This is a genomic window from Haloarcula ordinaria, assembly GCF_029338275.1.
GTDB classification, from domain to species: domain Archaea; phylum Halobacteriota; class Halobacteria; order Halobacteriales; family Haloarculaceae; genus Haloarcula; species Haloarcula ordinaria.
In genome coordinates this window covers 1-57,671 of sequence record NZ_CP119790.1, presented here as the reverse complement: position 1 = coordinate 57,671, position 57,671 = coordinate 1, and the positions used below count along the sequence as shown (strand labels likewise).

The following is a 57,671-nucleotide window of genomic DNA, read 5'->3' as shown; positions in this document are numbered from 1 at the left end:
GCGAAGAGTATCCCCGCCGATACCGTAGCCGCCCGGGTAGTCAGTGACACGCTCTCGGCCGATGCTGCCGTAGCTGCCGCGAGTACACATGACCACGGGGACTTCATTCTCAGCGGCGCGCTCCAGCGCTTCGGACTGCGACGGCCCCTCCGGACTTGCAGCGCCGCCTGTCAGGAACCCTGCAACGATGATTCCGGCCGCATCTTCGGCGATTGCGTCGACAACCGTCCCTGTATCGCCCATCGAGGCGTAGACGATGTGAATATCGGTCAGCGGGAAGTCCTCGACAGGTGTCTTGTCGATATCGAACACCGTCTCGGGCGCGGTCGTCCGGTCGACCGATCGGTAGAAGGTAACCGGCTGCCCTGGAGTCGCGAGCCCAATTTTCCCGAAGTTCGAGGACTGCCAGGCGTCCGGACGCTTGCTCGCTAATTTCGAGACATCGCGCGCGTGATGTATCTCGTCGTTTGTGACGAGCATCGTGCCACGCCCGATTGCGTCGGGCGAGGCGGCGGTCCGCACAGCGTCGAACAGATTTTTAAATCCGTCAGAACCGGTCGCGTTTACGCCTCGCTGTGCAGCCGTCACGACGACGGGGAGGTCTGTTTTCAACGTCAGGTTCAGGAAGTAAGCTGTCTCTTCAGAGGTGTTCGAGCCGTGGGTGACCACGAAGCCGTCAGGTGGGTCCTCGCTTTCAGCCTGCGTCATTATCTCGTCGTACGTTTCGTACCAGACGGCGGGGTTCAGCGAAGAACTTCCCAGCCGTGAGATACCTGTTGAGGTAACATCTGCTACCGCTGCCATTTCGGGCATCTCCTCTAGTAACGCGTCTGCAGTCAGGAAGCCGTCGGGACTGTCGTAGTCGCCGGTGACATTTGCGATCGTCCCGCCAGTCGCTACGATGTGGACGTGCGGTTTCGCTTCGGCGCTCATCGTTCGCGCACTCCAGCACCTGAATACTTTTCGAACATCTGTTCAGAACAATCCGGAATTTCTCCTATTTTTAGCATAATTGTCCAATATTTTGTAGGATAACCTTACTTATAAAAGACTAGTGCGCTATAATTTAATCATATGGTGGGATACTAGAGGGCTGACGAGTATCTTGGGGCGCATCAGTCGCCGGGGCTGCTCTCGCGAGCGTCCATCATCCGCCCTGCGCGGGTATACCAACCGTCTCGGGCGAACCAGGCCCAGACAAACACCGCTCGCCAGACACTGTAGACGACGATGCCGACGCCGACCATCGTGACTCCGTAGCCAAGCAGAACACCACCGATGTAGGGCACCCCGAGCATGAACAGCGAGAGACCACTCAGGTCAACAAGGAATGGGACGCGGGTCTCGCTCCCACCCTCGAGCGCTCCAGCGAAGATGCGAAAGAGCATCGCAAAGGGTAGCGAGACGGCGAACGCTTGGACGAAGAACGTCGCCGCCGCAACCGTCGACATATCGTCGGAGAATACCTTTGCCAGCGGGACGGCACCGAGGTACAGTCCAGCACCCATAGCGACTGCGATAGCGAGGCCCAACAGGGCCGTAGCACGGCCAATGAAGGTTGCCTTCTCTGGATCGCGTTCACCGACGGCCTGACCAACGAGAATGCTGGTGACCACGTTGAAGCTCCGCGCAACCGGCGCGGACACTTGCTGAAACACCCGTCGACCCACGTGATAGCCTGCGTTGACGTTGACGCCAAAGGAAAGCAGTATCGCGTTGAGTGGGAATTCCACAGCTGTCCGAGAAAAGCCTTGCACTGCCCTGGGCGCGGCGATTGTTACAACTTGCACCGCGATTTCAGGGTTATCAGGCCGCACGAACGAGATATCAGTGCGGTTGCTTAGCAGGACGGCGACGGCCATCGATGCTGCCAGGACATTCGAGACGGCGGTGGCGATGCCGACACCGAATACACCCAGCTGCGGCACCGGACCGATACCGAGCCCGAGGCTGACGGTCCCAACGATGTTCACTATGTTCGCGACACCGCGGATGTACATTGGCGTGAGTGTATCACCGGTCCCCTGAAGCGCCCGGGCGAGGACGAGCGTTACCTGCCGTGCCGGCGCTGTCAGCAAGACGACTGAGAGATACAGGCTGCCCGCCCGCACGACTTCGGCTGGCGGCCCTAACAGCTCCATCGCGTCAGTCGAAAGTACGTAGCCGAAAAGCGCGAACGGGAGCCCCAGCAGCAGGGCAAGCAGACATGCCGTCGAGATGGCCTTATCCCGAGACACAGTCGACCCCCGGCCCGTATCCTGGCTTGTGAGTGCCATCGAGCCGCTTCCAAGCCCGATACCTAGAAATAACGGAAATTGGGTGTAGAGGTTCGCAATCCCGATTGCAGCGATAGCCGCCGGCGAGATCAATCCAGTAACCAGCAGATCTGTCGTCCGCATCGCCGTCCGAAGCATGGACTGGAGCGCGATCGGCCAGGACAGTGACCCCACCCGCCGCCACACAGCCGTGAGGCGGCTCGAGGTGGTTTGGCTCACGAGTTAGTCGCCCTCGGTTCCTGGAGACTCCGCGCTGAGTCGAAGGCATGCCGCGCGATGGTCGTCTGCTACCGTAATCGACTGTGGTGGTTCCTGCTCGCAGACGCTTGTGAATTCAACACGCATGATTTCGGACGCGTTTTCTATCTCTCCATTGGCGACGAACGTCAGTGCATTTTCGACGGCGTCCTCGGCGTACTTGTCTTCGAGTGTCTCTGGAATACCATACAATTCGCGGAGGAACGAGGTGACCGCTGGTTGGTCCGCCGGATTGATGTTCTGTGACGAGACAAGTTCTCTCAGGGGCACCGGGTCCAGTTCGCCATCGCCGAGCGCGATTTTCATGTCGAGGACACTGCGGTACGCTTCAGTGTCGATGTCGGTCTCTGCCGGCGGAATTACTGCCTGACAGCGTGTATGGAACCGACAGCCCGACGGCGGGTTCCGCGGCGACGGTACATCTGTCTCCAGGGTTTCGACCTCGCGTTCGGCCTCCTCAACCGTTACGCGGGGGACACTGCCCAGCAATGCCCGCGTATACGGATGGGCCGGCTCTTGGAACAGCTCGTCTGTCGGCCCAATCTCGACGATTTCTCCGAGGTACATCACTGCGATTCGGTCACAGAGGTGGCGCACAACCGAGAGATCGTGACTGATAAACAGGTACGTCAACCCAAACTCCTCTTGGATGTCCATGAGGAGATTGAGAATCTGGGCTTGGACGCTGACGTCGAGCGCACTCGTCGGTTCGTCGAGGACGATGAACTCGGGGTCGAGTGCGAGTGCCCGGGCGATTCCAACCCGCTGTTGCTGGCCGCCGGAGAATTCGTGGGGGTAGCGGTCCGTCTGGTCAGCTGATAGGCCGACTCGTTCTAACAGTTCCCCTGCGCGCTCGTTGCGCTCGCTCTTTGTCATCGCTCCATGAGCGTCGAGCGGCTCGCGAACGCTTTCACCGACGGTCATCCGCGGGTCGAGGCTCGATGAGGGGTCCTGGAAAACGATCTGGACCCGGCTGGTGAAATCTTTCCGTTCGTCGCGATTCAGGCCGTGGACGTCCCGGTTGTCGAACCGAACCTGTCCGTCCGTGGGCTCGTGTAGCCCGAGAAGTGTCTCAGCGGTCGTTGACTTGCCACAGCCGGACTCGCCGACGAGCCCGAGCGTCTCCCCCTGTCTGATCGTAAAGGAGATATCGTCGACGGCCCGGACCTGTTCGGGTTCGTTCCCGAGGAGTCGGTCCAACAACCCGTCACTGTCGACGAAGTACTTCGCAAGGTTATCGACCCGGACGAGCGTCTGGGTGCTAGTCATCGGCTCGCCCCTCCCCAGGCCTACTTTCAGCATCAGTCACGTTCATACCTCTGACCTCGTCTACTGGTGGCTCCGTCGGCACTTCCTCGCCGTCGGATTCGTCCGATGGGCCACTTTCGTCCACGAGCACACACCGGGCCTGATGGTCTGGTTGACCGGGGATCGACCGCTCTCGTGGTTTGGCCGCGGTGCATTCCGGTTTGCGCTCTGGACATCGGTCAGCGAAGTAACAGCAGTCACCAAGCTCGCTGTCTTGCAAGCTCGGAACGTTGCCCGCTATCGGCTCGAGTGACTTGCGCTCGGATGCGTCGGTGTCGATACGTGGGATGCTGTTCAGCAGTCCGACCGTGTAAGGATTGTGCGGGTTCTGCAGCACATTCTCGCGGGGTCCCCGCTCGACGACCTCGCCAGCATACATCACGCCGATTCGGTCCGCAAGCCGTGCGATAACGCCGAGGTTGTGGGTGATAAGCAGGATGCTCATGTCTGTCTCAGCCTGCATTTCCGACAGCAGTTCGAGCAATTGCGCCTGTATCGTCACGTCGAGCGCAGTCGTCGGCTCGTCGGCGATGAGAATATCAGGATCGACTGCAAGCGCCTGCGCGATCATCGCTCGCTGGAGCATTCCGCCGCTGAACTGGTGGGGGTACTCCTCTGCCCGGCGGGCTGGATCTGGAATGTCAACCCTCGCCAGCAGTTCGACGGCTCTATCCTTGCTGGCGTCACTGACATAGCTCTGCCAGGGGTTGAGGCTATCGAGCAGGAACGAACTGATCCCGTAGTCGCTCGTCCGGGTTCGGGTGGAACGGGGGTTCGCGCTGGCCCGCCGTTGGCTTTCGACCGCTTCGGCGATCTGTTCCCCGACGGTCAGACTGGGATTGAAGCTACTCAACGGATCCTGAAACACCATGCTGAAGGCCGTTCCACGGAGATAATCCCGCTGGCGCTGAGGGACTGTCCGGAGGTCGACGAACTCCCCGTCGACGGCCACTTCGCTGTTCCCGGCGAAGGTTGTCGCGAGCTCCTCAGATCGGTACCAGATCTCCCCGTCGACGATTCGACCCGGCGACTCGATGAGGTCGATGACCGACAAGCCTGTAACGCTCTTGCCTGAACCGGATTCGCCGACGATACCGAACACCTCGCCCTTGCGGAGGTCGAACGACACATTCTCGACGGCGTTTATCTGTCCCTCCGCAGTGAAGAACCGTGTCTTGAGGTTCCTGACACGGAGTAGATCTTCTGTCATGAGTTCGCCCCTCCTCTATCAATGCCAGGGTCCAGCGCATCGCGGAGCCAGTCACCGATGAGGTTGATGCCGATCACCGCGAGGACGATCATCACGCCGGGCACGGTGGCGATCCACCACGACGTCGCGAGATAGTCACGTCCCTGCGCGATGTCGAAGCCCCATGAGAGCGTCGTTCCCGAGAAACCGAGAAACGATAGCGAGCTCTCGATGATAATTATCGTCGCTATCTGGATGGTTGCGAGAACGATTATCGCGGTCATACTGTTTGGCAACACGTGTCTGATGATTGTTCGGGCGTCGGACAGCCCGGTAGTACGAGCAGCCCGGACATAGTCCTCGTTCGCCACCGAGATAGCCTCACCGCGGGCAATTCTGGCGATCCAGACCCATCCAGTCGACGCAATGGCGATCGTAATCGTCGCGGGAAGCACAGCCGTTCTGGGCATTCCCTCGGCGAAACCGAGCAGGACGATTGGATCCGGAATCTGTATCGCAACGTTGCCAAAGACACCGATGAGCGACAGCGAGACGATCAGGGAGGGGAACGCGAGTATCACGTCAACCCCACGCATCATCGCATCGTCAACTCGCCCGCCGTAGTAGCCGGCGGTGAGTCCAACGGCTGACCCGACCAGGGTGGAGATCAGCATCGCTGTGAACCCGACCAACAGCGAGGTCCGCGCGCCGTATATCGCCCGGGAGAGCATGTCACGACCGAGTCCGTCCGTGCCGAGCGGATGGGCCCACGTCCCACGTCGGGTCGACTCGACTTCGGTTATCTCACCATCGACGAGTTGCGTCGAGGAATCACTGAGGGTCATGCCGATTGGCGGCAACTGCGCTCTGCTTGTCTCCTGGACCGATGGATTGTAGGGCGCAATCAGTGGCGCAAAGACGGCGATGAGCAGGATGAGCGCCACCAGTAGGAGGCCGATTTTCGCTATCAGGCTTGCACTCAACTCACGTCGAAGGTTCGAAATCGTTCGCGGCGACAGTAATGCCATCAGGTCACCACCACCTGTGGGTCTAGCTGTGCGTAGACGAGGTCAACTCCGATGTTGACGAGGACATACGCGATACCGACGACGATGAGCGTCCCCTGGATAATAGGCCAGTCGGCTGTGTTGACCGCCCGGATGAACAGCGAGCCGATACCGGGCCACGCGAACACGCTCTCGATGACGACTGATCCGCCGATAAGCCTGCCCAGCTGGAGACCGACAACTGTCACCACCGGGGCCAGGCTGTTTCGGAGTGCGTGTTTGTAACGGTTGAGCACCTCGGGCAGTCCTTTGGCTCGGTTTGTCTGGACGTACGGCTTCGACAGCTCCTCGATCATCCCACTCCTCGTCAGCCGGGTCATCAGTGCCATGAGATAGGTTCCCAGTGCGAGTGTCGGGAGCACCATGTGGCTAACCCAGCTGACAAGCGGGTCGATCTGGAATGCTGCCAGTGCGCCGATTACGCCGAGGAATCCCACTGGTCGGCCGCTCGTCGGTAACAGGTCGATCTGGACCGAGAGCAGCAAGACGAGCATTATTGCGAGCCAAAAGTTCGGGGTCGAAACGCCAACCAGGGACGACAGGTTCGCCACGTAATCAGGTGCTTCGTTACGCCGCGTCGAACTTATCACGCCCAGGGGAATCGACAGTACCAGTGCGAACAGAATCCCGAAGACGGCGAGTTCGATAGTCGCGCCAAGCTTGCCAAATATCTGGGGGGCCACAGGGGTACTTGTGATGTACGAGTAGCCGAGATCTCCCTGAGCGACTTCGATGAGGTACGCGAAATACTGCTCGTATATCGGCCTGGTTAACCCTAGCTCTTCGGCGATTTGCTGGATCTGCTCTGCCGTCGCGTCGGTGGGTGCTGCGAGCTGTGCCGGGTTTGTCGGAGAGATACCTCGAAGGACGAATACGGCCGTTATCACCCCCCAGACGACGAACACACCCTGACCGAACCGCTTGGCCAGGAATTGCGAAAGTTGTCTCATCGTCTATCTCACTTGGGAGCGATATCGTTAGCGTTGAGTAGCTCATCGGAACGCGCCCGCCATTCGTAGTCGGTATTCTGTCCGTAGATGCTGGACTGTCCGTGCATGAAGATCCAGACGGCCTCTTCGTGGCACCATCGGTTGGCCTCCTGAAGGAGCGCCTCGCGTTCATCGCGATCGCCAGCGCTGTCGGCCCGATCCATGAGATCTCGGAGCTCTTCGTCCCGGAACGTACCGCGGTACTCGCCGGTGAGGTTCGATCGGATAGTTGCACTCGCGTCGAAGCTCGGCTGGCCGTAGCCCCAGATGAAAAAGTCCATGCGCTGGTCGCCGGTCGCTCCGAGTCGGCTCACGAACGATGCCGAGTCCATGAGGTTCGGCTCACAGCTGACGTTGGGGAGCGCGTCGATCTGGTTACACCAGGCTGTCATCCATTCTTCGCCCTTGAGATACCGCCCCAGCCGACAGGGTGGGTTCAGCTCGACGCCCGCGAACCCACTCTCGTCGACGAGCTGTGCGGCCCGCTCTGGGTCGTAGGGATACGGTTCGATGTCGGGGTCGTGGCCAAACATCATTGGCAACGTCGGCTGACCGGTCGGCGTCCCGAAGCCGGAAAGCACGTCGTCGATGACCCCCTCGACGTCGATCGCGTAGTTCATCGCCTGACGGAACTTTTTACTGGTGAATGGTTCGACAGTCGGTCGCATCGCAGCGAAGCAGATCCGCGTACTGGGAACGTTTTTCACCGCGGTCCCCTCGTTATCTTCGACACGCGGGACGTCCTGTGGTGGGATGTTTACAGTCAGGTCCTGCTCGCCGGCTAACAGTCCGTTCACCCTGGTTGAGGCCTCCCCGGAGTAACTGAAGTTCGCCGTTGCGATCGGTGGGGTGTCACCCCAGTAGTCGTCGTTGCTGCTGAACGTCGCACTGACTCCCTGTTCGAAGCTCTCCAGCACGAAGGGTCCCGTACCGTTCATGTCCAGCGCTACCTCTTCGGGCTCCCGTGACTCGATCCACTCCTTGTTCATGATTGCGACGCCGAGGAACGAAGAGAACGCTGGGATGATGAGTGGGTTGACCGAGTCCGAGATGATGTCGACCGTGGTTTCGTCGATGACTTCCGCGCCAGTCACACCAGGAACGTAGGACTTTCGCTGAGAGGTGATTCCGCCGACGTCATCGTCGACAATCCGTTCAACGCTGTATTTCACGTCATCAGCGGTGAAGGCGTTCCCGTTGTGCCACTGGACGTCCTCGCGCAACTGGAAGCGGAAGCGACCGGGTTCTTCCCGCCCCCAGTCGGTCGCGAGCATCGGAATGAGTTCGCCCTCGGCATTCCGGAACATCAGGTTCTCCAGGCTGTGGTAGATGATATGGGAGTCTGGAATTGCGCCAGTCATGTGTGGGTCAAGCGTCGTCGCCGGCTGGCTCGTCATCACATTGAGCGTCTGAAGGTCGCCGTTGCTCGACCCACCATTGCCGCTTCCACCATCGCCACTGCCGCTCCCGCCATCGCCACCGCCGTTCCCACCATCGCCACCGCCGCTCCCGCCATCGCCACCGCCCGAACAGCCAGCAAGGAGTGCCGCAGCGGTGATTCCACTCGTTCTTAGTATCGTTCGTCGGTCGTATCGGCTCATTTTCTCTTTGCTCATCTCTGGTCTCGCTTAGTACCGAATCGTTCAGATTTCATCTTACAACTCGACTGTTCTTACAGCCATATATAAAACTACTGGCTAATCGTCTACTAATTATATTATTACGTAAAAAATCAGAAATTGTATAGCAGGTACTGTCGGAAAATCCCACGACTGTATGATTTTGGGGGGTTCTTAGTCGTCTGCCACCGCTGCTGCCGTCGCCCCAATTTCGTCCACAACCTCTTCGACAGGGAGTACGTCAGCGTATTTCATATCCATATCGAACAACGAAATCTTGTGCGAGATAACCGACCGATCAGCAGCTGCCTCGATCGGAACGACTACTTGGAAGTTCGATGAATGGCCATCGACGACCGACGCACGCACACACCCGCTCGTCGTCATGCCGGTTACGATGAGTGTGTCCACGTCATAGTGGTGTAACAGGTTCGCGAGGTGCGTATCAAAAAATGCGCTCGCGCGTGGCTTTTGAATGACTATGTCCTCTGGTTCGGGAGCGATGTCATCGTGAATCTGATTGCCCGTCTCCCACATCGCCGCGAATTCCTCGTCGCGGTCGCCCGCAGATTTGGTCGTTCCCTGGTACGCTGGTGGGAAGTGGTCGGCGTCGGTTCCACGCGTATAAATAATCGGCGCGTCGGCCGCACGCGCAGCCTCGATGAGTTCCGCGTTGGCGTCGATAGCTGGCTGTCCGGTATCTGAGCGTCCGAGGTAGTACTCGTCACTGACAAACGCGTTCGTCATATCGACGACCAGCAGTGCGACGTTCTCGCCCCACTCTCGTCGCAGTGACTCGACCCGGTCGTCGCTCTTCGCGAAATATGCTAAATCCTCGTCCGGAACCTCGTCCGGAACATAGGCCTCTGTCAATTGGTCAGACATCAACCTTATATCCACAATACCCTGATAAAAGTGTACTGTTCCTCGCAAAAATTGGATATATATGTACTAGTATTAGAAATTATTAAAAATTCCAAAACGAAGAGGCACCGAATCCGAAGCCAGTCAATCCGCACAGAACTTGATCGGCCAGGTTCTCAATTCCACGTCGATGACGGTGTAGACCGGGAAATTAGCCGTTTGCTGACACGGCTGCGGGCAGCTGATCGCTGTGTTCTTACATTTGATGTGTACACCATGTAAACAGTCAGTACTCAATCTCTGATTTCAGACTACTCACCGCTAACGTCCCGTTGAATCTGGTCTCTCTGATGCAATACCATCTGTGTCGCTGGTCGCACAGTCAGTCGTTACTAATACTGCCCCGAGTCTGCATTCCGTCGAGGGCGGACCGCATCCAACTGGGGTCGCGATACCAGACGAATACAAGCAGTAGTCGTGCCAGTCCAGAAATGACGATTCCGGCGTAGGTGGCCTGTACGCCGACACCAAGGAGGACACCGACGACGTAGGTAATACCGAGCAGCAGTCCAGTCCCGCCGATGAGTTCGGCCAGGAACGGTTTTATCGTCTCTCCACCGCCCTGCAGAGCTCCGGCGTAAATCCGTGAGAGGGTCCTGAGGACTGCTGCGACCGCGAAGGCTTGAATGAACACTGACGCTGCTGCCCGGGTTGCCTGGTCGTCACCGAAGAGACTCGCGAGCATATCACTCCAGTAGAACATCCCAGTGGCCAGTGTCGCCGTCGTAAGGAGTCCGAGTAGTGCCAGTGCCGCCGTGTTGAAACGAACCTCCTCGAGCTGTTGGGCGCCAAGCGCCTGTCCGATCTGGATGCTGGAGACCACGTTCAGACTTCTGGCTAGCGGGCCAGTCAGCTGCTGGGCCACCCGTCGGCCGACCTGATAAGCGGCGTAAATTTCGACACTGAAACCTACAAGAATCGCGCTCAACGGGAATTCGGCAGCAGTCTGAGAGAGACCCTGAACGGCCCGAGGGAAACCAACAGTGACGATCTGCTTCATAATGACTAGGTCGTCTGGCCTTACGAGGGCGACATCAGACCGCGGACTCAGCATATATGCGATCACAGCCAGGCCCGCGAGAACGTTCGCTCCCCCTGTTGAGATAGCGACGCCGATGACTTCGAGGCGGGGGAGCGGCCCCAGTCCCAGCCCCAGAGCCACTGTCCCAGCGATGTTCACCAGATTCGCCCCACCTCGGATGTACATGGGCGCCATTGTATCACCCGTGCCCTGTAGCGCCTTCTCACCGATGAGCGTGACATGTCGAGCCGGTGCCGTACCGAGGACGATTACCAGGTACGGGACACCGAGGGCGATGACATCGGGCGTCGCCCCGAAGATACTGAGGGCCGGTCCTGAGAAGAACACCGCAAACAATGCCAATGGAATCCCGATCAGGATGCCCAGAAACAGTGCTGCCGAGATTGCCATATTCTTGTTCGTCTCGGCGCCGCTACCGGTATCTTGACTCGACAATGACAGCGCGCCGGTCCCGATGCCGATCCCGGTAAACAACGCGATCCGTGTATACAGGTTTGCGAGGCCGAGAGCAGCGATGGCCGCTGGACCGAACAGTCCGGTCACGAGTAGGTCCGTCGTCCGCATCCCAGTCCGAATCGACGTCTGGACAGTTATCGGCCATCCGAGGCCGATGACGGTGCGCCACTTTTCGACGAGTCGTCCCCGTGACCACTCGCCCTTCACACCACTCATTCCCCGGGTGAACGCTTGTTAACCACTGTTCGTCCCAGCCTGTCGCCGTCCTCAGACGTTCGGTAACCACTCGACACATCGGCGCAACCAATGGTTTGCCCGCCATTCCATCTTCGCAGAGTAGATTGTAGCACGTATTCATTCAAAAACTGACTCGAATATTTAAAATCATCACTTAATTTGCCTATAATATTTTGAAAATTGGTCGAATATCCACATATGATTAAATAATTATAACACTTGTTCCAGCCTCTGCGGTCCGCTCAGCCGTCAGTCCGTGCCATCGGCCATCTATTGGTGTTTCGGCTCAAAGAAGTGGGTTACAACAACAACTGGCCCACGATTGGTGTATTAATAATATCGAGTAATCAGTATCCATAATCCAAAATATTTTTATAATATACTGTAATTTCGGACATTGAATGGAAATAAGACAAAAAAATTGCGCATTTGTGCTTAAAATACGATGACTGCATCGACAGACGCGGAGACGGACCTTTTCACCGACATCCCTGAGCATGCCGGTATCGACGGCTACGAGCCGAGCTTCGTCGAGGTCGATGGTCTCCGGACCAGGTATTACGACGTCGGCCGCGGTGACCCACTTGTGCTCATCCATGGGAACAACTGGAGCGGTTCAAGCAGCGCGAACTCCTGGTCCAAGACGTTCGAGTATCTCAGTGAAGAATTCCGGGTGCTTGCCGTCGATCGAATTGGTTGCGGATTGACCGACAACCCCGACGATCCGTCGGAGTTCCGGTATCAGTCGGACATCGACCACATCATCGGGTTCGTCGAGGCCCTCGAGTTGGACTCGTTCCATCTTTCAGGCTGGTCACGCGGCGGCGGTCTCGCGACCCGTGTCGCCGTCGAGATACCGGATCTGGTCGACTCGCTTATCATATGTAACAGCGCGACCCTCGGCCCGGCCGCTGGCGACGGCATGCATCGGCGCAATATCATCTTCGAGATGGACGAGTTCGGCCTGCAAAAAACCGACCCAGAGTGGATGGAATACTTCTATTCGCACTACTCCCACGAAAAAACGTACATCACGGACCTGCGGTGCCGCACCGCTGCCTATATGGAACGGCGGGAGAAGGCTCGAGAGACTGCTCGAATCATGGACGACCAGGGGGAGATGGAGCACTGGCAGGCTTCACTCGACGAGCACATGAACGAGACGCACCAGCGTATCAAAGCGGGGGTCCTCGACATGCCCGTTCTGTACGTTTTCGGACGCGACGATCCGACCGTGCCGCCGGTTATGGCGTTGGCCGCGTTCGACATGATTGGGCAGGAGAACGCCGACATTCGGATGAAAATCTTCAACCGATGCGGACATATGATATTCCTGGAGTACCCTGAGGAGTTCTCTCAGACAGTGACCGAGTTCATCACTCACTGGCACTCGTAATCGACTTCCGTCGAATTGCTCGAGTCACTGGGTGTCCAACCCAGTCGGAAAACCAACCACGATTGGGAGCAGAAAGCCGATTTTTTGGCGGTGAGATTCTCGTCGTGACTGCAAGCCGCGTCTCTCGTAACAATCCCTGCCATCTACTTGCTGTATCACGGTCCGTTCAGGCTCGTTGCGACATCGACCTAGATGTAGCAACAGGATTGAACTCGACTTCGTCACCAACGGTCCGAAACTCAAGTCGGTTACGACGTGTGGCCAGTCCGTTGTTTGTTCGTTCAGAGCGAGTCCTATCCGAATACGTTGACAATCTCCTGGAGAAGATCACCCAGCGCAGCAAGTATCCCGTCGCCCGACTCCTCAGAGGGGGTCGAAGTCTCAGTCATAGTCATTTCGGCGGGCGTCTTCTCCGTAGTGGCGGGAGCAACCGTCTTCGCTGTCTCGGTCTGTACTTCTTCAGTGTTGCTGACTGTCTTGGTTACCGTCGCAGACCCACCCGCGTCGTCGACGACCAGCAGTTCGACGTCGCGTGAGCCCGTCTCCGTTGCGTCGTAGGTGACTCGCTCGCCCGTCATCACCGTCCCGTTCTCGAAGGTCCAGACGTACTGGGTGATATTCCCGTCGTCGTCCGCGGACTCACTCGCGTCGAGCGTCACGGTACCGGCTTCCCGGTCGATTGACGAGGTGAAATCGGCAGACGGGCGCACGTTCGGAACAGTAACGTCGATACGCTTTTCGCGAACGGCGGTGTTCCCGCCATCGTCGGAGACCGTTAGCCGAACAGTGTAGTTCCCGCCACTGGTGTACGTGTGGGTCTGGGTCGCCCCGGTCGCACTCGACCCATCGCCGAACGTCCAGCGATACGAATCGATGGGGCCTTCGGCATCGGTCGACCCACGGGCATCGAACGACACCGCCTCACCCGTCTGTGAATCGAACGTGTTTGGAGCGAACGCGGCTTTCGGTGGTGTGTCTCTCACGGTTACTGTCGTCGTCGCAGTGTCAGTGTTACCATTCCCATCCCGGACTGTGAGCTCGACGGGATACGTCCCCGGACTGGTGTACGTATGTGTCCGACTGGCGGTTGTGAGCTGACCCGTGGTGCTACCGTCGCCGAAGGACCATTCGTAGGCTGTGATACTCCCGAGAAGACTGTACGACTGTCCTGCTGTCAGCGTTACCGGTTCGCCGACGGCAACGGTCGCCTCGCTCGCCTCGAACCGCGAGGCGACGAGCTGGACATCTTGTATCTGGCTAAGGTCCGTTTCGAGCTGAGCGTCGGTGATGTCTGTGTTCGTGAGTAGAAGCTCCGGCTCTGAATCACTATCACCCGATGTCTCGCTCGTCGAGGTGTCAGTGGTTCCGTTGAGCGACGTGTCGTCCAGCGACGGCTCGGCGATGCTCGTGATGAGGCTGTCGTTCACCAGTTCGGTCGAGATGGTATCACCCGCCCTGACGTCGGTGAACTGACTCGGAGCCTTCCCGTCGGCACTGATGAACACGTCGTAAGTGCCTTCGACCCACCGCTCGCCGCTCCATGGCGTCACGCCGACGACTTCGCCATCGACGAAGACGGTCGCGCCCGGGGTCGCGGTGCGGACCGTTATCGGTTGCTCGATCTTTGACAGTCGTGTATCGATGTCACGTGGCTCGGACATGCGGCGCGTCTCAGGGAGATAGCCCTGGTCGGCCACAGTGACGCGGACTGGGCCGTCCCTCCCCACGTCGGTCGGAACCTCTCCGCTCCACGGCGTCGTCCCGACGCGCTCTCTGTCGATCGTGACGACGGCTCCGTCGACGTTCGACGTGACGGTCATCGTCTCGGTCTGGTCCTGCTCGGGGGATTCGACCTTCAGCGGCTCGTCGGGGACGAACACGAACGGCGGTGTGCCGTATAGCGAGTCGAATATGGCGGCGAAGCCCTGGTCGGGGATGTCAGTCGGCTGGAGGCATGCATCGAAGTCTTTCCCCGTCAGTGATCCTCTCGCTTCTGGATCCCAGCAGGCTTCGAGCGTGACTGATTCGATGGTCGTTCGCTCCTCGTCTGGTCCGAGAAACTGCGACATTCCGATGGCGTGACTCTCGTGTGTCCACGCCGACCCCTCGCGTGCGGTTCCGACGAAAAGCGGCGTTTCGTCGGCTTCTTCGCCGGGGCCGAGGTACTTTTTCGGGCCGATGGGCCGGTACGTCACAACATCGCGGGTCCCGTCGGCGGTAACCGCTCGCACCACTTGGCCGGGGGCGAAGAATTCATCCGACGCTTCTTTGGTGAAGAAATTATGCAGTTTCTTGAACGGACCCCCGATGAGGACCGAGAACAGTTTGGCTGTCGACCGCCCGGCCTGGCCGTTCTCTTTTGGGTCCTTCGGACGCGTGTCGCTGACGACCTTGAGGCGGAATCCCGATGCGTAGCCGTCACCATCACGGTCGACACGCTCGACAATGACGAGTTCCTGTACCGCTCCCGAGCCTTTCGTCTCGAATTCGACTTGCGCCGCCGGCGCTACTCCCCCACCCGTTCCCACAGACGGTCTCAGCTCCGGCGACTCTCGGTGATCCGCGGGAGGGGGTGACGGTGTGGTCGCTCCCGTTGCTGGTCCGGCAGCGAAAACGACCATGATGACAAATAGGAACGTTAGCGTGGTATACAGTGGATTTTTCATACTAGTAGCTGATCATTAAATGCATTGAAACATCTGAAATATAGTTCTATGGGGTGATAGACAGCAGTTTCATCTCTGCGGATTCTGAAACCCCTCGGCACCCTCAGATTCGCGTGACGAATTTTTCGATGTTGGCTACTCAACGTCCCAGGGAGGGACTGGGTACGGACTAGGTATCATCAGGGAAATTGTCGAGGCTGATGGGTGGAAGGTCAACGTGACCGGCGGTGATGAGGGGGGCGAAAGGTTCGAAAGTAGCGATGTAGAACGGGTAGAGTGATGATTCGCCCCCTCTCTGCAGCACGTCCTCGACGAACTACGCGAGTGCTGTCAGGGATAAGGTGACCGATTCAGAGGCTTTAATTTGCGTTTTAGTTTACCGCGTGGCTATGCCGATTCGGTAGTAATCCTCGAATATGCGCTCCGATTGGTCCTCCCTCCAGTCTGCGGCTACCGACGCGACTATGTTCCTCGTTGTGACGGTGGAACGAATAGCCGGTGCTATCCGTTCGATGACGCTGACGATATGGGACCTCCTTCATCGACTCACTCGCGCGGTCTGGTCGCTGGAGCCAGTGCCCACAGCAAATCGAGGATGGTCCTCTCCGGGCCTGTCAAACAGTTCGTGACCGGGCCGCTACGAACCGTCGTCCTGGGGACGCGTCACGACGTTTCGCTGGTCATCGCGCTCTTATCCCCGGTATTGGCGCTCGTAACGTCCTGGGGAGTCGTCTCGACAGTCGGCTACGAGACATTGACCGTCTGGGTCCGTGGGACGTGGTTCGGCACCGACCCATCGCTGGCTATCTTCCTCGCCGTCGGCAGTTTGCTCGTGCTCGGAGCGATTAGTGCCGGTGCCAATTCGGGACTGCTCCCGACAGGCCTCCTCGTGAGCGCACCCATCTTTGGTGCAGCCGTTACCCGATACGGAACGACCGTCACCTACACGTGGGGAAACCAGGTCGTGTCGCTTCCAAACGCAGTGGGTATGGCGATACTATTCGCAGCTGGATTTGGACTCCCCGTTGCGGTCTGTGGGTTCGTTCTCGGGCGTACACTCCGTCACATAGTACGGATGAATGGCGTCCATCTGGGATGGCCTCGATAGTAGAACAGACTTGATTCTTCTCCTCCGCTTTCGAAAGTACTACCAGACTCTGTTGCCATCCCCTGCCTGGTACGAAACCGCACCGTAAGACGCGTCAATTTCAGGCGAAGTATCCGGCCGAGACGCGCGCTGTATTCAGCAGGTGTATTCTGCTGGCTTTGACAGGGGTTTCTCCTCTGCGTGATACAGCCTTGGACCCTATGGACCGGATTGTGACTTGTGAGAGAAGTCGCTACCGTTGTTTTGGTTCATCTCAAAGCGAGGGTGAGTGGTTACAGAAGTCAGTAGGTGTGCAGATTGATCGCTACTCCAAAGGTATGGTGAGAGTCAGGCGGTGTGGTGCCAGTAATCGGTGGCGCGGTACAGGAGATACAGGATAGCGTTAAGCACACCAGTAACAGCAAAGACCTGCCCGAGTTGGAGCCAGAGTTGCTCGAAGGGCAGTCCAAGATCACTCACTCCGTATGTGAACACCGCAGAGATAACTCCCCAAATGATGAGAATCGCCGCAATACGTGCGCCGTCTTCGATATATGACGATACCGCTTGTGCCTGAGGAATGGAGGGCTTACCAGACATGTCGGAACGGTTCTAACTTCACTGGTAAATATCCCCCGGACTAGATAGACTAGTACGGTGCCTGTTCCCCGTCGAGAAGTGCTCCTCCTGCACGTATCGCCCATCAGCCTTCACTGATTACCCCCCGAGCGTGCTGACTCTGCGCTGTAAATACAGCAAGTTTGCAACGAACTATCAGCGACGGGTTTCAACAGCGTCATGTCACCGGATACTTGTATACGAGACCGTTAGCGAGCACAGTGACAGACGACCACGGCGGGTTCGAACACGTCCGGGAGAACGTCGACGGTCACCCGATGGTGAGCTTGCTCGGCTACGCCAAACGCTACTGGCCCACCCTCACGCTCGGCGTGCTCGCGGCGTTCCTCACGCGGTTCGCCCGACTCGTCCCGCCGATCGTCGTCGCGGCCGCTATCGACCGCGCGATTCGTGGCTCGGCCGACGCGGGACTGTTGACCGACCTGGGCTTGCTCCCGCCAGGTGAGATCACCGGCGAGGCGGCCCGCCTCGCGCTGCTCGAACAGCTCGTCCTCATCGCGGTCCTCGCGTACCTGGTCCGGTCGGTCGCCCGCTTTGCCTCCCGCTATCTGCTCCAAGCGACCGCCCAGAAGGTCCAGCGTGATCTTCGGAACGACACGTACGACCACCTCCAGCGGCTCTCGATGGATTTCTTCACCGACCACCAGACCGGCGGGATGATGTCGATCCTCAACAGCGACATCAACCGCCTCGAGCAGTTCCTCAATACGGAGTTCCGACAGCTCATCCGGGTGGTCGCGACGGTCGGCGGTATCGCCATCATCCTCTGGACGTACTCGCCCAAACTGGCGCTCATCGCGCTGGCACCGGTCCCGATCATCGGGCTGGCCAGCGGACAGTTTCTCACCTGGATCGAGCCTCGATACAAGTCAATCCGCGAGACCGTCGCCCGGCTGAACACGCGACTCGAGAACAACCTCGGCGGCGCCGCGGTGATCAAGGCGTTCGACCGCTACGGCTTCGAACACGGTCGGGTCGCCGAGCAGAGTGAGGCCTACCACGACGAGAAAGTCGCGGCGCTGCGAATCCGACGCGGGTTCTTCGCCACCCTCCGGCTGCTGACTGGCGTCGTGTTCGTCCTCGTTCTCTATATCGGTGGGACCGACATCATCACCGGTATTCCCGGCGAGGCAGAGGCGCTCACCCTCGGTGGGTTCGCACTCTTCTTCCTCCTGTTGCGGCGGCTCTACTCCCCGATGCGTCGGGTCGGGAAGTCGGCGAACAAGTACCAGCTCGCGAAGTCCAGTGCCGAGCGCGTGTTCGGGCTGCTCGGCCGCGAGCCCACTATCACCAGCCCCGACCCGGCACACGTCCCCGAGATGGTCGACGGGGACGTCACCTTCGAGGACGTCACCTTCTCGTACGGGGACCGTGAGCCTGTCCTCCACGACGTTTCGCTCGACGTCCCCGCGGGGACGACCATCGGGCTTGCCGGGGCGACCGGGGCCGGCAAGTCGACGCTCCTGAAGCTCATTCCCCGGTTCCACGACGTCGACGAGGGGGCAGTCCGGGTCGACGGGACCGACGTCCGGCAGTACGACCTCCAGTCGTTACGGGATACCATCGCCATCGTCGAGCAGAATCCGTACCTGTTCTCGGGGACCGTCGCGGAGAACATCGCCTACGGCGACCGCGAGACCCTTGAGGCCGAGTGGTCGGGAGCCGACGACGGGAGCGCCCGGGCCCAGGTTGAGCGGGCGGCCGAAGCCGCCGCGGCCGACGAGTTCATCGCGGAACTCCCCAGCGGGTACGACACCCAGATAGGCGAGCGGGGCATCAAGCTCTCGGGCGGCCAGCGCCAGCGCCTCGCCATCGCCCGGGCACTGCTCAACGACCCCGAGATCATCGTCTTCGACGAGGCCACCTCCGACGTCGACACGGAGACCGAGGAGCTGATCCAGGAGAGCCTCGAGCGGCTGGTCGAGGAGCGGACCGCGTTCATCATCGCCCACCGGCTCTCGACGATTCGGAACGCCGACGAGGTCGTCGTGATGGATGAGGGCCGTATCGTCGAGCAGGGGGCACACGAGGAACTGGTCGCGAGCGGCGGGACGTACGCGAACCTCTGGCAGGGGCAGGCCGAGGCTCCTTCCGCCGACGACTGACCTTCGATTGGCGTTTCCATTAGCACGCGGGACAGACTCTTCGCTGGTCGTCGAGCCGAACTGCCGAGCCGGTCGACCGGCGAGCAGGAGTGGACGGGCTCTCTCTGAATGGGTTCAGCATGAGCGGGGTTCAGTCGTCGACTCTTTGCCAACAAGTCAACGGCAATCCCTACTTCGGGGATCTGATTCCGTCTCCGAGCCACTTCCTATCGCGCTCACTCGTACTCAATTTTCAGTTCGAGCTCGTTCGCGGTACCGAGCAGGAGATTGGGGATGTCCTCGCGCCAGACGTCGTCTTTCAAGCGGTGGGTCGGGCCCGCGACGGTCAGCGCCCCTAGGACCCGGTCGTCGGACCCGCGGATGAGGACGCCGACGGCGCGGAGCCCCTCGACCAACTCCTCGTCGGCGAAGGCGACCCCGCGTTCGCGGATATCGCCGAGTTCCTCGAACAGTCGCGCTTCGTCGGTGATGGTGTGCTCGGTGAATGCGGGCAGGCCACGCTCGGCGATGATGTTGCGGACCCGCTCTTCGGGGAGTTCGGCGAGGATGGCTTTGCCGGCGGCGACGGCGTGCATCCGCACCCGCTTGCCGACGCCGGAGGTTGTCTTGACCGCCCGGTCGCCCGTGGCGCGGTGGACGTAGCGGACGTACCCGTGTTCCTCGACCACGAACTGGGCGCGTTCGCCGGTCTCATCGGCGATCTCTCGGACCTTGGGTTCCGCGAGCCGAAATATCCCCTTGCGGCCCCCGACGTAGTCGCCGAGTTCGAGGAATTGGAGGCTGAGGACGTACTCGTCGCCCTCCCTGACGACGTAGTTCTCCCGTTCGAGGGTCGTGAGGTGGCGGTGGGCGGAGCTCTTCGAGACGTCGACGGCGTCGGCGACTTCGTCGACGCGCGCCCCATCGCGCTCGTACAGCGTCTCGATAACGGCGAGGGCGGTCTGGACCGACTTTATCCTCGCTGCACTGTTCTCGCTCATCCGTCTGTGTGATATGGTACCGCGTCGTGCTTAAAGTTCCGCATCGCGGGACGAGCGCGCGCAGTTTGCATCTTTAATGGTTGTTAATATCTCTCCCCTCATGATACCTGTATGGCACAAGAGAGCCAACGAGGGATTCCGGACGAGATGGAAGCCGTCGTGCTACACGCCCCGGGCGAGTGGGCAGTAGAGAAAACCGAGACGCCAGCGGTCGACGAGGTGGAGAACGTCCTCCTCCGCATGCGCGCCGTCGCCATCTGTGGCACCGACCCGAAACTGATGAACGGCAAGTACGACGAGTGGCCGCCTTCCTATCCGTTCATCCCCGGTCACGAGTACGCCGGTGAGGTCGTCGACGTCCACGACTCCGTCAACCGGTTCGAGCCCGGTGACCGTGTCTTCGGCGAGACGCCCTCTGGCTGTGGCTACTGCCGGATGTGTCGTGAGGGCCGGTACAACCTCTGTGACAACTACGGCGACTTCGACTCCGGCCACCGCCAGATCGGTCATACGATGGACGGTGCCTACGCGGAGTACGTCACCGTCCCCGAAGACATGCTCCACCACCTCGACGACACCATCCCGTGGGGCGAGGCAGCACTGCTCGACACCAACGCGATCGCCCTGCAGTGCTCCCACCGCGGAGAGATAGACGCCGGCGACACCGTCGCCGTCATCGGGACCGGGACGATCGGTCTCTGTCTCGTCCAGCACGCCGTGTCGATGGGCGCGAGCGACGTCATCGCCATCGGGAACCCGTCGAAAAACGAGATGGCCGCCGAGCTGGGCGCCACGGACACCATCTCGTACCACGACGACGACGTGGTCGAACAGGTCCGCGAACTGACTGGCGGCCACGGCGTCGACGTCACCCTCGAGGCCGTCGGCATCGCCCAGACGGTCCGACAGGCCGTCGAGATGACGCGGAAGGGTGGCCGAATCAGCGTCGACGGCGTCCCGACGGAGGCGCTCAACGAGATCCCTGTCGCCCAGATCGCGCTGGACGAAAAGGAGTTCGTCGGCAACCGCGCCCACGCGAACAAGTCCGAGCCCAGCGAGCGCCTCGTCCGTTCGGACCAGGTCGACCTGACCCCGCTCATCACCCACGAGTTCGACCTCGAGGAGTTCGACGCCGCCTACCACGCGCGGACCGACCCCGACGAGAACGCACTGCGGGTCGTCCTGTACAACGAATGACCATGCCCCGCGAATTCGACCCCGTCTCCCCGCAGGAACCCGCGGTCGTCGACGTCGGACTGGACCTCTCGGTCGAGGCCGACGAGGTCGACTGGGACGACGCCGAGCTGCTCGGTCTCCCGGAGGGGTTGCAGGTCAAGATAATCAACGAGAACGAGGCCGAGGGACGCACGGACATGCTGGTGAAGTACCCCGAAGGCTACTTCGAACCGGAGCACACCCACGAGAGCGCCCACGCCTGCCTCATTCTCGAGGGCCGGATCCTCGTCGACGGCCGGGAGTTGACTGCAGGTGACTACATCTACGGCCAGCAGATTCCCCACGGTCCCTGGAAGTTCCCCGATGGCGGGATGAACTTCGTCTCCTTCGTCGGCGGGTCGCCCACCCACCAGTGGGACGAAGCGTAAGGCTAAATCGGGTCTTCCGTTCACCCGCTTCTCGTGTAGACCGTCACTCGCTCAGGTACTGGTCCCGGTACAGCACCGACGTCCGCACGGCGCCGCCGTCGACGGGCAGGTCCACACCGGTGACGTACGAGGCCAGGTCCGAGGTCAGGTAGAGAACGGCGTTCGCGATGTCCTCGGGTTCCCCTAGGCGGCCGAGCGGGATGGCGTCTATCTCGTACAGTTCGCCCTTCTCTTCGAGGAGTCGCTCGATACGCTCGACACGTGTTAACCCCGGGCTCACTGCGTTGACGTTGATTCCGTGATGTGCCAGTTCGCCGGCCAACCCCGGGTGAGTCCGTACACGCCGGCCTTCGTCCCGCAGTACACCGGCATCGCGGGGACGCTGAGGTGGCCCACGATGCTCGAGATGTTGACGATGCTCCCGCCGGAGCCGTCGCCGTCTATCACCGCGTTCGCGAAGGCCTGGGAGAGCAGAAAGACGCCGCGCAGGTTGACGCCGAGCATGGCATCGATGTCCTCGACCGACCGCGAGAGTGGGTCGCCCGCGACGTGGACGGCGGCGTTGTTGACCAGCACGTCGAGTGTGCCGAAGTGGTCGGTCGCAGCGTCCACCAGTGCCACTATCTCCGCCGGCTCCCGCAGGTCCGTTGGGACTGCCAGACCTGTCGACCCGCGTTCCTCGATCCCGGCGACGGTCTCCTCGATCTCCGACTCGGTCCGCGCGGCGGCGACGACGTCCGCCCCGGCGTCGGCGAAGTGGTAGGCTATCTCGCGCCCGATTCCGCGGCCGGCGCCAGTCACGATCACCGTCTCGCCCGTGTGGTCGATTACCATGGAACTGGTTACTACCTTCGGTCAAATAAACCGCACCCAGTGAGCAAACTGCGGGTCGGGATTCCACGTCGCGGGACGGCGGCAACGCCGCCGACGGGCCGGATGGCAGAGAAACACGGAACCGACCAGCCGCCGGAAGCGGACGCCACACACCGCTACGATATCCCCGCCGCGCATCCAGCCCTGGATTTCCTCAATATCGAGGGCACTCCGAATCCGGGGTACCCGCGACTTCGGGAGGAGCTTCTATCCAATTAGAGTACCGTGCGAACTTGTACCTCTCCGTGGATTCCAACAGAGCCATCGTGAGTAATGACTGCTTCGTCTCGATCACTCTCACCGACCACCAGACGCCTGCTGGCCCACGACCGATTCGCGCCCTGTATGCAACAAGCGCCGCTGCTCGATTTTCATTGGCAGGTGTCGCCCGAATTCCTGGTCCTGACAACAGGACTATCTGTCTGGAGCGTCATTGTTATAGGATGGCAGACAACAAATCGGGTCGAGACAAGCAAGCACGAGACGCTGACAGACGCCAACGAGAACGTGATATCGACACAGAGCTGGAGCGCGGTGACGAAAAACAGCCACCGGTGGACGATGCAGCACTCGTCGATTTGGATGCAGAACTCGATGAGTTACAATTCCCGACGACGGGAAGTGCGATCGTCGCGGCGATCGGCAATCGCGAGGTCGAATCTATCGAGGGGAGCTACACTCTCAAGGAACTGATCCCGGAGACTGACGAGGAGACGTTCGACTCTTCGGACGCCGTCCGAGTGCAGGTACAGCGACCGACAGTTGCCGCGGCAATGAAACACATCGTGGAAGCCAGCAAGACGCTCTCGAATACGGAGTTCAGTTGGACACAGCGCAAAGCGTACGAAATGACGTTCAAGGAACTCAAATCGATCGACGCCGATGACGACGATGAAGGGATCCAAGCCATTCGCGATTGGGTCACCGAGCAAATCCGTGAGAAAGAAAAGCTCCCGTCGTCCCGAGCGGTGCGCCGACAGGCGGCGAAGTTCTGTCGGGCGAACGGATATCAAGTTCGGAACGACGAGTGGCTCGGGATATAGACCGACGATCCGGGCGATTGTTGCCCCGCCTGTCTGTCACGTGCTACGCGTAGTCGGTCTGCTCCCTCCATCCATACCGGTTTTGCGAGACCCGTCTGCCTCGTATCGAACTGCATGGGGTTTATCATGTCATCAGTGTAACTACTAGTATGGTGTTCGACATCGAGGTCCCGGAACCACCAGACCTCTCGAACCGAGGAATGCCGCGCGAGTTCGAGTGGCAAGAAGAGACGCTCGGATCAGAAGACTTCTACCGCGAGGACCTCGAAGACTTGCTCCAAGAGGGCGCGTGGAAGGAGGGATTCAACGAATGGACCGAGTACACGAATCTCAATGAAGAGCAGGTTCGGATCGTCAGCGATCTCGGCCTGTTCCAGGCGTTCGACTTCTACTGGGACCCAACTGAAGACCGCCTTCGTTTCGACGCTCCAACTATTTCGGACGCCCAGCGGGGCGAAACGTGACTGAGTCGCTCGATTCGAGCACGATTTCGATGATCGATGGTGAGTTAGATGACCTCGGCCGAGTGGTACACGAGATGCTGGAGGACCGAATCGACCGCAACGGCGAACTGTCAAACGCTGGGTGGGCTGAGGAAACGGACGGCAACCGCGAGGAATGAGACCAGCCACACAGCCTGTTCCGGTGTCCGAGTTACTGACGTCCTCTGTAGTACGCATTTGTCTGTCAATCTCGGCGTGACTCATCCAGAGGGTGTATCTATCGTCATCGCCCCGATTATTGCAACATCTCTCAGACGAGCCAACCACCCAGCACATCTGCTTACTCGGTAAGGTTAACCGTCTCAAGCGGGAATTAGTTGTATGATTGAACAGTTCGTCGGTGATGTGATGACACAGTCAGCTCGAACGATTCCGCCAGAGACGACGGCCCGTGATGTGGTAAAACTGTTCGCGGATCACGGCATCGGATCGGCAGTCGTGGTGGACCCCGAGACGGGCGAGTATAGTGGAATCGTAACTGAAACCGATATCATGCAGCAGGTGGCAACCGGGGCTGATATCGACTCCGTACGTGCGGGTGAGTTTCTGAGTACGCCACTCGTCACGATCGCCAGCACGGAAGACATCCACGTCGCTGCCACACTGATGAAAGAGCACTCGATCCGGCGGCTCCCGGTCACCGAGGATGGTGAACTCGTCGGCATCCTCACGACATCTGATCTCACCCATTATCTGCCCCGGCTCAGGAACACAATCCTTCGTGAACGAAACGACCTAGCTACGCAGTGAGATTGTCTCCCCGAGGGGGAGTCACAGTATGAAGAGTAGATGTAGAACTCCGAGTAGAGACGCGCCGAAGATCCAAAACCGTGAAAACCAGTTATCGAACTCAACCAGCGGGTGATTCCGGAAGGCGAGATGCAACATGCCATGGACGATTGCAAATCCGTCAAAGCCGATCTGGAACGCTAAGGAGTTCGCGTAAACCAGGAGCACCGCGAACAGCGGCACGTGCAGTGCCGTGAACACCCAATACGCACTCTCGTCGCCGATTGACATCGGTGCGAAGAAGAACCGCCACTCGTGTTGGCGAATCGCATCCAGTTCGTGTACGAGGAGAAACCCGACCGCCATTGAGAATAGAATCTCTGTGCCCCGTACCATAGCGAACACGCGAACACGACACCGAAAAAAGATTGGGTGGGGTGCGGGTGACGAACTCACCAGCTCAGACGCGCTCTGTATTCAGTAGACCATTGATTGAGCACTCAATATTTGACAGTAATAGTATGACCGATACAAAGAGTGTATGCGGCAGATGATTAGCGATGAAACAACTATCTGTGGGCTCAATTTCGCCACACTGAGCACGGGTTGAGTCACTCCAGTGGCTGTGCGAAGTCGACTTGCTTCGGTCGGAAGCCTGTTTCACGGTAGAATCGGCGTGCGTCCTCGTTTCGCCATTCACAGGAGACCTTGAGGTGGTCGCAACCTTGGTCACGGGCGATGTCTTTCACCCGTTCGATAATTTCTTCGCCGTGACCTTGACTTCGGTAGCCCTCATCGACAGCAAGGTTCACAATGCGAAGGTACTGCGAGTACTTCCGGGATGTGTGGTTGCCCTCTCGGAGCGTGACAAACCCGATCGTCTCCTCCTCGTGGACGACGAGGTAGTCGGTGACCGCCTCGTCGTCGAAATGAGTGCGAAAGCCATCGTGGGGGACTTCGTCGACATCTGCGTAGACGAGTTCGTTCAATTCGTCGTGCGCTTCCATCGCTTTCGCGAGTGAATACCAGCGTTCGACGAGTGCATCGAGGTCCTCTGCGGTAGCTTCGACGAGTTCCATACTGTGACCCCTCAGCGTTCACCCTTTACGCTTTTCCGAGTGTGTTCACTACTAGCACTCCTCTAAGATACTGCGGACGCACAGAGCAATGCGTCTGGAAACCAGTATCCAGCCCACTGCTTGACCGACTCGCATTCTGTATGCAGTACGGCCGTCAAAACGCATCAGTCCTCAAGACGGGTGAATCCGTACATTCACACGACGACGACGGGTGCATCTCGAATCGTAGCGGAATCGATTTACGCAAATTGGACGAAACAGCCGTGTTAGGTCATCTACTGGCTAATATCTCGATAGATAATGTGTGGACTCAACGGGAGACTATGACACAGCGTGAACGCGTGAGCAAACCCCTGCACTAATCGGCGGTTTCGAGAACTCTCAGCGTCCCACCGGTCTCGCCAGTTTGCGTATTGCTCTTCGCCGCTGCTCCACTCGCCGCTGTGCCTCCGAGAACCAGTCCACCTGTTGCCAGTGTTCCTTTCTTTAATACGCTCCGTCGCGAGAGTTTGTTCTTTTCAGTCATCGTTTTCAACCACATCACGGTCCTCGGATATGCACACCATCTAAGCAGCAGGCTCGGTGAGATCTACGCTGAGGCTTTCAGTATCGGTGTGACCCACCGTTTTGCTCACGGCACGTGAGTTATGAACCAGGTGTTGCGATCTTCATGCCGACTGTTATCTGCCCAGTGGCTGGTCTCAGTCTGAGAGGGCTGAAAGCGTAACCTCTTCTCCACCGGTGACTGTGACTTCCAGACCTGCGTACGGAAAGGAAACCTCCAGCGAGTTTGGTCCAGAAGTACAGAGGCGGTCGAGTCCGACAGCGTCAATTGTCTCGTTCAGGGGCGGCAGTTCGTTCGGTGGCGTATCCAACCGCGAACTGACGGCTTCGACGACACGTATCATCGGCCCACTACTGCCAGTATTACTGTCTGTCGACATGAGGAGATAGCAAACACGACGCTGGGCGCCTATATTAAGATAATGGTGGTTATCCCACGAAAAATGCACATCCGCATCTCACGCTGTTGTTCGACTACTCTGAGTCAAACCAGTTCGCTGGGGCTCGCTTTGGTGGTCATAGAGGACTGTGAGCAGGGGCGTGATCGTTTCGAAATCCGGCCCTCTGGAGAGTGTTCCGGTTTCTCGCTCCCAGTCGACGAGCCCGTACTTGTTGAGTTTGGGTAACTCCGTATGGTACAACGTAACCGAGTCAAGCGAATCCGAATCGGTGATCGCTCTGGCATTCACCGGGTCGTCATCCGTTGGGTCCCGGAGATACAACGCTAATAGCACCTGGCGCCGCAATCTTGTCCCGATTGCGTCTAACTTCTCTTCCGGAGTAAGTATCAGTTGTCCCACGTTCCCGATAACCATATATACAGTAAATAGCATTAATCTGCCGATTGTTTTATATTGATATGTAACTTTGACACTACTCTGTCAAATGTAGACCCAGCTGTATGATTTTGCGTCAGTATTCTGCTAATACGTCTCATCAAAGCATGTCTGAGTAGTTGTCTTTTGGTTCTACAGATATCAATAAAGTGTCAAACTGTAGGGGTGAGTGGTTCTCATACGAAGGTTTTTCAACACCAGCCTGAGCAAGAAATGTATGGCCCTCCAACTTGGCCGTGCGATTAGCAACGGCATTCGCCGGAGTCTCTCTCCGGTTGGTATCGCGCTGATGGGGCTCACTGCCCTCTACGTTGGGATATTCACCATCTCAGTGAACACGGTTGTCGCCAACCAGTTACCGCCGGCAGTCCGGCAACAAGCACAGGTGGGGTTGGCACTCCCCCTCTCCAGTGCTTTCGCCGGGATACTTGCCCTCTCGGCCCTCGTGTTTGGGATGGTGATTTACATCGCTGCCGCACGGGCTTTCACTCGCGAGGGGCCTGATAGTGGGGCGATCGACGGATCGCTGTTTACCAGGCGAATCGGTCGAACCGTCGTCTCGGCCATCGGCGCGAACATTATCGTGGGCATTTCGACGTCCATCGGACTGGTCCTGCTGGTGCTCCCTGGGATCTTCCTCATGGTGAGTTTCGCGTTCGTCCTGTTCGTGATCGCCGTCGAGGACGCACGTGTCATCGAATCGCTCCGACGGAGCTGGGGCCTCGCCCGCGGGAACCGGTTGCGCCTTGCGGCGCTGCTCTTGCTCATCGGAGTCCTGACTGGGCTCCTCAGTAGTCTCGGTTCGGTGGTCTCCATCGTGAACCCGGCGGCTGGCACGGTGGTCAGTCTTCTGGTGACGGCCCCGCTGGCGATCGTCGGGTACGGCATCATCGCCGATGCCTATCTGCAACTCCGGGACGCCGACTCGGATGTTGGTGAAAGCGAAGCGGCAGTCGAGGGTTTGTAGCGTTTGATATCCACCTAGGTACTGTTTTTCGGACTGTCGGCTACGGCTGACTGCGTTCACTGCCGTCGGCTGGCGGTAAAGCCCCCCGAATCAGGGGTATCGCGTTCATCACGAAGTGCATTATGAGGCCCATCCCGACGCCGCCGAGTCCGTCCCACGGAGCCGTCTCCTTCACTCCCTGGGACTGATCGCCTCGGATTCGATCTCGACCAACATCTCCGGTTGGGCCAGCGAGTCGACGCCGATGAGTGCGCTCGTGGTCAGATCGTCCCCCAACACGTCCCCACGGATGTCCTTGAACTCCCGTGCGTAACGCATGTCGGTCAGAAAGACCGTCATCTGCACCAAGTCCGACAGCTCCGCATCCGCCGCTTCGAGCGCGTACTCGATGCGCTCGAAACAACGTCTCGCCTGCGGCTCGAACTCCCTGGAAACGATCTCGTCCTCGCCCCAGCCAGTCTGGCCGGCGACGAGTACGCGGTCGCCTACTCTGATACACTGCTCGTACGAACGGGACTTGGACTCCTCGAGTTCCGGGACATCGATTACTTCCTGTTCTGTCATACCACTCTCTCGTAGGGATGGTGCATAAATCTGGTTCCCGACCCGTTGATGTTGGACACCTCCCCGTTGCGGATGACGTCTCCGACGTTCCGTCGAGGTAGATGCCGCTGTTCGCGAAGCACACTGAATGCGAAACTGTTCGTCAGGAACCCGTATCTGCTCTGTAGCGCCTTTCTGCGACGCTAGTCGAGATCTGGACTCATCGCTCTTTCACCATTCGACTAATCGAGTCTACTACTGCCTCTGCTGACTGTGCGCTCTCTATACCGCAGCGTCCTCTCGAACGACGCAGTCTCTATGAATACCATTGTGGCCGATACAGAGTATAGCGACAGTAACGAGGACTGCCTCTAGAGCATGGCGGTCACGGCCGGTGGAGTCCTGGGTTCTCATCGAGAGAGAATCCGAGAAACCCTCAAATATATGTGAGATAGATTATATACTATGCCCTCCCGTATCCGTAGACGAATCAGTGACCGTCCCGTGACGACGTTCTTCGTGGTCGCGTACCTCGTTTCGTGGTCGGCGTGGGCACCGCTGGTCTTCAGCGACTGGTGGGCGACGTGGTCGCCACTGGTCCTGGCAGACGACATGCAGACGATGGTGTTCATCATGGTCGGTGGGTTCGGACCGCTCGTCGCTGCAGGGCTCGTCACCTGGGTCATCGGTGACAGTGTTCGCGAGTGGGCTGGTCAACTCTTCCGGTGGAACGTTTCCATCAGGTACTGGGTATTCGCCCTGCTGTTCCCTGCCGTTGCAGTCATCACGGCGAGTGCTGCCCACATCGCCGTCTTCGGCGGCCAGTTCGACCCCGAATCGACGGGCGTCTTAGTGCTCTATCCCGTCCTCTTCCTCCAGGTCTTCCTCGTCGGTGGGGGTAACGAGGAACTCGGTTGGCGTGGCTTCGCGCTGCCACGGCTTCAGGAATCGTACTCGGCACTCGCCTCGAGCTTGCTCATCGGCGTCGGCTGGTTCGCCTGGCACTTGCCGCTGTTCCTGGTCGGGGGGTCTTCCCAGGCTGGTGTCCCGGTCTACTACTACGGCGTCGCGGTCATCGCACTCTCGGTCGTGTTTACCTGGCTCTACAACGAGACTGGCGGGAGCGTCCTGCTGACGATGGTGCTCCACGCCTCAGTGAATACTGGCGGTATCCTGTACCTCGCTGGCGGTGGTGCCGCGCTCCAGACCAACCTGCCGAACGCGCTCTACGCGGTCGTGTTCCTCGCCGCTGCGCTGGTCCTCGTTGCGACATACGGCCCCGAACGGCTCGCCGACGCCGAGATTCCAACGCGACTGTCCGGAAGTCAGTAAGGTGCCGGGAGGAGCGCAATTACGTCGGCGGCCCGGCGTGAGCATCGGCGGCACCAGCGATGATGGCAGCGACGATTGTCACCCACCACGCTTCCCGAACCGCAACGAGGGCGAGTGTTTCGGTACCGAAGGGAACCCTCCGTTCGTGCGTTCCAGGTGGACAGTCGGAAGCAGGACTAGTCGAGCGACAGCTGAGGTGGGCGCAAGAACATCGGTCCTCGCTGAGGGAGGCTCCCATTTGACATTATATAACTGCGATTCGAACGGACACGTGTGAGTTAGCAATGGGATCGTTACGCCCGTTTGTCCGCCGCCATCGTTTCGCCACGTTCGTCTTCCTCACATTCGTTCTGACGTGGGCCCCCTGGGGAATCGTAGCCATAGACCTCCAGACAGGACGTTCGTCGTTCGTGACGCCACTCATCTTGACCGGGGGGTTCGGTCCCTTCCTCGCAGGTATCATCGTCGCCGTCGCTGGTGGGGACAGCCGCTCGTGGTTCGGAAACCTCGTCGACGTGAGGGCATCACCGTCCGTCTGGGCCGCCGCGGTGCTGATACCAGTGGTACTGTACGTCGGTGCGCTTGTCCTATTCGTCGCCGTCGGAGGCGGGTTCGATCGCACCAGCGTCCTCCCAGCCGCGGCGCTTCCGGCGGTCGCGTTCGCGACGCTCATCAGAGGGGGACTCGAAGAACCCGGCTGGCGCGGTCTCGCACTCCCTGTCCTCCAGCGGCAGATTGGCGCATTCAAAGCTAGCATCGTCATCGGCGTTATCTGGGCACTCTGGCACGTCCCGCTGTTCTTGCTGCCCGGGAGTTCACAGGCGGGGACACCTTTCGCGCTGTACGCCGGCGTCGTCGTCGGGATCAGCGTCATCGCAACGTGGCTCTACAACGTGGCTGGAGGCCGAGTGCTCATTGTCGTCGTCTTTCATACGCTCTCAAACGCGGTGTCGGTGACGACTGCGGGCGGCGTCATCGGCGACGAGGTGACGTCTCAGGTCGCACTCCTCGTAATCGTCTGGACGACAGCGGCGCTGCTGGTCTGGCGGTACGGTGCCGAACGGCTCTCGCCTGCCCCGCTCCCGAACGGTGGGCTGGACTTCACGGCCACGACCACGGCACCCGAACAGGCAGAGAGTCCGAGTGAAACGCCGTCCCAGTCGGACAACCCCAGGTGAGCTCTTCGGACGCTCCCAGCGTTCTGTCCCTCGTACTGGAACCGATTTTATTCCCAGTCGGAGATTCCTTCCGCGATTAGCGTTATCCGTGCTCGGGCGACTAATCATTATACTCGACCCCGAAGAGTAGTTGTCCTGAGGGATTCTGGGGAGTGAATGAGAACCATCGATAGATTTTACCACGGTGTCGTCGGACTGTTGTCATATGGGTTCCTCCGTTCGCGCCTGGATCGACCGCCATCGAATCGTGAGCTTCCTTGCGGTCACGTATGCGTTCACGTGGACGGTTCAGGGAATCGTCGCACTCTCGGGGATGGAGGCGTCGTGGACGATGTCGATCCTGATCGGCTTCGGTGGCTTCGGGCCGCCGATGGGTGCCGCCGTGGTCGTGTGGGCGGCCGGCGGCAGTCTGCGCTCATGGATCGGCCAGTTTTTCCGGTGGCGGATCGGCTCGAAGTGGTGGACTGCGGCGCTTCTGATTCCGCTGGTCGTTCTCGTCCTCGGCAGTGGACTCTACGTACTCCTGGGTGGACCCGTCGACCTCGCTTCGCTTCCCTTCCCTGGCATCTACCTGTTCGTGATGGCCTGGGGCACCGTCTGGGGCGGTGGGCAAGAGGAACTGGGCTGGCGCGGGTTCATGGTACCGGTGTTGCAGGAACGCTACAGCGCGCTGGGTACTGCCTGCTCGTCGGCGTGGCGTGGGCTGGCTGGCACCTCCCGCTCTTCTTGAACGCCAACACAACGCACGGGAGCTGGCCGGTCTCCCAGCAACTCATCTGGGGTGCAACAATACTCGCAGGCTCGGTGTTGTGGACGTGGATGTACAACAACACCGGAAGCGTCCTCGCGGCCGCTGTCTTCCACGCCGGGATGAACAGCATCGGCGTCTTCCACCCGGCAGACAAGGCAGCGCTCGTTCCCGGAGGGATTCCTGACCCGTGGTTGAACTTCCTCGCCGAGATTTCCTCGGCCGTCGTGCTGGTCGGTATTGCCGTCCTTGTTGTCCTCGTGTTCGGAACCGACCGTCTCTCGAATCACACGGTACCTGACACCAGCGTGCTCGGACTGGGTGAGGACGGTTCACGATCAACTGGCTCACGAGCGGGAAGACGGAACGTCGGTCAGGAACAACAGAGATGAGAGAATCGTTCGGAATCCGTTTCCTTCCGGCGGTTCCGTCGTCGTTTCTTAGTCCACACGTCGATCTCAGTTGTCCCCATTTCGTGAGTTGTGACGTCGCGAGCAGAGACAGATAGATAACACTAACACTGAACAACGTGCTTATAAGACCACAGGTAGACCCAGTGCCATCGAAGCACGTCAGCCAAGCCGTGGCGATTGCGATTGCCACCCTCTTACTGGGGGTTGTTGCGACGATCCCCACCACTGGGTCACTCACCGTTGCCGGCCAGTATGCGGTCGCGACGATGGTGTTCGCGGCAGTGCTCTGGGTCACTGGTGCACTTCCGCTTCCGCTCACGGCCTTGCTGATCCCGATCGTTCTGACGGTGTTCGGGGTCTATCCCGATTTCGGAGATGCGGTCGCAGGGTTTGCCGATCCAGTCATCTTCCTGCTCCTTGTGGGATTTATGTTCGCCGAAGCGCTCCAGAAGCACGCTATCGACCAGCGGATCGCGCTCTCGCTACTCGTCCGGTTCGGGACGTCAGCACGGGGACTGGTCTTGGGCGTCATGGTTGCGACGGCCCTTCTCTCGATGGTCATCTCGAATACGGCTACGGTCGCAATGATGGTGCCAATCGCGCTCGGGATTATCGAGATCGTCACCCACCTGACGAAAGCAGGCGAGGAGCGTCCCGCTTCGACTGCATCGAATCTGCAGGTCGGAATGTTACTCGGCATCGCTTACGCCGCGAGTCTGGGGGGTGTCGGAACGCTCATCGGAACCCCACCGAATGCAATCGTCGTCGGACAGCTGAACGAACTGCTCGGCTTCGAGATTACGTTCGTCGAGTGGCTCGCTATCGGACTCCCGATGGTGGTCGTCACACTCCCAGTCGCGTGGGTGCTGCTGACGTACGTCGTGTACCCACCGCAAGAGTACGATGTAAGCCGCGCTCGGGAGCATGCCAGTGACCGGCTGCACTCGATGGGATCGCTCTCGACGCGCGGGCGTCGCACCCTCGGGATCTTCGGCGGGACTGCCTTCCTGTGGCTTCTCGGCGGGCTCGAATTCCTGTTCGACGACATCCTCCCACGCGACTGGTACGTCACACTCTTCGGCGGGATGGGCCGAAACGTGTTTGGAACTGTTGGTCACGAGGGGTGTTGTTCTACGTGCTCGTCGGCTTGCTCGCCATCCCCGTACTTGTTGTCACCGGCGCGACAGCGTGGGACGATATGATCGACATCGACTGGGGGACGTTACTGCTTCTCGGCGGCGGCATCTCGTTGGCGAACGCGTTGGCCGATACGAACGCGACCGTATGGCTCGCGGAAGTGACGCTCGGTTCGCTCACAGGCACGTCGATTCTCGTGATTCTCCTCGTCGTGGTCACGATGACGATAGTCGTTGGCGAGCTGGCCTCGAACACCGCGATGGCCGCGATTCTCGCTCCGCTACTCATCAACATCGGCCCGGCGTACGCCGAAGCGCTTGGCACGTCGGGAGAACTCGCAGCAGTGCTGCTCGCAGTAACCGGCGCAATCGCTGCCAGTTACGGGTTCGCGCTGCCAGTTGCGACACCCCCTAATGCGATCGTCTTCGGCGCAGGGTATATCGAACGCGAGCACATGCTCCGTGCAGGGGCGCTGCTCGACGCTATCGTCATCCTCCTGACGACAGGTGTGGCGTACCTCCTCATCCAGTTCTTCTGGCCGCTCGTCCTCGGATGACCGACATCTACTGAACGTGGCGCCCACCGAGCTCTGGTTCGAACTGAACAACTATCAGCTGCTGATGCTCAGCTGCTCCTGAATCAGATTAGCGACGCTCGTAGCTGGGGCGCGAACAGTGGTGTCTGCACACGCTAACATCTCAGGGAGCCCTTGGTCAGTCTCTGTCAGCAGCAGAAGTGACAACTGACCACTGTCATCCTCGGAGAGCGAACGGGGCTGGCTGGCAACCCAGACTGGTGTTCTCGTCGAAGGCTACGGCGAGACTGTGGCCGACGCGGCGGCTGATTATCTTCGACTACTCTTGGAGACTGGCGATGAGTAAGGCGTCTTCCAGTACAATCGCCATCGCGTATCGGTGCCGAGCCTGTGACTACTCCCTTATCCGTGCGCTCGCCGGGGTTGTCGCTTCCCTCGCTGTCAGTCGATCGCAGACCACAAACAGATAGCCCATGGATTCCACTGAGCGTGAGTCGCTTTCTAGCAACAAGCGTCAAAAACTCAAATCAAGTGGTATCAAGGGTCGATGGTCTCAGCGACAGCACGGACCGGTGCTCCGTCACCTCCCCGATGGGCATAGGGTGTGCGTGGAGTGTTCCCTGTTCGAAGCTGCCCAGATTGGTCAAGTTTTCTATAATAAAGCGGCCGTCGCCGAGCAATGCGCTATGGACTGGGACCCCATCTGGTTCGTCATCGGCCGTGTTCTCGGTCGGCGTCGGGTCCGGATTCAGCGCATCGATACCGACGCTCCATCCCCGTGATGCACAGTGCCTGGCTGCCTCGGGGGAGAGGTACGGGTGATCCAGGTACCGGTCCGTTCCCCAAAATCGGTCCCAGCCGGTCCAGAGCAGAATCAGGTCTACAGCACTATCCTGTGGCAGGTCACTTGGCCCGATCGCTTCCCGGTCACCTTTGTCGCGAAGGTCCACGACGCGTGCGTCGAAAACGAATCTGTCGATGCTGAATTCGTCGATCGAGTCGCCATCTGGTTCCGTGTGACTCGGAGCGTCGATGTGGGTCCCAGTGTGACTCCCACAGCTAACGGCGGACACACGGGAGCCATCCGCAGCGAGCGATGAAACCTGGTGGACGTCGACGTGTGGGTCACCGGGGAAGACCTGCATTCCGGTCTCGATTGGATGAGAGAGGTCATGGAAGGCCATACACTGGCCAACGGGTGGGTCCTCAAAACCGTACGGTTTGCCATCCTATCCACGTCCGGGTAAGCGTGAATGGTGGTAGTCCGCAAGCCACTCCAGCGGGGGTAGCGACCTCCGGTACCCGACAGTACTGGCGTGCGAGAGATATAACGTGAGTCTAACACAGTACGTCGACCTCTCGATACCGTTCGTTCGAGCGGACGGCCTCTCCGTATAGTTACGGCCGAGTTCCGGATAACGATGTCGAGGATTGCACTTATTTCGTGGGCCACCCCATCCAAAGTTGTAAGCGCCTCACTCAGAACTAGCATATCGATGAACGTCGACAGAACACTCAGTCACGAATCAGCGTTGCACACGTCCTGGAACAACGACATTCCGCCAGCGCTCGAAGTGGAATCTGGAGCGGTCGTCCAGTTCGACTGTCTCAACGACAGTGGTCCCAATATCACCCCGGAGACGGACTCTGCCGACCTCCCAGACATCGAGTTCGTCGGCCACCATCTTACCGGCCCGGTCGCCGTCGAAGGTGCCGAACCGGGGGACGTCCTCCAAGTCGAGATTCTCGACGTCGACCACGCCGACTGGGGATACACGCTGATCCGCTCGGGTGACCGCAACGTCGGCTTGCTGCCCGAGATGTTCTCAGACCCGTATCTCTACCACTGGGACCTGGACGAAGACGTCGCGCACTTCGAGCAGGGCATCGAAGTACCAACCGCACCGTTCCCGGGGGTGGTCGGCGTCGCCCCAGCAGAGGCGGGTACACACGAGACTGGGCCACCGCGCGCCGTTGGCGGGAACATGGACATCAAGCACCTCTCCGCCGGGTCGGTTGTCTATCTGCCGGTTGCTGTCACGGATGCGCTGTTCAGTATCGGTGACGGCCACGCCGCACAAGGTGATGGAGAGGTCTGTATAAGCGCCATAGAGACACCGACGACGGTCACCACTCGCCTCACACTTCGCAAGGATCTGGACATCGACACGCCACAGTTCGAGACCAACGGTCCGTTCACACCCTCCGGCCATGACGAGAAGATGTACGCGACGACGGGCATCCGGGACGACCTCATGGCTGCATCGAAAGACGCTGTCCGTCAGCTGATCGAGCATCTCCACGACCGCCGCGGGCTCACCAAACAAGAGGCCTACGTCCTCTGTTCGGTCGCAGCGGACCTGAAGATCAACGAGGTAGTCGACGAACCGAACTGGGTCGTCTCAGCCTACATCGCGCAGAGCCTCTTTCCGGACGACCCAGCAGGGGGAGTGTGAGAGCGGTGACGCCAGCGTTTGCTTGCTAGATTAGGTGTGGCCGTTGTCTGCACAGTGGTTCAGATCGGATCCTATCTCTCGAAACCGGATACGGGTTAGAGCGCAATCGAGCATGACTGAGAATCTGTAGCAGTATCGCGGAATCGATTTTGAAATCTGCATCTCTATATGCCCCTATTTGGACACAAAGAAAATTGTTCAACCCTAATATGTATTCTAAACCGGACTTTTAAGCACGAAAGCACGGTTGCACCCACATAGTACTGAGTTTAAAGTTCAGCGCGCGAATACAAGACGGATTTCTGGGACGATTTTACGACATCCGATTAGAGAGCGATCGGACAACACAGTCGATACCCGCTCGATCAAATCTATTCTCTCACACTACTCCTTCGGGACAGTCCTCCGTGTCGCTATTCGTCATCTGTGGCTGAGAGATCTGTTGGATAGCCAAGCTCATCGAGTATCTCTTCCGTGTGTTCGCCAGCAAGCGGCGGATGTCGACGGATATCCGGCGGCGTTTCACTCATCCGTATCGGCGTTCCAGTCACTGTCGGCTCACCCAGAGTAGGGTGGTCGACGGTCTGGAGCATCTCGTTTTCTTCCACCTGCGGATCCTCCACGACGGCCGGGATATCTTGGACGGGACCACACCAGACGTCGTGTTCGAGCAGCTTGTCCATCCACGCTTCAGTTGTGTCCGTTCGCAACACATCCCCGATACTCGCCATTATCTGGTCTCTGTCGTCGTACGCCTCCTCCCAGGTGGTGACATCCTTTATTTCGTCAATATCGAGTATCTCACCAAGCTCCGACGGCATCACGAGAGAGAGGACCAGGTGGCCGTCAGCCGTTTCGTAGACGCCGTAGGGTGCTGGGTGATAGATGTTTCCGAGCCCATGTGCCCCTCTTTCGAGATCTGCGCCACTGTTCGCGTAGGTTCCAATCTCTTGTAGTTGGAGATCCACTGTCGCGCTCAACAGATCGCCTTCGATGCGTTGGCCCTCACCGGTCCGGTCTCGGTAGTGGAGGGCGGCGAGTATGCCGAAAGCGAGGTAGGTCGCGGAGTGGAGGTCGGCAATGGCGATACCCTGCGGAGTCGGCAGGTCGTCACGGTCACCGGTGATGCTCATCAAGCCGCTCATCCCCTGCACGATGAGGTCCTGTCCAGGTCGGTCGACGTACGGTCCAGTCGAGCCAAATCCGGATGCGCTTGCGTAGATTAGGCCGGGGTTCGAGTCGGAGAGTTCCTCGTACCCGAATCCGAGGCGGTCCATGACGCCCGGCCGGAAGTTCTCGACGACGACGTCGGCTTCCTCACAGAGGTCGTAGAGGACCGCTCGGTGTTCCTCGTCTTTGATATCGAGTTCGATACTGCGTTTATTCCTGTTGAAAAACTGAAAATGGAGACTCTCTCCCTCGGGATATTCGTTCGCCATCGAGAAGTTCCGCATCCACTCACCGCCGGGGCGTTCTATCTTGAGGACTTCGGCACCGAGGTCAGCGAGCATCTGTGTCGCGACCGGGCCTTGTGCGATTTGTCCGAAACTAACGACTGTCAGGTCATCTGGCGCTCGTGGCATGACTGAATGCTCGAATTGTGTCAAAATAGTCTTTTCCCTCATTGTGTGCGCCGGACTCTGAACTACCGGACCTGCCTGAACAGAGTACTGAACGGAATGTGGGTCAAGGGCACCAGCCAGCAGGTCGACACCTCGTCTGTGCCCCCATCGACGGTACACTTATCATTCGGACCGACGTGGGTCCGCTATGTCGTCAGATAGCACCGTTGATCGACAAGAGAAGTATCAACTGTTCGTCGACGGGGAACACGTCGACGCCGAGAACAACGGGACGTTCGACGTCAACGACCCGGCTACGACTGACGTGATAGCCGAAGTTGCGAGAGGACGTGAAGCCGACATAGAGTACGCTGTCGACGCCGCAAATGCGGCTCTCGATGACTGGAGGCGTACGAATCCAAAAGCGCGAAGCGAAACGCTTCGAGACATCGCGGTGGCGTTACGAGCGAACGTCGAGACGCTAGCGCAACTGACGACACTCGAGAACGGCAAGCCGATTTCGGAAGCCCGTGGTGAGGCTGAAGGATGTGCAGACGCCTTCGATTTCTACGCTGGCATCGCCGACAAGGTTCATGGTGAACAGATTCCCCGAGGACGGGAGTACGTCGACTTCACCTACCGGGAACCATTGGGAGTAACTGCGCACATCGCCCCGTGGAATTTCCCACTCTCGATTTTCGCTCGAAGCGTCGCCGTCGCACTAGCCACGGGGAACACAGCCGTGGTCAAGCCCGCCGAACAAACGCCGCTTGGTGCACTCACTATCGCCAAAATCGCCCATGAGGCGGGGCTACCCGACGGGGCCCTCAACGTCGTTACTGGATTCGGTGCCGAAGCAGGCGCACCACTCGCTGGCCACCCCAATATCGACTGCGTTACGTTCACCGGGTCCGTCGAGACTGGGCGGAAAGTCGCTGAACTGGCTGCCCAGCAGATAACCCCCGCTAATCTCGAACTCGGTGGGAAGGGACCGAACGTCGTCTTCCCCGACGCCGATATGGACCTCGCGCTCGACAACGCTGTCGCAGGTTTGTTCACTATGGTCAGCGGCCAGTGCTGTTCTGCCGGGTCCCGACTCCTCGTCCACGAGGACATCTACGACGAGTTCCTCGACAACCTGGCGGATCGACTCGACGCCCTCGAAGTCGGTCCTGGGTCAGAAGATCCGGATATGGGACCGATGATTGACGAAGGTCAGTACGAGAAGGTGAAGTCATATCTCGACGTGGGGAGAAAAGAGGTCGGCGAACCGTTCTATGGTGGTGAGGTACTGGACCGCGAGGGGTACTTTATCGGTCCGACAGTCTTCGCAGGTGCCAGTAACGACAGTCGTCTCGCACAAGAGGAGATATTCGGCCCGATTCTCCCTGCAATCTCGTTTTCTGACGAACAGGAAGCCATCGAGAAGGCCAACGACACTGAATTCGGACTCACCGCAGGCATCTTCACCGCAGACCTCAACCGGGCACATCGATTTGCTCGGGATGTCGAAGCCGGAGGCGTCTACATCAACGAGTGGTTCGCCGAGGGCATCGAGACGCCGTTCGGTGGGTTCAAAAAGAGCGGAATTGGCCGCGAGAAGAGCACCGAGGCGGTCAAGCACTACACGCAATCGAAAAACGTCTGTGCCAACATCGGCATCGGTGAGTAGAGCCGACGGCCATGCTCGAACGGGGTCACAGTTGCGCCATTTTTTCTAAAACCGCTTCCGATGAGCGGTGTCCGAATCTAGCTGAGCGCGAGCGGCCCGCGGGTTGCCTACGAGCGGCGACGGAATACGGCGAGTGACCTACGCGAGCTTCCCGTCCTCGAATTGGCTCGCTGCGAGCAAGAACCACCCCTGACCGTACGAGGTGACGCCCAGCGGCATTCGCTCACCGCCTGGTGGTTCCGAGATACGGTGAACGGCACCGTCTTCGTCGACTACCCCACAGCAGATATCGATACCGCGGCGAGCCGCTGTTGCATACGCTTCGTCTTCGAGAACACCAGCATCGTATGCCTGCTTGAATGCGTAACTGAACATGAGTGTTCCCGACGCCTCCAACGGAGTGGTCCGGTCGTCGATTATGTGATGCCAGTACCCGCTGTCGTCCTGTAACTCCAATGCGGCCGCAGCGAGTTCCCGGAATGCCGATTCGATGTCTGCACGCCCCTCGTGGTCCTCGGGCAGCAGTTCGAGGGTGTCGAGCATCCCAGCAGCGGCCCAGCCATTGCCGCGCGACCAGAACGTACTGGACGGATACATGTTGGGACACTCGCGCCAGGCGTGGCGGAACAGGCCAGTATGGGGGTCCTGCAAGTACTTCGACTGGAGGCGAATCTGCTGGACTGCTTCGTCGAATCCCGCCTCGTCTACGAGTTCACCGTAGCGAGCGAAGAACGGACAGACCATGTATATCGCGTCGACCCAGAGTTCCGTCCGTTCACGGATGTGCGGAATCCCACCTTCTTCGGTTCGCTCAACGTCGTCGAAGAACTCGAACTGTCGTCGTGCGGCATCGCGATACTCCGCCTCGTCGGTTTTACGGTAGAAATCGAGGACTGCGTGTCCGACCGCGGCAGGGTCTGACTGCCCCTTGAACGAGCCTGAGTTCTGTGCGGTCGATCCACGGCTTGTAGTCGAGCGATCCGTATGTGAGCTGTCCAGCACTCGTCTGGGTCGCGATTGAGCGGTCGACGAGCGACCGGGCGGCGTCGACGTACGTCGCTTTCTCCGTAGCTACGAGGCCATTGAGAGCGACGGCTTTCTCCCAATCTTCGGCCTCCATATCACGCTCAGTCGTGTAGCGGGCGACTCGATTCACTAATTCTGGGGTAAGCGTCTCTGCTGACATCGGTATTTCACGTCTATGACTTGCGGCGGCTTCAATAAATCTATGGGTCACTCAGCAGGCTGATAGACCCGAGAAACGAGAGCCGCTTGGCTATCAGTAGGACAACTGTAGTTCTATTTGGTTCGTCGTCCTCAATAGTGCTTCGGGGATGTCTGACTCCAGCCGCGCTCCCTGCATCCGCGTTGCTGGCCCGCAGACGCTCACTGCTCCGACGACGTCGCGTCGGTCTTTCAGTATCGGGGCCCCGACAGTTTGAAGTCCAAGGACAGTCTCCTCGGTATTGAACGCGTATCCTCGTTCCCGCACAGTCGCCAACTCCTCAGTCAGTTCATCCACGTCGGTTACAGTGTTCTCTGTCTTCGCTGGTAGGGTGTCACCATCGAGTATCTCGTCGACGCGTTCCTGTGGGAGATGGGCGAGGATCGCTTTCCCCGACGCCAAGTGATGCAACTGCGACCGCTTTCCGAGCTCACCGTGAGTCTGGACACCGTGGTCGCCGACGGCTTTCAACAGATGAACAGCGTACCCGTGTTCCTCGACGAACACCCAGACGACTTCGCCAGTCGTGTTCGCGAGTTCCTCGATCGGGTCTTCCGCTATCTGCTAGTGGTGACGCTCGCCGGACTTTCTGCCCCTGCTCGTAGAATCGGAAGCCCAGACGATACTGTCTGTCCTCTTTAATCACATACTCCTGTGCGACGAGGGTCGTGAGATGTTTGTGGACGGTACTGGGGGCGAGGTCGAGCGCCGACGCGATATCAGTGACGCCGCTTAGGCTGTCTGCGTCCAAGAATTCGATAATCTCGAAGACTGTTTCTGTTGCCTTCACAGTCCGTCTCGGTGGCGTTTCTCCGGTCATCTGCCCTAATCTGGCACACGATTCCATATAATTGTTACTGATTTGTCGGTTGCGAATTTCTTCAGAAGGTCGAATTTTCTGTTTCAGGGGCTTGCTGTTTCATTATTCGCTATATCCGAATCTATTTACCGCTGTCTCGTTCCCCCGTTGTGTGGCCCACGGAAATAACATCCGTACGCATGTTACTATATTCTCTGGCTCGAGGTCGACGCCACGCGAATAGCACTGATACGGCTGTTAGTAATTTCCATAGCTAGTCCGACTGTCGAACTTCCCGCACGAAATCGCCGAAAAACCACACTCGTGGTACTGCCAACAGGATTCGTAATAGGCGAATCTGTTTCTTCGTATTTGACGGCCTTCGGGACTCCAAACGTATCGAGGCCACTGCGCTCGGAATCAGTGATTTCACAACTGACTATCAGTTATTGTCTGGTGAATTCACGTACACATCGAACCACGAAGTGGTTCGATTCGCCACAGCACCACGATTTAATACAGTGTAGACTCAGGTTGTAGGGTATATGAGTGACGTAGACACATTATTGACGTTCAATGCACATCGCTCTCGGACCGTCTCCGCGCTGTTCGAACGGATGTTTCCAGCTGACGACGATCCCGGTGCGACCGAGATAGGCGTCACACGGTACGTCGATCGAGCACTCGATGGGGAGTACGAAGAGCAGAAACGGTGGTATCAACTGGGTATCGATGCACTTGACCGAAATGCCGAGGCAGAATACGGCGCCCCGTTCGTCGAGTGTGCGCCGGAGGAGCAGGACGTACTCATCGGACGCCTCGAAACTGGTGACCTCTCGGATTTTCACACGCCGCCACAGGAGGAGTTCTTCGAATTGCTCCGTCAACATCTCCAGGAGGGGCTTTTCGCCGACCCAGCATACGGCGGGAACAAAGACAAGAAGGGGTGGAAAGTGCTCGGTCACCCCGGCGTACACCTCGAAAACTCCGCCGAAGAGAACCTTACAGATGAACCGGTGACCAAGGGCGGTGAGTATCAGTCGATGGCCGACCTTGGCTTCGACCCTGAGAACAGTTCCGACGGTGGCCCCCCCGATATCGACGGGTTCGATCCACAGGCGGGTGCGAAAGCACCAACCGACGAAGCCGACGTGGTGATGGTTGGGATGGGAGCGATGGGTGGTCTCGTTGCACCGGTGTTCGCAGAAGCGGGACTCGATGTCGTCGCACTGGAGGCAGGACCGTGGCGTACCAAGGACGATTTCATCCCCGACGAGCTCGGCCATGCCTACTACCGGCGTGCTGGAATGGGTGAGAAGTTCAACAAGGAGACGCCACAGTGGCGCAGGAGTGAAAACGACGAAACGCGAGAGGCGACCTTTTCGCTGGGCCGTATGATGAACAGCGTCGGCGGGTCAGTCATCCACTACGGGGCGTGGCTTCGGCGGTTCCACCCGCACCACTTTCGCTATCGGTCGTTCGTCGAAGAACAGTGGAGCGAAGACGCGCTTCCGGACAACTGCACGGTTGCTGACTGGCCTCTGAGCTACGACGAGCTCGAACCGTACTACACCCGCGTGGAACACGAAGTCGGTATCTCTGGGAACGACAGCAACCCCTACGTAGAACGGAGCGAGCCATTACCGAACAAACCGTTTCGACCGTTCCGTCAGGGCGAAATCTTCACTGACGTCGTCGAAGACATGGATCTCAACCCCTATCCGGTCCCGGTCGGCGTCAACAGCGAACCCTACGATGGTCGCCCGGGGACGACGTACTGCGCCTGGAACAGTGGTTTCGGGTCGTTCAACGACGCCAAGTGGCACCCGGGCTTGTCCAGCATTCCACGGGCGCTTCGGACTGGTAATCTGGACCTCCGAACGTACTGTCGAGTCGTCGAAATCCTGACTGATGACGACGGTGAAGTGACCGGTGTCGAGTACCTCGACGCGAACGGAGACCGCCGAACACAGCACGCGAAGACGGTCATCCTCGCCTCCTACACCTTCGAGAACATCCGTCTCATGCTGCACTCCACAGACGAGACCCACCCCGATGGACTCGGGAACAATCACGGCCAAGTGGGCAAGCATTTCATGACCAAGATGTTCTCGGACGTGAGCGGGTATTTCCCTGACACCGTGTTCAATCGTCACACCGGGCCGGCCGCTCAAGGCATCATCCTCGACGACTATGACTCTGCAGCGTTCGACTCCGCCAAGCACGGATTCGTCGGCGGGTCGACCTTGGGGACGGAGAACCAGCTCCTCCCGCTCCAGATTAGTCAGGCGACGCTACCCGAAGACGTCTCATCGTGGGGGAAAGAGTACAAGGACCACCTCAAAGAATGGAATCACTGGGGTGCCGTCCGGATCCAGTCGACGAATCTCCCGTACGAGTCGAACTACATCGAACTGGACCCGCAGAAGACCGACGAGAGCGGCGAGGGGATGCCGGTCCTCCGCATCACCTACGACTTACGGGAGAACGAGCGCAAACTCCACGAGTTCTTCCGCGGCAAGGCCACCGAGATCTTAGACGAGATGGGTGCGACGGAGACGTGGGGTGGACCCGCATTCACCGGTGTCGGAAGCAGCCACGACCTTGGTGGCTGTCGGATGGGGACCGAGCCGGAACAGTCCGTGGTCGACGCCGACCTCGAAGTACACGATACGCCGGGACTGTATGTCTACAGCGGGGCCGCGTTCCCGATGTGCCCGAGTATTAACCCGACGCTGACGATGTGGGCGGTCTGTCTGCGCGCCGCGGAGAATCTGGTCGCGAACTTCGAGGACTGAACTGATTCAAGACTGCTGTCCTTGATGCCAGCCGACGGAAGCTATTTACTCTCCATACCCGACCACCAACGTACGCATGAGTACAGAGACGGAATTCGAGTATATCGATTTCAGCGTCGAAAACGACGTCACCACCGTTCGGCTCCAGCGTCCGGAGAAGAAAAACGCAATTACCGGAGCGATGCGTGAGGAACTCGTCGAGGCGTTCGAGCGCTTCGATGACGGAGTCGGTACCGTTCTCGTTCTGACTGGCTCAGGCGACTCCTTTTCTGCGGGCACGGACATCAACGAACTGGAAGACAGACTGCCAGAGACAGTCACCGAGGCGGTCACTCTCGACCAATTTGCCCTCCCAGAGCGAATCGAGGCGCTGGACAAACCGACCATCGCACTACTGAACGGATTGACGCTCGGCGGCGGGTTCGAGTTAGCACTGGCGTGTGACATCCGTATCGCGTCCGAGGAGGCGTCTCTGGGCTTCCCGAGATCTCCATCGGTGGCTTCCCAGGTGAAGGCGGGACCCAGCGACTCCCGCGCGAGACGAACCTCGGGACGGCACTGCTAATGCTACTTACTGGCGAATTCATCTCGGCCGAAGAGGCGAAGGCGCACGGTATCGTCCAGGAAGTCCATCCCCCCGATAGTGTGGAAGAACGAACGATGGAGATTGCGGAGGCGATCGCAGAGAAAGACGAGCTCGCACTTGTCTTGGCGAAACTGTCGACGAAGATGGCGGCAAAGACCGAATTCCAACAGGGACTCGAGCTGGAGGGTATCTTAGCGAACGTTATCGAGGCAACACCGGAACGCAAGGAGCGATTATCAGAGTTCCTCGACAGGTAATCGACTCCGGAGGAAGTCTCGTCGGGTCGGCCGTCGATTGGCGAAGAAGGGTTTTTCCCACACTAACTGTAGGGTCACACATGACGAGCGAATCAGGCGGCGTGACGAACCTCGGCGCGGTCTACGACGCGACAGCACGCGTCGACCCGAGCCGAGTTGCGGTCATCGACGATGCATCCGAAACTTCGATCACGTACGGCGAGTTGTCCGCTCGTGTCGCTCGTATCGCGACCAATCTCGAAGCACTCCACGTCGACGAGGGCGACCGAGTCGCGCTCTGTTACCCGAACGGCGTCGAGTACCTCGCGGCGACCCTTGCGGTCGCTCGCATCGGGGCCGTGCCGGTCCCTGTGAATCTCGAACTATCCCGAGAGAAGCTTTCCTACATCTTCGACGACTGTGGGTCGCGCCTGGTCCTCGTCAGTGACGAGTCTACAGTCGACGACGATGTCGCCTCGGGGCTCACACGGGCCGAAGTTGTCGAGACGGTCGCCGTCCATTCTGCCACTACGACGCTGTCGCTGGACCCGGTCACGGTCCGAACACTCGACGGGAACGCATCGGGCACGGACATGCATACTGCGGCCGACGTGGCTGCGTCGACCCCAGCGATGCAACCGTACACGAGCGGATCGACGGGGCGGCCGAAAGGCGTCGTCCTAACCCACGGCGGTATCGAATGGTGTACGAAAGCGTTCGTCGACCACCTCTCACTCGACGAGTCCGACCGTGGGCTCGTCGTGACGCCGCTCTACCACAAGAATGCGATGACCGGCGTGGTCAAGCCGATGCTGCTGTGGGGGAGTGTCGTCGTCCTGCGCGAGTTCGATAGCGAGGCGGCTATCGAGGCGATAGCCAGCCACGAAGTAACCTATATGACCGGTGTCCCGGCCATCTACAAGCGTCTGGTGACCGCGTTCGATGGCCATGGCAAGGGAGATGTCGAGTCTGTCGTGGGCAAGTTGCGGCAGTGCTGCGGTCCCGGATTCGTTGGTCGCTACTTTCGAGCAGACTTTCGACGCGGACCTACTGGAAGTGTATGGGCTCACGGAGGGTGGACCAGTCGTGACTCATTCACCCCGAGAGGGCGCTCGGAAACTCGGGAGTGCAGGCACTCCGCTCCCGGACGTCGACACACGAGTCGTCGACCCGGATACAGGTGACGAAGTGCAAGCCAACGACACTGGCGAACTTTGGGTATCGAATCCTGGTCTCGGGACCTACTACGAGCGGCCCGAGGCGAACGCGGAGCGCTTCGTCTCTCGAGACGGTCGTCGCTTCCTCCGCACTGGCGATCTCGTTCGGAAAGACGAGGAAGGGTATCACTACATCGTGGGCCGTCTCGACGACATGATGGTTGTCGGTGGAGAGAATCTCTACCCCGCCGATGTCGAAAACCGGTTGCTGAAGCACGATGCCGTCGCCGACGTCGCCGTTGTGAGTGTGCCACATCGTGAAAAAGGGGAGGTTCCCGTCGCGTTCGTCGTCAGAGATGGCCCGGTGAGTTCCGATGACCTCAAAACGTTCGCGCTTACAACCGGTCCGGCATTCGCTTATCCGCGCCGTATCTACTTCGAGTCACACCTCGAACTGAGTGGGACAGGGAAAGTGGACGTCGAAGCACTTCGCGAACGGGCTATCACGGATATCGGCGAGCAACTGTAGTCGGCCCGGCGTACCGTACGACGACAGGGACCAGACAGACCATCACCCGGCTGAATCCTACGACCAGATAGCACAGATTGGCTACCCATTGACATACACAGATACGCCACTTTCATTTTTGAATTAATACGTTTCATTCTATTGTCTCTGCATATGGAGTGGCGAATATGTTTATAATATTATAAGTGCGTCCTTTCTATAGATAGAATGGGGAATTTGAGACTGGTTTGGAAAATCGATCTCCAAATATCGACTTATTCCGGGAGTCAAAGTCGACATCCAAGAGTGAAAATCACCCGTACCCCACCTAGATAAGCACCGTAACTTCGCTGTTCCAGCACACGTATCGAACACCCGAACGTAGTGCGTCGGCAACGGCAGTGGACCGATCCATCGAGAACACGCTTCTGTTGCAGTGGCCCGAGCAGTTCAAATCGCCGTCGGGAGTCGTTTACCGCTCGTCTGAGGAAATTATTCGGGCGCTTTCGGGCGAACAGTGTCTGGACAGCGGCCCACAGGCAGATAGTCGCAAGCTCTGCCAGATACACGAACAGGAGGGTTTCTGGCTGCCACCCGGCAGCGACAACGCCGACGATCGGAATAAGATTGCCCGCGATAACCGCAATTGTGTCACTGTGCAGTGGGGACTCGGGGCGAATGCGCACGTCGAGAATAGCTAATGGGTTGCTATTAAATTGGGGGCCCTGTTGCCCCGTCCACCGACTGGCGGTATTGAGGTGCGAAATATATGAGAGAATTCAGTGAATTACCCCGGAGAACCGTCTTGACACCCCCACCTTGCTCATATATAGAGAAGCCGTGCCTTTGGAAAAGACACTTTTGTAGTGGTATTAACACATAGGTATGCGGAGAAGAGAATGCATCCGCGCGACTATCAGCTGTATTGGCGGTGTGTCGGTCGCTGGTTGTTCAGGGATTCTTCCAGGTAGTAATCAAAATCCCGCGTATCCAGGCGGAACCCTGGTTGTGGAGAATACCGGTGATAACCCTGTGCATATCTCGGTAAACACAAAATTACAGCAATACGATGCCTCACTTGACACCGAAGTCGATGGCGGGGAAACCATTGTTCGTCGTGAATTTGTCACCGCTGATAACGGAGATATCGTGACTCTCGAGGCCCGGCTCGGAGAGACTGGAGACCCACTCAGATTCCAATTTCTTCCCGCAGGTGGAGACGAAGACGCACCTCCAGAAGTAGCGCAGCTCACTTTCGAGAATGTGTCGAGGCGAGCGCAAGGTGGACCGCGACACGCGGGTCCTGACGTCGCGAGGCCTCCTTTCGGGCTCCTTCCACGAAACAACGTCCCAATGTCCGGCTCATCGTACTGACAGCAGTGAAACACCTCGTAACCACCCACGTACCATCTGACACGTTTGTCTCATCTGTGTAGACCGACCTGTCCGAACTCACCTACCGGGCGGTAGTGCTGGTTGTTCGCAGTGTTCCGTCAGTTGCTGCTTTCTTCGCGGTACTGGCATCGGGATGGGAGACGCACGGCCTGGTCGGGAGGTTCACGGGAGTTAGCTCACTCGTGATTCGTCCTCACCAAGAGAGCGACCCCCGTAACTGAAACCGACATCCCAAGGATAATCAGACCGAGGTATGCGACAGCTATCGACTCGATATCCTGAATGGCTGAGTGGTACCGGTTGGTCGTATGTAGGAACAGTAGCAGGGTGCCTGCGATACTGATGAGAAGACCGGCGGCGTTTACTTGCAGTCCTAACTTAGCCATGCTAGCAGCTCACCTGCTTCGGGCAATGGCAGAAAAATATCGCATTCGGTAAGATTCTTTTGGCTCGGTATCGCCTATCTTTCGGCCGGTCTGCTTCGGCCGATTATCTCGGGCTAACCGTTCTGTGTCTACCGATATCCGCTCTCATTACGGTCGAAGAACTCGAAACGAAGCAGGACTAGCGTCGAGGTACGTGCTTCCACCACTATGGGTAGTCGCAGTTCTTTATCCGACTCCAGCGGTGAGTCAGCAGTGACGTTCCCACTTCTCATCACCCGTCAGTACCAGTGTGGGTGATACAGAGCACCCTTGTGATAGTGGCAGTAGTTATCGGACGCAGCCACACCCACGGCAAAATACCGAAAGCAATCCTGCAGAGCGTGCCGACGTGACCACCCCCGGCTATCAGGTGGACGTTGGCCCCAGTCTGAGCGATGCGGCCGAGAAAGTATCCACCCGCTCCCGTCACGGAGACCGCGAGCTCATCGTCTACCGTTTTGAGTCATGCGGCACAGCTATCTACGACTATCCCCGTACTTTCGACGCGAGTCGTGTCCCCGTATTCTACTGCTATTTGCAATGGTGGTCTCCGTTCAGTCGCTTTCTGAACGTAACCGCTTCACGAGGAATCGCGACTGAGCAGACGACGCCCGGTCGAAGGTCTCACTCGGGTAATACAACAGCCCGAAGTGACCGCCCGGAATCTCCATCCGCTCCTTTGGCCCTGACAGGCGCTCGTAAGCGTCGCGTGCCACAGTAGGTGCCGAGCGCGGCATCTCGTCGTCAGGCGACACCACGAACAGGGCCGGACAGATAACGTCCGCCGCGCATAGTCCAGGCTGCCACGGTGGGCCTTTCGGCCGGACGATGGTGACCTCATTCGTCTAGTTGGTGTCCGAGCGAGTTCCGTAGCCGTTGAACCATCGGAACGCCGTCTCGGGTTTCAACGCTGATGGACGCTGGTCCTGGTCGTCCCAGACGACAGGTATCGGACCGTGAACCTCGTCGGGGGCCGGTTTAACCGACCCGGTGTGGACCATCTGTTTCATCGCTTCTCGAGCGGAGCCATCGAGATCGTTCGACGGTACCTCCGCTCCGAGCGCTGGCACCTGGACGACCAGCGCCGCGACACGGGTATCCAGCGCGGTCACGACCAGTGCAGCGCCACTACTGTAACTATCACCCCACACGGCAATGCGAGCGGAATCGACGTTCTCGTGGGTTGTCGCAAACGCAATCGCGTCACGATATCCGCGTGCCTGAGCCCAGGGGTTGACCTGTTGTCGCGGTTCGCCACCGCTCTCCCCGAATCCCCGATGGTCGTATAGCAGCACTGCCACGCCCGCCTTGGTGAACACCTCGGCATATCTGTCGGCGACCATCTGTTTAGTAGCGGAGAACCCGTGAGCCATGACGACCAGTGGCCACGGTGGCGACGGGTCGGGCGAGTAGAACCAGGCACCAGCCCGCGCCCTCAGATTCAAACGATACGTCGCGTGCCATCTGTCACTGTATGTGACGGTTGGCGAAATAGTTGCCTGATGACTGACGGCTTTCGTGGGGTACGCTCTGGTCAGGCAGGGACGGTCCGGTTCGCAGGTTCCGTCTGGAGAGTCATTTAGTTTGCAGACTGTCTGGAATGAGGACGGTCGTCACCGATCGGCCTCGGAATGCGGCCACGACCAAACCGGTTGAGATGCCCGAAACGAATAGAGAGAGGTCACGTCTACGGGTCGTCAGTTCTCATACGGGGTGATACGGTCCGAAAAATACTGAACGACGAACAATCTGCTCGTCCTGTGAGCGACGACCCTATGGGCTCGCTGACATCGGTACACGGGAGCAGTCGAACGACTAAATGGTAGTTCACCGTACTGTCGTTCGTATGCCCTCCAGGACCAGAGAGAGCCGGCGGGCTTCACATCGTGACCGGCCCGTCCCAGTCGCGACTGGGTTACTCCTCTCGCTGTTCGGGGTGCCACTCCTCGGCCAGATAGATATCCCACGCTTGGTCGACGTCTGCGACGCGGTCGTTTCTCGCGAACTCGGTCGTCACCTGGGTGGTGGTCGGTGTCCTCGTGGCAATCGTCGTGTACTGGGAACGACGACCGCTGACATCTTTCGGGCTTCGGATTCCGAGTCGTAGGGAGGCCACTGTCGGCGTCGGCGCCGGACTCGTGCTGTCGTCCTCGGTGTCGTCGCGATCGGAGTCGCCGTCGCTACGTTCCAGCTCGAACAACCGGAGACGCTGTCGGCGCTCGGTCGACTCTCTGTGCCAGTACAGTTCGGTATCGTCGTGACGGCTGTCGTCACTGAAGAGATACTCTGGCGAGGTTATCCTATCGAACGGTTGACCGAGTTGACGGGGAGCGTGTGGGTCGGCGCGGGCGTCAGTGGCGTCGTCTTCCTCGCCGTTCACTTTCCCGCCTGGGGCATCGTCGGAGCAGTTCCACAAGCGGTGTTTACCCTCGTCCTCGTGGGTGTCTACGTCTGGTCACGGAATGTAGTGGCCTGTATGATCTCTCACGGCGTCATCAACGTCCTCATGATTCTCGTGTTGCCCAGGGTCATCTAAGCGGTCAACGCGTCCCATTCCAGGCTATGAGAAATTCCACACGATTCTTGAAACGTCCCGGTGAATAGTGTCCCGAGAACCTATGCTCACTCGCCTCGAGAACCGCGTCCGGAACGGACAAACGGACCGTCGCCGGCTCCCGTAGCGGCTGCTCGAGTGGCTGGTTCTGCTCCTGGTCCTCGGTCTCCTTGCACAGTTTCTCATCGTCCTGGTTCGGAGTTTCTCAGTCGAACCGCTGCTCGTATTGGTCACGGCGGAACTGTCGCCCGACCGAGCGCTTTTCGCCGTTCTCAATATCGCATTCCTCGTCGCACAGTTAGTGGTACTGATCGGGAGCGTTTGCGTCGTCGCGCTCATGCTCGCTTGCGGCTACGTGTTGACCGATGAACTCACGATTCCGATTGGCCACATTATGTGGAACTTCTTTCAGAGAAGAATTTCTCGAATATTCGTCCTACAGTTAAGATAGCAATCGGGATTCCGAAGACCACGAAAATAGCCAAGAGAAATTCGCTGAGCCAACGACCCTGTTATCCCAGAGTACCCACATCCAACCCTTGGCTGTCCCTAAACGATTATCTTTCAAAAGTGCTGCGGATCGCTCGTATCTCGTCTCGAATTTGCTGCCACTGTGTCAGGTCTCCAGGGATAGCAGATTCCTCCCATCTACCCCCACCGAGACCATCGCCGTTCGATGCTGCTCGATCGACGAGTGCCCGGATTGCACGAGGGTCTTCGATCGCCCGGAATGAGAGATCGTCCCCACCAGCAATTTCGAACGTGACTGAACCGTATCCGAAGATTGATCCCGTGATGTCCTGCCCAAAGGAACTGTTCTGGACGGTTTCGAGGTTTGCCTGTGTGACAGACCGGGTCAACACACCGCGTTTCACGTAGAGTGCTTCGTCCGTTATCACGTACTGCACGCCTTGGAGCGCAATATACTTCCAGAGCGGGATGGCCACTCCGAGTGGAACAATTGCGAGAAACATCAGGCTTTCTCCAGAAACACTGACCACGATCCCGAAGACGAGGAGGAGAACGCCGATCACGACTGCTGGAAGGATGGTTGTGATCCGCGGGCGGCCGGACCACTCGACCGATTCAGTGGTGCCGAGCGGAATTGCCGGGTCAATTGACTCCGTCATGGTGGCTACCGTTCATCATCCGACTCTTGGTCGGGAGTCGCGTTTTCGCCACTCTGGTTGCTGTTCCGAGCTGATTATGGGTGGCATCGTCCTCACCAGTCGATTGTTCGTCCGCCCCATTGCCGATGTTGGACGTCGTGGCCGATGTGTTTCCTGTAGTCTCCTGTTGTGCTTCGAGCGTAGCGCGAATCTCCCTGAGTTCGATGAGGATCTCGTCAAGTACGTCGCGCTTAGTTTCTCCCGATTCCGTCGTCGGTTCACCACGGCTGCCCTTCACACGTTTGTTGACGAGTTCCTGAACCTCTCTCGGTTCGGGGACTGACCGGAACTGCATCTCGATCCCAGAGCCGCCTGCAGTCGAGATATCGACGTTCCCGTAGCCGAATCGAGAGCCGAAGAATCCCTGGCTGTAGGAGGTGTTCTGGACCTTTCCGAAATCGATGCGCTGGACGTCACGTGAGAGGACTCCCGTCTTCTTGTACAGCCCATCGGTCGTCACAACGTACTGCGTATTCTCGCGCTGTAGATAGGACCCAGCGATGATGAATAACCCAATGAGGACGATAGAGAGCGGCACTCCGACGACGAGCGCTGGGATCAAGCTACTCTCGTGGGGTTTCCCAGACCAGACGATCTCTTCATCCTCGTCAAGAGTTAACCAGTCTGTAGTTTCTGCGTCGATAGTAGCTGACTCAGACATACGAGTCACTTTGTCAGATGGCTGTATTAAAATCCCGACAGGATAGCGATGGCACCGTTCAGATAGACCGGTCAATCGAATGTTACGAGATACCCGATGACCGATTGCGTCACGGAGTTCGGAACACGTCCCTGATGACCAAAGTCCCGCCGCTCTCACTTGAATTTCTCGCCCGATGCGAACTGGCCAAGCGCTTTATATTATTACTAATCCAACAATAAGGCAGTGAACGACAGTGAATGAACTCGAATCCACGGCCGAACCGGTCTTCGCCCTCCGAGGGACACAGTTCGACAACGGGACGATAGCCGGCCTGCTCTTCTTCACGCTCGCCGCACAGTTCATGACCGTTATCATGCTCGCGGCGGCGATGGTCCCCGGCTACGACTTCCGCGCGGCCGCCATCAGCGATCTCGGCGTCGTCCCGGAGACGGCGCTGTTGTTCAACGTCTCACTGGTCCTCGTCGGCGTGTTCAATCTCCTCGGAGGATACTTCTTCTACCGAACCCACGGGCGGCGGTGGCTGCTTGCCGTCTTCGCGCTCGCGGGCGTCGGTGCCATCGGGCGGGCCTCTTCCCGCTCGACACCGGAGGGCTTCACGGCATCGCAGCACTGCTTGCGTTCGTGTTCTTCAACGTGCAGGCCGTCGGGAGTGCGACTCGCCTCACTGGTATTATCCGGATTCTATCCGTCCTCGCTGGCGGGCTCGGTCTCATCTTCGTCGTGTTGATGGCGCTCGGTGACGCCGGGAACGCAACGGCGTTCGGGGCGATCGGTCACGGCGGGACCGAGCGGATGATTGTCTACCCCGTGATGCTCTGGCTCGTCGCCTTCGGCGGTTACCTACTCGGCAAAAGCGAGTACACCGACCACATTCAGGGGCCAGCCTGAGTGCCTGAGTGTAGATTCGTGGACTCCCAGATCCGATTCCGCGGGGACTCCCGCATTCGCTGGCATCGACTGTCCCATTCGAACTGACTACTGACACAGAGCCCCTCCAATGCAACACCGATTCGTTCACATTATCATCGTCGTGGTCCTGATCTTCGCGCTCGTGAGCACGCCGATTGGAACGGCGGCGGCGGAGTCTGACCGTTCGTTCGGGAGTCAGGCCGACCAGATCGACCTGTCCGACCGTGCGGAAACCGAGGCGTGGGTCGACGAGACGATGGCCCATCGTCAAGCGTACCATATCCCGGGCGCGGCCGTCGTCATCGTCAGCGACGGCGAGGTGGTCCTGGCGAAGGGATACGGGTACGCGGACCTCGAATCCCAGCGCCCCGTCGACGCCGACGAGACCGTCTTCAGCGTCGGTTCGACTGGCAAACTCGTGACCTGGACCGCAGTGATGCAGGGTGTCGAGGAGGACCGGCTGGAACTCGACGACGACGTCAACGACTACCTGACCGACTCGGCCGTCACGGTCCCGGATACTTACGCCCAGCCCGTCACACTCGAACACCTCGGGACGCACTCGGCGGGTTTCGAGGACAGCTTCGCGGGGATGGTCACCGATGACCCCAGTAAGAGACGACCCATGGAAGAAATCCTCGCGGACCACCAGCCAGCGCGGGTCAGACCCCCAGGACAATTCGTCGCGTACTCGAACTACGGGACGGCCCTGGCGGGCCACGCGCTCGCCGAACAGTCCGACGCGAGCTTCACCGAGCTGGTCGACGAGCGCATCTTCACGCCGCTTGCGATGGACGATTCGACCTACGCCCAGCCACTACCCGCCCGCCTGGAATCGCGGCGTGCAATCGGCTACACCTACCAGAACGGTGAGTACCGGGCCCACGACCCCGTCGTCTGGACGCTTCCACCCGAGGGCGGCTCGCTCCGCACGACGGCGACCGACATGGGGCAGTTTCTTGCTCGCCCACCTGAACGAGGGGACCTACAACTCGGAACGTATCCTCGAGGCCGACACCGTGCGCGAGATGCACCGGCGTCACTTCACGAAGTCCGAGGCGGTCCCGGAACTCAACGGGATGGCCTACGGGTTCATCGAGATGGACCGTAACGGCGAGACCATCGTCGGTCACTGGGGTGACACGCCCCGATTCATGAGCCTGCTCGCCCTCTACCCCGAGCGCGACACCGGGGTGTTCGTCGTCTACAACAGCCCCGGCGGGAGTCCCGCGCGGTTCGAACTCCTCCAGGCGTTCACCGACCGATACTACCCGCGGTCGGATACCGCCGTCGTCGAACCGCCAGTTGGCGCAGCCGACCGAGCACTGGCACTGACGGGTGACTACCGGTCGCTGACTATCTCGGAGTCTTCCTGGGAGCGTGTCCTCGGCGTGATGACCCGGACGTACACCGTCGGCGCCACCGACGAGGGGTACCTGGCGACCACCCGGCTCGGTGAGGGGACTCGAACGTGGGTCGAGCGCCGCCCCGGTGTCTACGAGGAAGTAGGCGGGAGCGACCGCCTCGTCTTCAGGTTCGACGAGGACGGCCGGGCGACGCACCTGTTCCGCGGACACTTCGGGCCCGCGACGTACGAGCGCGTTCCGTGGTACGAATCGTTGACAGTCCTCCAGGGAATCCTCGGCGCGGGCGTCGTGGCGTTCGTCTCCGTCCTGGCCCTGTGGCTCGGCGGGTTCGTGTGGCGACGAGTCCGAGGTCGGGACCCACTCAGCGGCCCCGAACGTGCGGCTCGAACGTTACTCGGCCTGGTGAGTGCTCTCTGGTTGGCAGTGCTGGTGATATTCCTGCTCGCCTGGATCAACTTCAACGCGGAGGCTGCTTCGCCGTCGCTGACACTCCAGACCGGGAAGGGTCTGCGGTACGTCGCCCTCGCCGGGACGGTCGGCTCTGTCGTCGCGACCGGGTTCGCATGGCGCGACGCGTACTGGACTCGCTGGGTTCGACTCCACTACGCGGTGGTGACGCTCCTCGCGATCCTGTTCGCCTGGCAGTTGTCACTGCTCGGTATCCTGCCGCTGTAACAATAATCGAGACAGATGATTGTCCCACCACCAATCGGCCGTCGGAGTATCACACCATGAGACAGCAGATTCGCGAGCGTGTCGATGCGAACCCAGTCGTGGCGTTTTTCGTCATCGCCTATGCCATCTCCTGGGTGGCGTGGCTCGGGCCAATCCTTGCGATGCCCGAACCGCTGGGAACGCTCGGGTTCGTCGTCGGGGGCTTCGGCCCGTTCCTCGCGGCCCTCCTCGTCACGTGGCTCGGGAGTGATTCGGTCCGGGCGTGGGCACGCCAGATCGTCGACTGGCGCGTCGCGCCCGGTGGTACGTCGCCGCGTTCGGTATCCCGCTGCTGCTCATCACACTCACGAGTATCGGCCTCACCGTCGCGGGCACGTCCGTCGACCCGGGACTGCTTCCCGGGCGCGTCTCGCTCGTGCTCGTCTCGTTCGTCGGTATCGCGCTCGTCGGTGGCGGGAACGAAGAACCCGGTTGGCGAGGACTCGCACTTCCGAAGCTCCAGGAACGGTTCGCCCCCGTGCCAGCGACGCTCATCCTCGGCGTGGTCTGGGCGCTCTGGCACCTCCCGCTGCTGGCGACTGGCAGCACCGAGTTCCACGGGCTGGCGTCGTTCGTTGCTCGCGCTGACCACAGCCGTCCGCCTCCTGAACATCGTCGGAGTCGCCTTCGTCTTGACGTGGATCTACAACGAGACCGGGAGCGTTCTGCTCGCTATCCTCGCGCACACCGGGTTCAACACGGCAAACAGTACGCTCGTCCCGCTTCCCCTCGACGTCATCAGCACCGGCGACTCCACGACGATTCTCGTAGTCACGACGGTCGCGATCTGGCTGCTTGTCGCCGTGCTGCTCGTCGCCACGCGCGGTCGGCTCGGGTACGATGACGAGACAGCGCAGCACCGATAGCGACTCGCGGTCACAGCTCGGAGGCCAAATGATGGCCGAAGACGACAGGTCCACAATGCCTTTCTCTCCATCGGGAGTCGATTCAGCCATGTCCCCGACTGCGAACGGTCGGTCCTTCGGCAAGCGGTTCGGTGTGGCCCTACTCCTGGGCATACCCGGAATCGTGGCGCTCGTCGGTTACATTTACTTCACGACGCCGGTGACAGCTGTTCCGCCAGGCCTCTCACCCACCTCGCAGTCCTCTCGGCAATCAGTCCACTGTTACTCCTCGCCGTGGCATGCTTGCT

General features: G+C 59.2%; 50 protein-coding genes and 6 pseudogenes (1 of these 56 running past the window's edge). 28 read left to right on the top strand and 28 right to left on the bottom strand.

Features of this window, described 5'->3' with window-relative positions; all coding sequences use genetic code 11:
- The 9 genes from P1L41_RS17110 to P1L41_RS17070 form a co-directional block, all read right to left on the bottom strand.
- Window positions 1-933, bottom strand: the 5' portion of a protein-coding gene (locus P1L41_RS17110) for an asparaginase (RefSeq protein WP_276298659.1). It extends 87 nt beyond the left edge of the window; only the first 933 of its 1,020 coding nucleotides appear in the window; its start codon is at window positions 931-933; its stop codon lies beyond the left edge, outside the window.
- 182 nt (window positions 934-1,115) lie between these two features.
- Entirely contained in the window at window positions 1,116-2,450 is a 1,335-nt protein-coding gene (locus P1L41_RS17105) for an MATE family efflux transporter (protein WP_379789304.1), read from the bottom strand.
- 48 nt (window positions 2,451-2,498) lie between these two features.
- The gene (locus P1L41_RS17100; protein WP_276298658.1) at window positions 2,499-3,803 is read right to left on the bottom strand and encodes an ABC transporter ATP-binding protein; all 1,305 of its coding nucleotides are present in this window, start codon (window positions 3,801-3,803) and stop codon (window positions 2,499-2,501) included.
- Window positions 3,796-5,052: an ABC transporter ATP-binding protein gene (locus tag P1L41_RS17095; protein WP_276298657.1), complete on the bottom strand. Its 1,257-nt coding sequence runs from the start codon at window positions 5,050-5,052 to the stop codon at window positions 3,796-3,798. Before P1L41_RS17095 ends, P1L41_RS17100 begins: the two co-directional genes overlap by 8 nt.
- The gene (locus P1L41_RS17090; RefSeq protein WP_276298656.1) at window positions 5,049-6,059 is read right to left on the bottom strand and encodes an ABC transporter permease; all 1,011 of its coding nucleotides are present in this window, start codon (window positions 6,057-6,059) and stop codon (window positions 5,049-5,051) included. Before P1L41_RS17090 ends, P1L41_RS17095 begins: the two co-directional genes overlap by 4 nt.
- Window positions 6,059-7,048, bottom strand: a complete 990-nt coding sequence (locus P1L41_RS17085) for an ABC transporter permease (RefSeq protein ID WP_276298655.1) — start codon at window positions 7,046-7,048, stop codon at window positions 6,059-6,061. Before P1L41_RS17085 ends, P1L41_RS17090 begins: the two co-directional genes overlap by 1 nt.
- Before the next feature lie 8 nt (window positions 7,049-7,056).
- Window positions 7,057-8,703 (bottom strand): ABC transporter substrate-binding protein, encoded by a 1,647-nt coding sequence (locus P1L41_RS17080; RefSeq protein ID WP_276298654.1) that lies wholly within the window; start codon window positions 8,701-8,703, stop codon window positions 7,057-7,059.
- Between the two features lie 177 nt (window positions 8,704-8,880).
- A complete protein-coding gene (locus tag P1L41_RS17075; protein ID WP_276298653.1) occupies window positions 8,881-9,639 on the bottom strand; it encodes a cysteine hydrolase family protein in 759 nt (252 codons plus the stop codon).
- A gap of 313 nt (window positions 9,640-9,952) precedes the next feature.
- Complete coding sequence (locus P1L41_RS17070) at window positions 9,953-11,335, bottom strand: MATE family efflux transporter (protein WP_276298652.1); 1,383 nt, start codon at window positions 11,333-11,335, stop codon at window positions 9,953-9,955.
- Window positions 11,336-11,951: 616 nt separating this feature from the next.
- On the opposite strand from P1L41_RS17070, the gene P1L41_RS17065 reads away from it, so the two are divergent.
- The gene (locus P1L41_RS17065) at window positions 11,952-12,761 is read left to right on the top strand and encodes an alpha/beta fold hydrolase (RefSeq protein ID WP_419181092.1); all 810 of its coding nucleotides are present in this window, start codon (window positions 11,952-11,954) and stop codon (window positions 12,759-12,761) included.
- Between the two features lie 293 nt (window positions 12,762-13,054).
- Here the strand turns inward: P1L41_RS17065 and P1L41_RS17055 are convergent, their stop codons facing one another.
- Complete coding sequence (locus tag P1L41_RS17055) at window positions 13,055-15,289, bottom strand: PKD domain-containing protein (RefSeq protein ID WP_276298651.1); 2,235 nt, start codon at window positions 15,287-15,289, stop codon at window positions 13,055-13,057.
- A gap of 733 nt (window positions 15,290-16,022) precedes the next feature.
- On the opposite strand from P1L41_RS17055, the gene P1L41_RS17050 reads away from it, so the two are divergent.
- Entirely contained in the window at window positions 16,023-16,535 is a 513-nt protein-coding gene (locus P1L41_RS17050; RefSeq protein ID WP_276298650.1) for a DUF8071 domain-containing protein, read from the top strand.
- 327 nt (window positions 16,536-16,862) lie between these two features.
- Here P1L41_RS17050 and P1L41_RS17045 read toward each other — a convergent pair whose 3' ends face one another.
- Window positions 16,863-17,114, bottom strand: coding sequence for a hypothetical protein (locus P1L41_RS17045; protein WP_276298623.1), 252 nt, complete (start codon window positions 17,112-17,114; stop codon window positions 16,863-16,865).
- Window positions 17,115-17,353: 239 nt separating this feature from the next.
- Here P1L41_RS17045 and P1L41_RS17040 point away from each other — a divergent pair, with 239 nt between their 5' ends.
- The gene (locus P1L41_RS17040; protein ID WP_276298622.1) at window positions 17,354-19,258 is read left to right on the top strand and encodes an ABC transporter ATP-binding protein; all 1,905 of its coding nucleotides are present in this window, start codon (window positions 17,354-17,356) and stop codon (window positions 19,256-19,258) included.
- Between the two features lie 215 nt (window positions 19,259-19,473).
- Here P1L41_RS17040 and P1L41_RS17035 read toward each other — a convergent pair whose 3' ends face one another.
- The gene (locus P1L41_RS17035; protein WP_276298649.1) at window positions 19,474-20,238 is read right to left on the bottom strand and encodes an IclR family transcriptional regulator; all 765 of its coding nucleotides are present in this window, start codon (window positions 20,236-20,238) and stop codon (window positions 19,474-19,476) included.
- A 111-nt stretch (window positions 20,239-20,349) separates the two neighbouring features.
- Here P1L41_RS17035 and P1L41_RS17030 point away from each other — a divergent pair, with 111 nt between their 5' ends.
- Both P1L41_RS17030 and P1L41_RS17025 read left to right on the top strand, forming a co-directional pair.
- Window positions 20,350-21,435 carry a zinc-dependent alcohol dehydrogenase gene (locus tag P1L41_RS17030; RefSeq protein ID WP_276298620.1) on the top strand — a complete coding sequence of 362 codons (1,086 nt, stop codon included), beginning with the start codon at window positions 20,350-20,352 and terminating at the stop codon, window positions 21,433-21,435.
- 2 nt (window positions 21,436-21,437) lie between these two features.
- A complete protein-coding gene (locus tag P1L41_RS17025; RefSeq protein WP_276298619.1) occupies window positions 21,438-21,842 on the top strand; it encodes a cupin domain-containing protein in 405 nt (134 codons plus the stop codon).
- 43 nt (window positions 21,843-21,885) lie between these two features.
- On the opposite strand, the gene P1L41_RS18690 is transcribed toward P1L41_RS17025, so the two are convergent.
- Window positions 21,886-22,122, bottom strand: a complete 237-nt coding sequence (locus P1L41_RS18690; RefSeq protein WP_379789216.1) for an SDR family oxidoreductase — start codon at window positions 22,120-22,122, stop codon at window positions 21,886-21,888.
- Window positions 22,119-22,676: an SDR family NAD(P)-dependent oxidoreductase gene (locus P1L41_RS17020; RefSeq protein WP_379789214.1), complete on the bottom strand. Its 558-nt coding sequence runs from the start codon at window positions 22,674-22,676 to the stop codon at window positions 22,119-22,121. The genes P1L41_RS18690 and P1L41_RS17020 overlap by 4 nt, the downstream gene beginning before the upstream one ends.
- A gap of 102 nt (window positions 22,677-22,778) precedes the next feature.
- Here P1L41_RS17020 and P1L41_RS17015 point away from each other — a divergent pair, with 102 nt between their 5' ends.
- The 5 genes from P1L41_RS17015 (at window position 22,779) to P1L41_RS16995 (ending at window position 25,011) form a co-directional block, all read left to right on the top strand.
- Complete coding sequence (locus tag P1L41_RS17015; RefSeq protein WP_276298648.1) at window positions 22,779-22,934, top strand: hypothetical protein; 156 nt, start codon at window positions 22,779-22,781, stop codon at window positions 22,932-22,934.
- Window positions 22,935-23,158: 224 nt separating this feature from the next.
- Entirely contained in the window at window positions 23,159-23,758 is a 600-nt protein-coding gene (locus tag P1L41_RS17010) for a DUF5789 family protein (protein WP_276298647.1), read from the top strand.
- A gap of 149 nt (window positions 23,759-23,907) precedes the next feature.
- Window positions 23,908-24,222, top strand: a complete 315-nt coding sequence (locus P1L41_RS17005) for a DUF7992 family protein (RefSeq protein ID WP_276298646.1) — start codon at window positions 23,908-23,910, stop codon at window positions 24,220-24,222.
- Window positions 24,219-24,380, top strand: a complete 162-nt coding sequence (locus tag P1L41_RS17000; protein WP_276298645.1) for a hypothetical protein — start codon at window positions 24,219-24,221, stop codon at window positions 24,378-24,380. Before P1L41_RS17005 ends, P1L41_RS17000 begins: the two co-directional genes overlap by 4 nt.
- 202 nt (window positions 24,381-24,582) lie before the next feature.
- Window positions 24,583-25,011: a CBS domain-containing protein gene (locus P1L41_RS16995; protein WP_276298644.1), complete on the top strand. Its 429-nt coding sequence runs from the start codon at window positions 24,583-24,585 to the stop codon at window positions 25,009-25,011.
- 21 nt (window positions 25,012-25,032) lie between these two features.
- Here the strand turns inward: P1L41_RS16995 and P1L41_RS16990 are convergent, their stop codons facing one another.
- The 3 genes from P1L41_RS16990 to P1L41_RS18685 form a co-directional block, all read right to left on the bottom strand.
- Window positions 25,033-25,386, bottom strand: a complete 354-nt coding sequence (locus tag P1L41_RS16990) for a DUF6713 family protein (protein WP_276298615.1) — start codon at window positions 25,384-25,386, stop codon at window positions 25,033-25,035.
- Between the two features lie 215 nt (window positions 25,387-25,601).
- On the bottom strand, window positions 25,602-26,069 hold the full coding sequence (locus P1L41_RS16985) for a GNAT family N-acetyltransferase (RefSeq protein ID WP_276298643.1): 468 nt from the start codon (window positions 26,067-26,069) through the stop codon (window positions 25,602-25,604).
- Between the two features lie 701 nt (window positions 26,070-26,770).
- Entirely contained in the window at window positions 26,771-26,977 is a 207-nt protein-coding gene (locus tag P1L41_RS18685; protein ID WP_379789209.1) for a HalOD1 output domain-containing protein, read from the bottom strand.
- Between the two features lie 709 nt (window positions 26,978-27,686).
- Here P1L41_RS18685 and P1L41_RS16980 point away from each other — a divergent pair.
- On the top strand, window positions 27,687-28,436 hold the full coding sequence (locus P1L41_RS16980; protein WP_276298613.1) for a DUF7847 domain-containing protein: 750 nt from the start codon (window positions 27,687-27,689) through the stop codon (window positions 28,434-28,436).
- A 171-nt stretch (window positions 28,437-28,607) separates the two neighbouring features.
- Here P1L41_RS16980 and P1L41_RS16975 read toward each other — a convergent pair whose 3' ends face one another.
- Window positions 28,608-29,000 (bottom strand): RidA family protein, encoded by a 393-nt coding sequence (locus P1L41_RS16975; RefSeq protein WP_276298612.1) that lies wholly within the window; start codon window positions 28,998-29,000, stop codon window positions 28,608-28,610.
- Between the two features lie 444 nt (window positions 29,001-29,444).
- On the opposite strand from P1L41_RS16975, the gene P1L41_RS16970 reads away from it, so the two are divergent.
- The 5 genes and pseudogenes from P1L41_RS16970 to P1L41_RS16950 all read left to right on the top strand — a co-directional run bounded on the left by P1L41_RS16970 (window position 29,445) and on the right by P1L41_RS16950 (window position 34,343).
- The gene (locus tag P1L41_RS16970) at window positions 29,445-30,311 is read left to right on the top strand and encodes a CPBP family intramembrane glutamic endopeptidase (protein ID WP_276298611.1); all 867 of its coding nucleotides are present in this window, start codon (window positions 29,445-29,447) and stop codon (window positions 30,309-30,311) included.
- Window positions 30,312-30,721: 410 nt separating this feature from the next.
- The gene (locus P1L41_RS16965) at window positions 30,722-31,489 is read left to right on the top strand and encodes a CPBP family intramembrane glutamic endopeptidase (protein WP_276298610.1); all 768 of its coding nucleotides are present in this window, start codon (window positions 30,722-30,724) and stop codon (window positions 31,487-31,489) included.
- A 205-nt stretch (window positions 31,490-31,694) separates the two neighbouring features.
- Window positions 31,695-32,219: a hypothetical protein gene (locus P1L41_RS16960; protein WP_276298642.1), complete on the top strand. Its 525-nt coding sequence runs from the start codon at window positions 31,695-31,697 to the stop codon at window positions 32,217-32,219.
- Window positions 32,183-32,629: a CPBP family glutamic-type intramembrane protease gene (locus P1L41_RS16955; protein ID WP_276298641.1), complete on the top strand. Its 447-nt coding sequence runs from the start codon at window positions 32,183-32,185 to the stop codon at window positions 32,627-32,629. The genes P1L41_RS16960 and P1L41_RS16955 overlap by 37 nt, the downstream gene beginning before the upstream one ends.
- 191 nt (window positions 32,630-32,820) lie before the next feature.
- Window positions 32,821-34,343: pseudogene (locus tag P1L41_RS16950) on the top strand (SLC13 family permease).
- A 506-nt stretch (window positions 34,344-34,849) separates the two neighbouring features.
- Here P1L41_RS16950 and P1L41_RS16940 read toward each other — a convergent pair.
- Window positions 34,850-35,506, bottom strand: a complete 657-nt coding sequence (locus P1L41_RS16940) for a cyclase family protein (RefSeq protein WP_336400029.1) — start codon at window positions 35,504-35,506, stop codon at window positions 34,850-34,852.
- A gap of 312 nt (window positions 35,507-35,818) precedes the next feature.
- Here P1L41_RS16940 and P1L41_RS16935 point away from each other — a divergent pair, with 312 nt between their 5' ends.
- Entirely contained in the window at window positions 35,819-36,778 is a 960-nt protein-coding gene (locus P1L41_RS16935) for an acetamidase/formamidase family protein (protein ID WP_276298607.1), read from the top strand.
- A 413-nt stretch (window positions 36,779-37,191) separates the two neighbouring features.
- Here P1L41_RS16935 and P1L41_RS16930 read toward each other — a convergent pair whose 3' ends face one another.
- Window positions 37,192-38,403, bottom strand: a complete 1,212-nt coding sequence (locus tag P1L41_RS16930) for a CaiB/BaiF CoA transferase family protein (protein ID WP_276298639.1) — start codon at window positions 38,401-38,403, stop codon at window positions 37,192-37,194.
- A gap of 145 nt (window positions 38,404-38,548) precedes the next feature.
- Between P1L41_RS16930 and P1L41_RS16925 the strand changes: the two genes are divergently transcribed.
- On the top strand, window positions 38,549-40,012 hold the full coding sequence (locus P1L41_RS16925; protein ID WP_276298605.1) for an aldehyde dehydrogenase family protein: 1,464 nt from the start codon (window positions 38,549-38,551) through the stop codon (window positions 40,010-40,012).
- Window positions 40,013-40,150: 138 nt separating this feature from the next.
- On the opposite strand, the pseudogene P1L41_RS16920 reads toward P1L41_RS16925, so the two are convergent.
- The 4 genes and pseudogenes from P1L41_RS16920 to P1L41_RS18680 form a co-directional block, all read right to left on the bottom strand.
- Window positions 40,151-40,882 (bottom strand): annotated as a pseudogene (locus tag P1L41_RS16920) (glycoside hydrolase family 88 protein); the annotation flags it as partial.
- A gap of 4 nt (window positions 40,883-40,886) precedes the next feature.
- The gene (locus P1L41_RS16915) at window positions 40,887-41,132 is read right to left on the bottom strand and encodes a hypothetical protein (protein WP_276298775.1); all 246 of its coding nucleotides are present in this window, start codon (window positions 41,130-41,132) and stop codon (window positions 40,887-40,889) included.
- 159 nt (window positions 41,133-41,291) lie between these two features.
- A complete protein-coding gene (locus tag P1L41_RS16910; protein ID WP_419181093.1) occupies window positions 41,292-41,798 on the bottom strand; it encodes an IclR family transcriptional regulator in 507 nt (168 codons plus the stop codon).
- Between the two features lie 88 nt (window positions 41,799-41,886).
- A pseudogene (locus P1L41_RS18680) lies at window positions 41,887-42,057 on the bottom strand (helix-turn-helix domain-containing protein); the annotation flags it as partial.
- Window positions 42,058-42,581: 524 nt separating this feature from the next.
- Here P1L41_RS18680 and P1L41_RS16905 point away from each other — a divergent pair.
- The 4 genes and pseudogenes from P1L41_RS16905 to P1L41_RS16885 all read left to right on the top strand — a co-directional run bounded on the left by P1L41_RS16905 (window position 42,582) and on the right by P1L41_RS16885 (window position 47,342).
- The gene (locus P1L41_RS16905) at window positions 42,582-44,834 is read left to right on the top strand and encodes a GMC family oxidoreductase (protein WP_276298602.1); all 2,253 of its coding nucleotides are present in this window, start codon (window positions 42,582-42,584) and stop codon (window positions 44,832-44,834) included.
- Between the two features lie 76 nt (window positions 44,835-44,910).
- Window positions 44,911-45,677 (top strand): annotated as a pseudogene (locus tag P1L41_RS18675) (enoyl-CoA hydratase/isomerase family protein).
- Window positions 45,678-45,757: 80 nt separating this feature from the next.
- Window positions 45,758-46,844 (top strand): annotated as a pseudogene (locus tag P1L41_RS16890) (class I adenylate-forming enzyme family protein); the annotation flags it as partial.
- A 165-nt stretch (window positions 46,845-47,009) separates the two neighbouring features.
- Window positions 47,010-47,342, top strand: coding sequence for an AMP-binding enzyme (locus tag P1L41_RS16885; RefSeq protein ID WP_276298635.1), 333 nt, complete (start codon window positions 47,010-47,012; stop codon window positions 47,340-47,342).
- Between the two features lie 266 nt (window positions 47,343-47,608).
- Here the strand turns inward: P1L41_RS16885 and P1L41_RS18670 are convergent, their stop codons facing one another.
- Both P1L41_RS18670 and P1L41_RS16880 read right to left on the bottom strand, forming a co-directional pair.
- Window positions 47,609-48,007 (bottom strand): DUF6498-containing protein, encoded by a 399-nt coding sequence (locus P1L41_RS18670; RefSeq protein ID WP_379789198.1) that lies wholly within the window; start codon window positions 48,005-48,007, stop codon window positions 47,609-47,611.
- Between the two features lie 1,979 nt (window positions 48,008-49,986).
- Complete coding sequence (locus tag P1L41_RS16880; protein ID WP_276298634.1) at window positions 49,987-50,586, bottom strand: alpha/beta hydrolase; 600 nt, start codon at window positions 50,584-50,586, stop codon at window positions 49,987-49,989.
- A 788-nt stretch (window positions 50,587-51,374) separates the two neighbouring features.
- Here P1L41_RS16880 and P1L41_RS16875 point away from each other — a divergent pair.
- The gene (locus P1L41_RS16875; RefSeq protein WP_276298633.1) at window positions 51,375-51,677 is read left to right on the top strand and encodes a CPBP family intramembrane glutamic endopeptidase; all 303 of its coding nucleotides are present in this window, start codon (window positions 51,375-51,377) and stop codon (window positions 51,675-51,677) included.
- A 575-nt stretch (window positions 51,678-52,252) separates the two neighbouring features.
- Here P1L41_RS16875 and P1L41_RS16870 read toward each other — a convergent pair.
- On the bottom strand, window positions 52,253-52,825 hold the full coding sequence (locus P1L41_RS16870; protein WP_276298597.1) for a PH domain-containing protein: 573 nt from the start codon (window positions 52,823-52,825) through the stop codon (window positions 52,253-52,255).
- Complete coding sequence (locus P1L41_RS16865; protein ID WP_336400025.1) at window positions 52,809-53,525, bottom strand: PH domain-containing protein; 717 nt, start codon at window positions 53,523-53,525, stop codon at window positions 52,809-52,811. The genes P1L41_RS16870 and P1L41_RS16865 overlap by 17 nt, the downstream gene beginning before the upstream one ends.
- Before the next feature lie 235 nt (window positions 53,526-53,760).
- Between P1L41_RS16865 and P1L41_RS16860 the strand changes: the two genes are divergently transcribed.
- From P1L41_RS16860 to P1L41_RS16840, 5 genes and pseudogenes are all read left to right on the top strand, one after another.
- Entirely contained in the window at window positions 53,761-54,255 is a 495-nt protein-coding gene (locus P1L41_RS16860; protein WP_276298632.1) for a DUF998 domain-containing protein, read from the top strand.
- The gene (locus P1L41_RS16855) at window positions 54,255-54,416 is read left to right on the top strand and encodes a hypothetical protein (RefSeq protein ID WP_276298631.1); all 162 of its coding nucleotides are present in this window, start codon (window positions 54,255-54,257) and stop codon (window positions 54,414-54,416) included. Before P1L41_RS16860 ends, P1L41_RS16855 begins: the two co-directional genes overlap by 1 nt.
- Window positions 54,417-54,525: 109 nt before the next feature.
- Window positions 54,526-55,548 (top strand): serine hydrolase domain-containing protein, encoded by a 1,023-nt coding sequence (locus P1L41_RS16850; protein WP_276298630.1) that lies wholly within the window; start codon window positions 54,526-54,528, stop codon window positions 55,546-55,548.
- A 1,193-nt stretch (window positions 55,549-56,741) separates the two neighbouring features.
- Window positions 56,742-57,002 (top strand): annotated as a pseudogene (locus P1L41_RS18665) (hypothetical protein); the annotation flags it as partial.
- 91 nt (window positions 57,003-57,093) lie between these two features.
- Window positions 57,094-57,384, top strand: a complete 291-nt coding sequence (locus P1L41_RS16840) for a CPBP family glutamic-type intramembrane protease (protein ID WP_276298628.1) — start codon at window positions 57,094-57,096, stop codon at window positions 57,382-57,384.
- Window positions 57,385-57,671 lie beyond the last annotated feature (287 nt).

Bases quoted from the DNA above. Each gene is read 5' to 3' on its own strand.
- P1L41_RS17100 (WP_276298658.1), bottom strand. From the start codon at position 3,803: ATGACTAGCACCCAGACGCTCGTCCGGGTCGATAACCTTGCGAAGTAC.
- P1L41_RS17095 (WP_276298657.1), bottom strand. From the start codon at position 5,052: ATGACAGAAGATCTACTCCGTGTCAGGAACCTCAAGACACGGTTCTTC.
- P1L41_RS17090 (WP_276298656.1), bottom strand. From the start codon at position 6,059: ATGGCATTACTGTCGCCGCGAACGATTTCGAACCTTCGACGTGAGTTG.
- P1L41_RS17085 (WP_276298655.1), bottom strand. From the start codon at position 7,048: ATGAGACAACTTTCGCAATTCCTGGCCAAGCGGTTCGGTCAGGGTGTG.
- P1L41_RS17080 (WP_276298654.1), bottom strand. From the start codon at position 8,703: ATGAGCAAAGAGAAAATGAGCCGATACGACCGACGAACGATACTAAGA.
- P1L41_RS17050 (WP_276298650.1), top strand. From the start codon at position 16,023: ATGGTCCTCTCCGGGCCTGTCAAACAGTTCGTGACCGGGCCGCTACGA.
- P1L41_RS17045 (WP_276298623.1), bottom strand. From the start codon at position 17,114: ATGTCTGGTAAGCCCTCCATTCCTCAGGCACAAGCGGTATCGTCATAT.
- P1L41_RS17035 (WP_276298649.1), bottom strand. From the start codon at position 20,238: ATGAGCGAGAACAGTGCAGCGAGGATAAAGTCGGTCCAGACCGCCCTC.
- P1L41_RS17030 (WP_276298620.1), top strand. From the start codon at position 20,350: ATGGCACAAGAGAGCCAACGAGGGATTCCGGACGAGATGGAAGCCGTC.
- P1L41_RS17025 (WP_276298619.1), top strand. From the start codon at position 21,438: ATGCCCCGCGAATTCGACCCCGTCTCCCCGCAGGAACCCGCGGTCGTC.
- P1L41_RS17020 (WP_379789214.1), bottom strand. From the start codon at position 22,676: ATGGTAATCGACCACACGGGCGAGACGGTGATCGTGACTGGCGCCGGC.
- P1L41_RS17015 (WP_276298648.1), top strand. From the start codon at position 22,779: ATGGCAGAGAAACACGGAACCGACCAGCCGCCGGAAGCGGACGCCACA.
- P1L41_RS17010 (WP_276298647.1), top strand. From the start codon at position 23,159: ATGGCAGACAACAAATCGGGTCGAGACAAGCAAGCACGAGACGCTGAC.
- P1L41_RS17005 (WP_276298646.1), top strand. From the start codon at position 23,908: ATGGTGTTCGACATCGAGGTCCCGGAACCACCAGACCTCTCGAACCGA.
- P1L41_RS16995 (WP_276298644.1), top strand. From the start codon at position 24,583: ATGATTGAACAGTTCGTCGGTGATGTGATGACACAGTCAGCTCGAACG.
- P1L41_RS16990 (WP_276298615.1), bottom strand. From the start codon at position 25,386: ATGGTACGGGGCACAGAGATTCTATTCTCAATGGCGGTCGGGTTTCTC.
- P1L41_RS16985 (WP_276298643.1), bottom strand. From the start codon at position 26,069: ATGGAACTCGTCGAAGCTACCGCAGAGGACCTCGATGCACTCGTCGAA.
- P1L41_RS18685 (WP_379789209.1), bottom strand. From the start codon at position 26,977: ATGATACGTGTCGTCGAAGCCGTCAGTTCGCGGTTGGATACGCCACCG.
- P1L41_RS16980 (WP_276298613.1), top strand. From the start codon at position 27,687: ATGGCCCTCCAACTTGGCCGTGCGATTAGCAACGGCATTCGCCGGAGT.
- P1L41_RS16975 (WP_276298612.1), bottom strand. From the start codon at position 29,000: ATGACAGAACAGGAAGTAATCGATGTCCCGGAACTCGAGGAGTCCAAG.
- P1L41_RS16970 (WP_276298611.1), top strand. From the start codon at position 29,445: ATGCCCTCCCGTATCCGTAGACGAATCAGTGACCGTCCCGTGACGACG.
- P1L41_RS16960 (WP_276298642.1), top strand. From the start codon at position 31,695: ATGGGTTCCTCCGTTCGCGCCTGGATCGACCGCCATCGAATCGTGAGC.
- P1L41_RS16940 (WP_336400029.1), bottom strand. From the start codon at position 35,506: ATGGCCTTCCATGACCTCTCTCATCCAATCGAGACCGGAATGCAGGTC.
- P1L41_RS16935 (WP_276298607.1), top strand. From the start codon at position 35,819: ATGAACGTCGACAGAACACTCAGTCACGAATCAGCGTTGCACACGTCC.
- P1L41_RS16930 (WP_276298639.1), bottom strand. From the start codon at position 38,403: ATGAGGGAAAAGACTATTTTGACACAATTCGAGCATTCAGTCATGCCA.
- P1L41_RS16925 (WP_276298605.1), top strand. From the start codon at position 38,549: ATGTCGTCAGATAGCACCGTTGATCGACAAGAGAAGTATCAACTGTTC.
- P1L41_RS16915 (WP_276298775.1), bottom strand. From the start codon at position 41,132: ATGGAGGCCGAAGATTGGGAGAAAGCCGTCGCTCTCAATGGCCTCGTA.
- P1L41_RS16905 (WP_276298602.1), top strand. From the start codon at position 42,582: ATGAGTGACGTAGACACATTATTGACGTTCAATGCACATCGCTCTCGG.
- P1L41_RS16870 (WP_276298597.1), bottom strand. From the start codon at position 52,825: ATGACGGAGTCAATTGACCCGGCAATTCCGCTCGGCACCACTGAATCG.
- P1L41_RS16865 (WP_336400025.1), bottom strand. From the start codon at position 53,525: ATGTCTGAGTCAGCTACTATCGACGCAGAAACTACAGACTGGTTAACT.
- P1L41_RS16855 (WP_276298631.1), top strand. From the start codon at position 54,255: ATGGCGCTCGGTGACGCCGGGAACGCAACGGCGTTCGGGGCGATCGGT.
- P1L41_RS16850 (WP_276298630.1), top strand. From the start codon at position 54,526: ATGCAACACCGATTCGTTCACATTATCATCGTCGTGGTCCTGATCTTC.